Raw genomic sequence first — 57671 nt, 5'->3', positions numbered from 1 at the left:
GATGTATCTGCATATATTGGTCTGACAAGTTGTATACTATCTTGATGAAATTTATTTACAATAAAATTTCCAGATATCATATCAATCAGGACTGCATCGGCTTTCCCATATGCAACTGACGCGACTGCTGCATATCTGGAAGAATATAAATCAACCTTGAGACCTGGCAGATATCTCAATAACTCAGAAAAAGGTAAGTATGATTCAGAAACAGCAACCCTTCTTATCTCATCATCTCCAATACCAAACCTCTTGTATATAGCTGGTTCATCAATGATATAAGGCTTGGTTAAATCCAACCTCTCACCGGCTTCATAGCTATTTGATGAGCCAATAAAATCGGCCTCACCGATTCTGACAGCCTCTATTGCCATATCCCGTGATGGATATAGCTTTGCAACTATATCTACTTTCAATACACCAGACAATATTCCAATAATGTCAGCAGTGACGCCTTCATATACTTGTGCTCGCTGAGTAATATCCATAGGGGGATTATCTGGAATTGGCACAGCCAATATTAGCTTACCTTTTTTCGTGAGCCACTTAAACTCCCCTTCGGTTAGAGAAACATTTAACTTATGATAATCTGGCAATGACTCTCTTGAGAATACAGACATAGTATCCTCAGCGTAAATAGAATGGGAAAACAAAAAAATAAAAAAATAGCAAATGTGTAACAGCCATTCTCTACATGCCATTGCCACCCTCCTTAAATTACCATGTATCGTTTAGCCAGCTCAATAAGCTCAACCATGTTACTTACCTTTAGTTTCTGCATGATTCTGATTTTATAAGTGCTGATTGTTTTTTCACTTAGCAGCATATTATTTGCAATTTCTTTATTGCTTTGACCTTTACACAAACATAAAAACACACTCATTTCCCTGTCAGATAAACATGACAGTGCATCATCATTATTAATATCAACCATTTTTTTACCCTCAAGAATAATTCCATCAGGGAAATACCGTTGCCCATCTAAACACTGCTTGATCGCTGAATTTAATAGAGTTAAGTTTTCCATTTTTGACACAAATCCATCTGCACCAGCCTGAAAACAGCGAGACATAATATGAGCGCCATCTTGCGCAGATAAAACAATAATAAGAGAGTGGTTGTTACTTTTCTTGATTCTGTTAATAACATCGATGCCATCAAGCTTGGGAATACCAATGTCAAGAATAACAATGTCTGGCAAAGATGACCTCACGACCTGAAGTGCATCAATGCCATTATCAACTTCGCCACATATATGAAAACCCTCTGCCTGCAGCAATATTTTTACAGCCATTCTTATAGCTGGGTGGTCATCAACGATTAGCACTGTTTTCATATAATACACCTGAACAATAATTTATTATCTCTTACTTTATAAATACACATCATAATCAATATAGCTTAACCAAGCTGCCTACATAATTAAGTACGATCAACACCACCATTGACGACCATTCTCTGCACATCTAGAGAGCCAATCCGAGAGTTGACATATCTCTATCGGTAACAACAAACGTAAGCAACGCTCTAACCAAGATATAAGATAGCCAGAACATCACAGAAAATAAGCACCAAATGGTGCCATCCAACAAACAAAATCATCACAGATTAATGTGCACACATAATACAAAAATCTCCCCTCAAATCTGAACATTAACTTTCTCAATATTCAACTTAAGAATTTTCCTACAGAGACTCTTATGGTCATCTTGGTGTTCAAACTTTATGCTAGACACCGTTAACTGTTGAACGTCCTCAATGGCAGTTAATCCATGCAAATTAAGAGGGTATGGGATGGGATAGCATGTCATCGCAGGTAATGGATGACCTTATATCCCTACTACATTCGGTATATGTAATAGATTCGGGTATAAAAATGAAAAAAGCACTTATTGCAGTGATGCTCGCCGGTGTGGGGATCTCTTTTGCGCACGCAGCAACCGTAGCAGGTCCTGCCACTGCGACCTGGAAAGCCACGGCAAAAAAAGATTCCACATCTGCTCTCGTGGTCACGCCGCTCAACAGCCTGGCATTCCAGTATGCCGAAGGCACTAAAGGCTTTAATACCGTTGATGGTCTGTTTGACGTCACCATCAAGGGTGATGCCAGTGCCACCGACTTTACCCTGAAAGCCAAAAAGCTGAGCGGCACCCTTAACCATCTGAGTGGTGGCTCGACTGTCGATGTTGGCGTGATGTGGCAGGGTACGCCTGTCAGCACCAGTGCTTACACCACCTTGATCGACACTGCAGCCGGTATCACAGGTGGCAACCTCGCCCCGCTGGCAGCCGGTTTCAAGGATGACACCCAGCGTACCACCGCACAGGGCGCTTTCAGCTTCAATATCGAGAGCGCCACTGTGAACGGTTCCACTGCGGCTTTTGAGACCCTGCCAGACGGTCAATGGAGCGGTGAAGTGAACGTCGAGTTCATCGCCAACTGGTCCTGATACGACATTGCTGCACAAAAGGGGCCTTCAGGCCCCTTTTCTATCCGGAATGATGCACATGCTTACCAGAATGCTACTGCTGCCACTTTTTATCTATCCGCTTGCAAGCCACGCAATCAATGTGGGGAGTATCACCACTTTTATTGATGTCGGTGTACAGGACGTCGCCAAAGAGGTTGAAAACAACAGCGATCAGGCCCGCCTGGTTACTGTTTCAGTTTCCCGCATCTCCTCGCCAGAAGAGAGCGGTGTAGAGCTGCCGATGACGGACGGCGAACTGCTGCTCTCTCCGGCGCGCCTGATGCTGCCCGCCAAGGCCAAAAACAACGTGCGCTTTTTCTATAAGGGTCCCGCTGATGATCAGGAGCGCTACTACCGCATCACATGGCGAGATACGGCCTTGTCCATGGATGAACAGCGCAACGAACGGCGTCAGGCTGTCGCCACTACATCAGCCATGATTGGCACCATTCTGGTCGTTACCCCACGTCGCAGCCGCTTTGATTATGCGTTGGAAAAGGATCAGCTGATCAATCGGGGCAATGCCTCGTACCGGGTTGTGGCCTATGGCGTGTGCCGTGACAAACCCGATGAGCAGTGCAAGGAGACCTATTACGACCTGCCGGGCAAACACCGAACCTTCAAGCGCGTCAACATCCATCATGACAAGAGTCACATAGGCCTCTGGCTCGGGCCGGAATTCGTGGTCGTCAAGTAACGCTGACTCTCATTGCTCAGAATTCTGGAGCCCAGATGTCTACCCTGCTCACCCACGCCGTACTGCTGGCAGTGTCATTCACGCTCACGGCATCTGCGTATGCAGACACGACAACACCACTGCGCATTGCCAATGTGCTCATTCCTGCCAGCTTTGCCCAAGCGCTGCAGGACGGGCTTGCGGTGCCCGTTCGCCTTCAATACACGGATACCGGACATCAGATTGATACGCTGACCGATGAGGCCATCGGCAATGCCACCTTGCTGCTGCAGGATGGCAAGCTACATCTGCTGAACATTGACTTCAGTGCCGGCCAACAGCAAGCCTTGTTGAACGACAAGCTGACCGCCATGCTCGCCAGTGAACAGATGCGTACATTTTCTGAAGAGGGTGCACTGCAGATCGATGACAACGCCAGCATGCAGCTTGATCTAGTCGCCATGTTGCTGACCATTCGCGTATCCCGTGAAGCATTCGGCCAGGCGCAACCGCAAGATGACAGCGTTGCCTTGACGCCGACCGTCGATACTCTGACCGGGGTGCATCGCTACAACCTGGGTTACTCCTTCGCCCATAACCGCAACAGCGGTCACAGCGATTCCAACTTTCTGCAACTGGACAGCGTGGTCGGTGCCAGTGCGCACCACATGGCCCTGAATGCCTCGCTTTACAACCTTGGCCAACCAGCCCAAAGCGGAGAGATCTACCGCGCCATGTATGAGCGGGATTTCGATGATCGCCGCATCGCCGCCGGTATGGTATCGACCTGGGATTTGCAAACGCTGGGCATGGTAACCGGCCTGAGCAGTGCCCGTATTTATGGCGCCTCTTATGGCAACCAGGCCCAGTCTCGCAAACAGAATGCGAGTCAATCCACGACCCCGGTGCAAGTCTTTATGCCCGCCAACGGTGAAGCGCGCGTCTATCGTGATGGCCGCCTGATTGGACTGCAAAACCTCAATATCGGCAACCAGAATCTGGATACCTCATCCTTCCCGAGTGGCGTCTATAACGTCACCGTTGAGGTCTATGTAGATGGGCGCCTCACCGACACCAGTACCCAGCGCGTCACCAAACTGGGTGGCAGAACGGGTTTCACACGGGAGTGGGGATGGCAATGGTGGGGGGGCGTGATGGAAGACTCCCATGACGGCGGCGATTCCCCTCTGCTGGGCATCTCGCTCGCCCGAACTCTGGAGTCGCTTGAACTGGCCGGCACTGCCTATGGTTTCAATGATGCAGTCGTCGCAGAATCCAATACAAGCTGGCAGGCAACCGAGCGGCTCACCGCACAGCTACAAACCATGCTGGCTACCGACCGTTCCTGGCGGGCGGCATCCAGCCTCGCCCTGCAGGCCCATGACAACGCCTCGCTCTGGCTCAGCCAGGAGAAACTGACAACAGGCAGTGCTTTGAGCGTCGGCGAAACCGAGCTCTACTCTGCAGGCGTCACCCTCAACCTGGGTGGCTGGATCAGCGGTCTTGGCCAGCTGACATTCAATACCACCCATGACCGTCAGATTGGCAGTGATCGCAGTTACGTGGATTATTACCAGCACCTTTATGCCGGCCGATACGGCAACCTGTCGATGCGAGCCAGTCTGCAAAGTGACGACAGTGCCTTCAACAACGTCAAGAACAAGAGCATCACGCTGGATTACTCAATCCCGTTCGACAACCTGTTCAGCCTGGGCATGAGCAGCAACGAGCAGGGTCAGACCACGGCCAACCTCAACTATCAGAAACGGATGGATGGCATCATCAATCTGGCTTCGTTCAACGCCTCGCGCATGCTGCATGGCAGTGACACGGACAATATGGCGCTTGCCGGCACATTGGGTTTCGAACACAGAGTGATAGGCGGCACCATGACCCTGGGACGGGGTGAGAGCGGCGATGTCAGCGGTAACCTCATCGCCCGTGGCGCACTGATCACGGCAGATGGCTCGCTGCTCGCCTCTTATCAAAGCAACGCAGGTGCAGGCATCGTCGTGCAAACCGGGATCGGCCAAGACGGACAGATGCTGGCCAAGGTCAACGGTCAGGACTATCCCTTGCAAGGGGAGCAAACCTTCCTGGCCCTGCAACCCTACCAGGAGTATGAAATCGAGCTCCTCAACAGCAAAACGGGCAGAGACAGCTACGACATCAGTACTGGCAGACAGCGCTACACCCTGTTTCCCGGCAACGTGGCCACCCTGGATGCAAGCAGCTCAATCAAAGAGATGGTCACCGTCTTTGGTGTGATACGAGCCGAGGATGGCAGCCCGCTGGCCAATGCCCGCATCGACAACCATATCGGCACAGCCATGACAAATGCCGCCGGTGAATTTTCTTTGGATGTGGATAAAAATCATCCCACATTAACATTTAAACATGGCGATAAATTTTGCGAAGCAGATATGGATCTTTCAAACCACACAGGAGCAGCCTGGTTAGGTGATATTTTGTGCAAAGGGCTTGAAAGTTACGCAATGAAGTAATTAACCAGGTACTACATGATGTTATCAAATATAAAGTTGTCGCTATTATCTCTAGTGTTATTTAGCTCGTTATCCGTACATGCCGTGTCTGTCAGCAACTTACCTTGGGCAACAGGGAGATACATGACGATAGAAGACAGAGACAACATTTATGTTGGGGCACTTTCAACCCAAGCGAGAATCACTGGTTCCAATAAATTCACATCACATCCAGATCATGGTGGCCTTTCTTATCTTTCAGATGGGCAAGACAGAACAATCCCTAGCCTATCTTGGGGGTTCAGATACAACATAGCAATATGGGAAGATAATCCACCAGTGTCAAAGCCCTATTTGGGGATACATTGCTGGAAGTATCAAGTTGGCTGCGACACATCTGTTTTTGAAAGAATTTATACCAGAATAAATAACCAAGGCTTCACACTGCATACCACAGATAGAGACTCACGACTTATTAATCCTAGAATAAGTCCTGCTTATATGAGTTTTCTTAGTGCGCAGCCGGTTGGAAGCAAATTCGACACCACAGTAAACTATTGTTGGTCAATGAGCTTTGCAAGTGATGCTGACTGCGTCACTAATAGTTCGATAGCTGCGGATAGGAATCGCTGGGAGAAAAGGCCTTTAACCTTTATCAAAGATGGGCATCTTCGTACATATAATAGCCTAACCTCTGTGGATATAATGATTGCCAGTGATGGTGACTTTTTTATTCTACCTACCTCCACTGACTGTGAGCGATTGATAGTGTCAGGAAAAGAGGGGGTTGCATGCCGCTTTTTAGATCATGAGTTTACTTTATCTTCATCTGCTAATATTGGCATATTATCACTTACCGCTTATACCAGAGATAGCAGATTATCCAAGGTTTCCAATGATGACTTCCAGATCAGCACAGACAAAAACACTTGGCATCAAAAAACAACACCTATGTCATTTAATGAACTAAAAAAGTCAAATTCAATTTATATATTCATGTCAAAAAATGCAATGAAAGAGATAGCCAAGATCCCACCCCCTCGCCGTCTAGCAAATATGTTTAGCTTGACCGTACGTAATTCATACCATCCAGGAAGTGGGTTTTACGAGTTGACAAGCTCAACCGATATCAATTTTATCAACAGACAGATGGCTGTATCAATCAGGGAGGCCAGTGGAATAACCAATCCAGTTAAAAGTGGCACTGTGGGCCGTGACAAGCTGGAATTTGAATATATTATCAGCGAATCCGCTACAGCGCCGTCAGAATCCCTTGAGGTCTCGGTCAGACAAGATACAGGAACGCCGTACAAAGGGCACTGCACCTTCTACCCCCCCAATAATATCAACCAGAATATGGCGGTTGCGATTCCTGCCAGGATCTTGTTCACCGATCGTATAGGCTCATACAAGAATATCTCCGCCCAGATAAACTGTGATGGCACACCGCTTGACCTGAAAAAAAACAGAATACTTGAGAGCCGCTCTTCCATTCCCTGGACAGACGAGGGCGGTGTTAACGGCGCTATCCGATTCTATGATATCAGCCTGCTATTTGACCTCCGGCATTATCTGGTACGCCAGACCATTGGAGGGGAGGCATGGGAAGGAGAGGTGTATCAAAGTGGTACCATCAGTGTAAAAAGCGTGTGGAAGTAAACAGATGGTATGGATGCGATTCAAAGCGCTGACGCTTATAGCCTTTGCTTGGCCAACCTTTGCCATCGACATCGGGGCGGCCACCACCGTCATGGCGCCCTCGGATGACTTTTTGGCCAAAACGGTCACCAACAACAATACGACCACCAAGGTATACGAGGTACAGGTTAGGAAAATCACGAATCCCACGGCCAGCGGGCAAGCCCTGGAGATGCCGGCGGGGGAGCTGCTCTATTCCCCGAAGCGCTTTGTGCTATCTGCCGGACAACAGCAGAATGTCAAAGTCTTCTACAAGGGCGTGGCGGACCATCAAGAGCGATATTATTGGCTGACCTTCATCGAATCTCCCACCGCTCAGCTGGCAACACAAGAAGACAGTGAAGCAAAAGGGACTCAAGAGATGAAAGTGGCGCTGCAATCCATTCTGGTAGTGCGTCCTCGCCAGGTACGTTTTGAATATCAGCTGGATCCGGCAAGGAGCAGCATCACCAATACCGGCAACACCTTCTTCGAATTCATAGTCAAGCGAGGTTGTGAGCAGCCGGACAGCGAGGCCGACAGCAAATACCTGCTGCCCGGCGAAACCTACCAGAACCCGAGGATCGGCCAAGCAGGCAACCAGAAGCTCATCGTCTACCAATCCCGGTTCATCCCGGTTGGCAAGGACTGCTGGCCTAACTAGCCGCTCGCAAACGGGCGACCGGGATTGGGCAATGCCCTGGCCATCAGGATGACAACGTGGCCAGCCGGGCGGCGAAGCCCATGAAGAACAGGCCGATGAGACCGTTGCCGAGCCGGGCGAGGCGTACCTTGCGCGCAAAGAAGCGGGCCATCAAGGTGCCGCCGAAGATCAGCAGGGTCAGATAGACGAAGCTCATCGCCTCCAGCATGCTCGCCAGCACCAAGTAGGAGACCCAGGTGTGGGCGTAGTTGAAGTCGACAAACTGCACGAAGAAGGAGACGTAGAACAGGATCGCCTTGGGGTTGGTGAGGCTCAAGGTGAGCGCCTTGGAGAAGTAGCGCTCGCCGTGTTCGACCACGGACGCCTGCCCTTCCCGCCTGGCGATGAAGTTGGCATGCAGGATTTTCACCCCCAGATAGAGCAGATAGAGGGCCCCCAGGTAGCGCACCAGGGTAAACAGCAGCGGGGTGGTGCGAATGAGGGAGGCGATGCCCAGATAGGCGCAGAAGATCAGAATGGCGTCGCCGACAAAGACCCCGAGGGCCGCCTGATAGCCCGGGCCAACGCCTCGGCTCGCCCCGGTGCGCAGCACATAAATCGAGTTGGGTCCCGGCGCTATGATAATGAAGAAGAGCCCGACCAGATAAGTCCAGACATTGATGACACCCAGACTCTCAAACATGGCGCGCCTCTCTGGACTTGGAAAACAACCCGCTCAGGCAGGTCCAGACGTTGATGACTCCCAGGCTTTCGAACATGTTCCCTCCATGGCGGGTGGTGACCCGGATAACACAGCGACGGCTTTCTATACTAATCCGCCGCCCGCTGAGCACAAGTGCCGATCCGTGATCGCTCGCCCCATTCTCTCACGGCACTCTTCCCGCCCCACTTTGTGGTGTCCAGACGCGTCGGGATCAGGCATGTTAAGCCATACCCAGACTCACAGAACCCGCCCTCATGGAAAAGAGCCTCAGTACCGATCAGCCACTCGCCGCAGCTACCGCGCACGACGCCTTGAATCGCACCAGCTATCCGGTGATCGCCGCCATCAGCTTCTCGCACCTGTTGAACGACATGATGCAGTCGGTGTTGCTGGCCATCTATCCGCTGCTCAAGCTCGGCCTCAACCTGTCGTTCGCCCAGATCGGCCTCATCACCCTCACCTACCAGTTTACCGGCTCGCTGTTGCAGCCGCTGATCGGCCTCTACACCGACCGCCGGCCCATGCCCTATTCATTGCCGTTCGGCATGGGCTTTACGATGATCGGCTTGCTGTCGTTGTCGCAGGCGGCCAGCTTTGGCGCCGTGCTGCTGTCGGCCATGCTGATCGGCATCGGCTCGTCGGTGTTCCACCCGGAATCTTCCCGGGTCGCCCGCATGGCGGCCGGCAGTCAGCCTGGGCTGGCCCAGTCGCTGTTCCAGATCGGCGGCAACCTGGGGTCGGCCATAGGCCCGCTGCTCGCCGCGCTGATCATAGTGCCGCAGGGCCAGGGCAGCGCGGCCTGGTTCTCGCTGTTCGCCCTGGTCGGCGTCATCGTGCTCAGCCTGGTCGGACGCTGGTCCAGCCATCACGCCGCCAACTTCCATAAACGGATGAAGGCGCACCTCGGTCACGGTCTGAGCCGCCGCCAGATAGGCTGGTCGCTGACCATCCTCGGCCTGCTGATGTTCTCCAAATTCTTCTACATGGCCAGCCTGAGCAGCTATTACACCTTCTACCTGATGGACAAGTTCAGCCTGTCGCTGGACAGCGCCCAGCTCTATCTGTTCACCTTCCTGTTTGCGGTCGCGGCAGGTACCGTACTCGGCGGGCCAATTGGCGATCGCATCGGTCGCAAGCGGGTGATCTGGATCTCCATCCTCGGCGTCGCCCCCTTCACCCTGCTACTGCCCCATGTCGACCTGTTCTGGACCTCGGTGCTCTCGGTCATCATCGGCCTGATCCTGGCCTCGGCCTTCTCTGCCATCTTGGTCTACGCCCAGGAGCTGGTTCCCGGCAAGGTCGGCACCATCTCAGGCCTGTTCTTCGGCTTCGCTTTCGGCATGGGGGGCATAGGGGCTGCTCTGCTCGGCCAGCTCGCCGATGCCACCAGCATCGAAACCGTGTACCGGGTCTGCGCCTACCTGCCGCTCATCGGCTTGCTGACCGCGTTCTTGCCAACCCTTAGAAACGGATAACGGGCCACCCCGCGAGGGATGCCACCAATAAAAAAACGCGGCCGAAGCGGCCGCGTCTGAAATTGATGAGGGCAAGGGTAGGTCAGCAGTACTGGCCAGCCACCCAGCCGCCAGGGCTACAGCCCCACTGGAAGTTGCCCCCCAAAGGCCGCTATCGCGCTCATCGACGATATAGAAGCAGCCTCCATCAGCAGTACTGGCCGGCTACCCAACCGGAAGACCAGGCCCACTGGAAGTTGTAGCCACCGAGCCAGCCAGTCACGTCCACCACCTCGCCGATGAAGTAGAGACCGGCCACCTTGCGCGCCTCCATGGTCTTGGAGGAGAGCTCGTTGGTATCCACCCCCCCCAGGGTCACTTCGGCGGTGCGATAACCCTCGGTGCCGTTGGGCAGGATCTGCCAATCCCCCAGCAGGGTGGCTACCGCCTCCAGCTCCCGCTCGTTGTACTGGCGCATCGGCTTGCTGATCAGCTGGCCCAGCTCCACCAGCTTGTCGACGAAGCGCTTGGGCAGCTCGCGCCCCAGCACGGTTTTCAGCTCCTGCGCCGGATGGGCCTGGGCCCACGCCCTGAGGGTGGCGGCGATGTCGAGCTCCGGCAGCAGGTTGATGTGGATCTTCTCCCCCGCCAGCCAGAAGGAGGAGATCTGCAGGATGGCGGGGCCCGAGAGGCCGCGATGGGTGAACAGCATGGCCTCCTTGAAACAGGTACCATCCTCGGCGGTCACCGCTACCGGCAGGCTGACCCCGGCCAGATCGGCGAAGGCCTCTTTCTCGGCCTGATGCAGGGTAAAGGGCACCAACCCGGCGCGGGTCGGCAACACCTTGAGGCCGAACTGCTCCGCCAGCTTGAAGCCGTAGGGGGTGGCGCCGAGTTTCGGCATGGAGAGGCCGCCGGTGGCCACCACCAGCGAGTGGCAGCTGATCTCCCCCTGACTGGTGGTCAGCACGAAACCCTCGTCACTCTTGCTGACGGTGAGGATCTCGGTCTGGAACTGCAGGGCCACGCCGGCCCAGTCGCACTCGGTCAGCAGGATGTCGACGATCTCCTTGGCACTCTCGTCACAGAACAGCTGGCCCAGGGTCTTCTCGTGATAGCTCAGTCCATGCCGGTCCACCAGATCGATGAAATCCTGCTGGGTGTAGCGCGCCAGCGCCGATTTGCAGAAGTGGGGGTTGGCCGACAGGAAGGCATGAGGACCAGCCTGATGATTGGTGAAGTTGCAGCGACCGCCGCCACTGATGAGGATCTTGCGGCCCGGCTTCTTGGCGTTGTCGAGCACCAGCACGGAGCGGCCCCGATAACCGGCCTGGGCCGCACACATCAATCCGGCCGCCCCGGCGCCGATCACCACCACATCAAACTGCTTCATCATCACTCACTCATCCAAAGAAAAACGACCCCTTTATACGAAGACCGTCTTTGTATCCGGCAGCAACCAGCAACGCGGTTTCATGGCTGCAACAATAGAAAACGGCCCCTGTTGAGAGGGGCCGTCATTGTACTGGCTGAACACTAAGTGTCCACGACTATCAGGCGTTGCCATCCATGATGCTGGCAGGGGCGCCCTTGGCCAGCTCGGCCAACTCCTTGTCGATGAAGTAGAGGCCCTTGCCGTCTTCACCCACCAGCGACAGGCGGTCGACGATGCTCTTGAACAGTTTCTCCTCTTCGTGCTGCTCGGCCACGTACCACTGCAGGAAGTTGAAGGTGGAGTAGTCCTGGGTGGTGAACGCCACGTGGGCCAGACCGTTGATGCACTTGGTGATGTGGTACTCGTGCTCGAGGGTGGTGCGGAAGATGTCACCCAGCGACTTGAACTCGTGGGGAGGAGCATCGATGGCACCCAACAGCGGCATGGCACCGGTCTCGCTCACGTAGGTGAACAGGCGCTCCATGTGCTGACGCTCCTCGACGGCGTGCTGGCGCAGGAAGTTGGCCGCCCCCTCGAAGCCCTTGTCCTCGCACCAGGCGCTCATCTGCAGGTAGAGGTTGGAGGAATAGAATTCAAGATTAATCTGCTCGTTCAACTTCTCGATCATGGCTTTGGCCAACATGATGATTCTCCACTGTGATTTGGTCACGATTGTCGCCACAGTTTCGTTATGAAGCAACCAGATACCGCTGCCCAAGCTCTCAGTTGTGACAGCTTTTCGCCTCATCCTATCCCCCATACGGTTATAGAGAAGCAAAGAAACATGGTGTAGGTGGATTCAGCCATTATGATGGCGCCAGTGGTCGGGGAAAGGATTCAATGAGATTCATAATGGCACTGGCGCTGCTCTGGATGACCCAGCTGCAGGCCACTCCCTCCTTGCTGAAAGAGGCTGAACTGCAGGCGGCGCGCGATCCCGTCGGCTATCTGCAACGCCTCGACGCCAACCCGCAGCAGGACATGGAGCAGTTTTACGCCAGAGCCCTGGCACAGGCCGCGCTGGGGCGCTATCCGCAAGCCCTGCTCGACAATGCCCGTGCTCGCGGACTGGCCAGTGCCCAGCAGGAGACCCTGCGCCTGCTCGACTTCCGCTTGCAGCAGATCGCCCTCACCCTGGATACCGAAGCGCCGGATCAGGCGCTCACTCTGCTGGAGCAGCTCAAACCCGCCGTCGCTGGCCATCCGCAACAAACCTCGGAGTGGCACGCCCTCAACGGGCTCGCGCTCTATCGCACCCAGCAGCTCAGTGCGGCGATCGCCGAGCTCAAGACCGCCTTTCGCCTCAAGCAGACGATACCAAACTCCACCATCGCCAGCCTGCAGTGCGCCCGCCTGCTGATGACCCTCGGCAACCTCTACGCCGACCTCAATCTGGCGCGGGAGGCCGAAAGTTATTATCTGGAGGCGCTACAGCGCATGGTGCAGCTGGACGAGCCCAACAGCCAGATCATCATCCGGGCCAACATGGCGCGGCTCTATATCGATACCGAGCGCCCCGCCCAGGCCAGACGGCTGCTGGACAATCTGCTGGCCAACCCGGCGCTGGCGCCGGACTACCGTGCCATCATCCTCGGCTATCAGGCCATGGCGCTCAATGCCGAGCGCGACTGGGCCGGCGCCCTGCGCACCCTGGACGAGGCGCAGGCACTTTATCAACAACTGGGCTACCCGGAAGCCGGGGTGCGCCTGCTGGAGACCCGGGCCAGGGCGCTGCAGGGCAGCGGCGAAAAGCAGCTGGCGCTGCAACTGCTGACCACCCAGGGGCCTGCCGGTGCCGGCAGCAAGGCCTTGCAGGCCAGCCTGCTGGCGGATCAGGGACGCTACCCCGAGGCCTATCAGGCGCTCAATGAATATGTGAACGACTACAAGCAGCACTTCAACCAGACCCTGAGCCAGCATGCCGCCGCCTTCCAGGCCGAGATGGATCTGGCCCGCAGCGAGGCCAGCAACCGGGTGCTGCAACAGGAGAACGAAAACAAGCGCCAGCAGCTGCTGCATCAGCAGAGTGCCCGCCACTACCAGCTGACGCTGGTCGGCCTGCTGGCCAGTGCCCTGCTGCTGCTGGGCGTCACCACCCACCGGCTGCACCGCAGCTCGCGCCACCTCTACAAGCTGGCCACCTTCGATCAGCTGACCGAGCTGCCCAATCGCCGCGCCCTGCTGGAACGGCTGGCCACCCAGTGGCAGCAAGAGGGCCCGCTCACCCTGCTCATCATCGACATCGATCACTTCAAGCAGATCAACGACCGTCACGGTCATCAGGCGGGAGACAGGGCCATTCAGCGGCTGGCGCGGGAGCTGAGATCCTGGGCACCCGACCTGCAACTGGTCGGGCGCTGGGGCGGCGAAGAGTTTCTGGTAGCGGTGCCGCTGCCGGCGGCGGATTGCTGGTATCTGGCAGAGCAACTGCGCCTGCGCATCGGCCAGATCGACACACCCCGCATGACCATCAGCATCGGGGTAGCCGGTCGCTCGGCCGCCGACGACGAGCTGGGTCAGCTCATCCACCGAGCCGACATGGCCATGTATCAGGCCAAGCGCCAGGGCCGCAACCAGACCATCCTGGCCGCGGAGCCGCTCAACCTGGAGCAGCCGGAGGCCCTGGCCAGCAGCGTGGCCTGACTTCAGCCCCAGGCTTAGGGCAGCAGCTCGCTGAGCGAGGCCAGATCCACCGGCGCGCCGTAGTCGACGCCCGGCAGCTCGAAGCCGTTGAGCTGCATGAAGTCCTGGCGCAGCCCGGCAAAATCCCCCAGCGCGTGGAAGTTGTCCGGCGTCACCTTGGACCAGAGCGCCGAGACGGCAGCCTGAATGGCCGGGTCGAGTTCGTGGTCATCCATCCGGATCAGCCTGTTACCGTCGGCAACCACCCCTTGCGGGCCGTACATCTTGGTGGCGAACAGCCGCTGCATCTGCTCGATGCAGCCCTCGTGCACGCCGCGCTCCTTCATCACCCCCATCAGCAGGCCCAGATAGACCGGCAGTACCGGAATATAGGCGCTCGCCTTGGTCACCAGCGCCTTGCAGACCGATACCCAGGCGTGGCCGCCAATCTGCGCCAGCTGCAGGTTGATGGTCTCGGCGGTGGCGTGCAGATGCTCCTTGGCATAACCGATGGTGCCGTCCCGATAGAGGGGGTAGGTGGATTCGGGGCCGATATAGGAGTAGGCCACCGTCTGGGCGCCGGGTGCGAGGCAATCTGCCTGCTGCAGCGCCTGCAACCAGAGCTGCCAGTCCTCGCCGCCCATCACGCTGACGGTGTCGCGGATCTCCTCCGGCGTGGCGGGCGCCAGCGACTGCTGCACCAGCGTATCGCGCTCCAGATCCAGCCCCCAGCCGCTGAATGGCTGGCCGGTGGTCTTGAGCACGGAGCGCACTTGTGTGCCGTCAGGCAACACCCGGATGCCGCTCGCCAGCGAGTAGATCACCAGATCCACCTGCCCCAGCTGCTGGCGGATGGTGTCGATGGCCTGCTGACGCATCCCGGTGGAGAAGGCATCCCCGATCAGATTGATGGCGATGCGGCCGGCCTGCTCCGCCTCCTTGCGAAACCAGATGTTGTTGTACCAGCCGGCGCTGCCCGGTCCCTTGTCGGAGGGGCCCCGCTCGAACGATACGCCGACGGTGTCGGCCCCGGCTCCGAAGGTCAGGGCGATGCGCGACGCCAGCCCGAAGCCGGACGAGGCGCCCAGCACCAGCACCCGTTTCGGCCCGTTGAACGGGCCTGCCGCCCGGATCCGCTCGATCTGCTGCAACACGGCGGCACGGCAGCCGATGGGATGGCAGTTGCGGGCGACGCAGCCCTGGATCTGTGGGTGAATGATCATCAAGGAGTCTCCAAGGAATCAATACGATACGCGAAATGACAGTGCAGACCGACCCGTATCCAACCGGGATCCGGTGTTCAATGGCCGGCGACGGTCTGCCAATGGAACTGGCTACAGCATAACCAAGCGAGACGGGATTACCTTGATGTCGGGCGGAATATCGGCGAGAAGGCTGCAGAAAAACAAAAGGGAGCGCGAGGCTCCCCAAAGCGGTATTCAGATGCTTTTTGTTGTTTTGTGTTCATTGCGAAGCACGGGCACATCCTATGCCTGTCGCCGGCCGCGGGCAAGCCGGCGGGTGTGACCTGCTTCAAACTCCTGTTCGATTTATAGCCAGTTTATTGCCTGCCGTCGGCGACAAGCTCCATAAGAAACTCGTTTAAATCCCAAAACTGTGCCGGGGACACCATTTTAGTTTCAGCAGACATTGGTATAGTGGACTCAGGATCAGTGAGGAGAACTCCCATGAATGGAACCTATTACAAACACATACTGGCCGCGATCGACCTGTCGGAAGACAACCGCAAGGTGATCGAGAAGGCGGTCGACCGGGCCCGCTCCAACGGCGCCAAGCTGTCGGTGATCCATGTCGATGTGGACCTCAAGGATCTCTACACCGAGATGATCGATATCGACATCGACAACGTGCAGGATCAGGTGATCGCCGAAGCGAAAGAGAAGCTGGAAGCCTTCCTGGCCTCGGTGGACTACCCCATCGAGAAGAAGCTGGTGATCTGCGGTGATTTGAGCGAGCGGGTCAACCAGGCGGTCAGGGATTACCAGATCGATCTTCTGGTGTGCGGCCATCGCCAGAGCTTCTGGAGCCTGCTCACTTCGAGCGCGCGCCAGCTGATGAATACCGTGCCCTGCGATCTGCTGGTCGTCCCCTTGCAGAAGTGATCAAACAGGCGTAGTTTCATTTGCCATGAATATGACCTCATTCAATCACAACTACTGGTGGTGCTGCTCTTAAACAGGCGGCACTGCTTTTCTATGTAAAATTTTCCAAAGAAAACACCGTGACCGCCGAGAGGCGGTCATTGTTTTCATCCCTTTGTCGCCTCCCGGCTCACCCAACTGGAGAGAGTGACATGCACAACCCCGTTATCCTGACCGGCGACCGTCCCACCGGCAAACTGCACATTGGCCACTATGTCGGCTCGCTGCGCCAGCGCGTCGACGCCCAGCACCATTACCGCCAGTTCGTGATGATCGCCGACCTGCAGGCGCTGACCGACAACGGCCACAACCCGGCCAAGGTGACCGACCACGTGCTGGAGGTGATGGCCGACTACCTGGCCGCTGGCCTCGACCCGGCCAAGACCACCTTCTGTCTGCAGAGCGCCCTGCCCGCCCTCGCCGAGCTGACGACCTATTACCTCAACCTGGTCAGCGTCGCCCGGCTGGAGCGCAACCCCACCGTCAAGGCGGAGATCCAGCAGAAAGGGTTCGAGCGCAGCCTGCCTGCTGGCTTCCTGATCTACCCGGTCAGCCAGGCCGCCGACATCACCGCCTTTCGCGCCACCCATGTGCCGGTGGGCGAGGATCAGCTGCCGATGCTGGAGCAGACCAACGAGATAGTGCGCCGCTTCAACACCCTGGTTGGCAAAGAGGTGCTGACCGAGTGCCAGCCCATTCTGAGCGACACCGGCCGCCTGCCCGGCATCGACGGCAAGGCCAAGATGTCCAAGTCCCTCGGCAACACCATAGAGCTCGGCATGTCGAGCGAAGAGATCAAGCAGGCGGTGTTCGCCATGTATACCGACCCCAACCACCTCAAGGTAAGCGATCCGGGTCAGGTGGAGGGTAATACTGTGTTCGCCTATCTAGATGCCTTCCACCCCGACAAGGCACTGGTGGCCGAGATGAAGGCCCACTACCAGCGCGGCGGACTGGGGGACATGCGTTGCAAGCAGGTGCTGAACGACTGCCTGCAGACCCTGCTCGCCCCGATGCGGGAACGGCGCGAAGCGGCCATCGCCGACAAGCGCCAGCTGCTGCGCCTGTTGCAGCAGGGCACCGAGCAGGCGCGCGCCCTGACCGACGAGGTGCTGGCCGAGGTGAAGGGGGCGATGGGGCTCGACTACTTCGCCGGATTGAACTGATCCGCCCCGCGCTGTGCCGGGCTGCCGAGCGCATCCGCGCCGTAGCGCTCGAACGCCAGCCGGTGCAGCAGCCCCTTGAACCAGCCGATCGCCTCGTCATGGGCGGTGAGCGGGTGGCCCGCCATCAGATAGACGATGGGGATATCGGGGTCCAGCTGGTGCAGCCGCAGCGGGTAGTAGCGGCAGAAGTGGCGCCCGATCATCTCGGGCACCACCACCAGATACCGGCCGGTGGCCATCAGCGGCGGCACCGCCATAAAGCTCGGTAATCGAACACCCAGCTCCCGCTCCACCCCGAAGCGGGCCAGCCAGAGGTCCACCATGGCCTGACTGTGGCCCCAGCTGGAGGTATGGATGTGGGGCCGGCTGACCAGATCGTCCGGCCCCAGCACGTCAGGCAGCTCGCTGCCAAGGGGCGACAGACAGACCAGCGGGTTGTTGAACCAGGGTTCGCGCCACAGCCGGGGCGAGAGGTGGTTGGCATCGGCGAAGCCGATCACCAGATCCAGCTCCCCCTTCTCCAGCTCCCGCTCGTAGTCGCTGTCCGCCAGCTCGCACACCTCCAACCGGCAGTGCGGGGCATGCCGGTGCAGCCGCTCCACCAGCGCCGGCACCAGGCCGTGCTCCACCGAGCCCGGAGTGGCGATGCGAAAGATCCGCCGCGCACTGGCGGGGTCGAACCCCTTGGCCTGCCGCAACCCCTGCTCCAGCATGGCCAGCGCCTGGCGCACCGGGCCGGCCAGCGCCTTGGCGCGCTCGGTCGGCATCATCTCGCGCCGGCTCATCACGAACAGGGGGTCATCCAGCGCCGTTCGCAGCCGCCCCAGCGCATGGCTGACGGTGGACTGGGAGAGGTGCAGCCGCTCGGCGGCACGAGTGACGTTACGCTCCTGCATCAGCATGTCGAACACGGTGAGCAGGTTGAGGTCGAGGCGGGAAAGGGGCAGTTCCATCGATATTGGCCATGGTTGAATGACGACAATTCATTTTTGGCATAGTAGCAGATTGCATAGAATGCGCAGGCGAATTACATCGGAGATTAAAATGCGTAGCTATCTGTTGTTGCTGGCGATTGGCCTGTTGTGGGGCTCCCAGTTCATTTTCATGCATCAAGCCGTGACCGAATTGCCCCCCATCATGGTGGCAGCCGGTCGCGCCTTGTGTGGCAGCCTGACCCTGGGTCTGCTCTGCCTGTTCATGCGTCTCAAGAGCGAGCACACCCCGTGGCGTACCTATATGCTGATCGCCCTGCTCGATGCCACCCTGCCCTTCATCATGGTGGCCTGGGGTCAACAGTATGTGGATAGCGCCATCGCTGCCGTGGTAATGGGTTGTATCCCGTTTGTCACCATCCTGATGGCACCCTTGTTGGTTTCCGGTGAAAAAATCACCAAGGGCGGTCTCGTCTCCGTGGTCATCGGCTTCGTCGGCGTACTGGTGCTGTTCTGGCCGAAACTGGCCAGCGGCATGAATGCCGGCCTGCTCGGCGCCATGGCAATCCTGTTCGGGGCCAGCTGCTTCGCCATCGGCCTGCTGATGATCAAGCGCTTCGCCAAGGACCACCCGGTGGTCGTGGCACGCAACATCCTGATCTCTTCGGCCATCCAGCTGCTGCTGGCCGCACCGTTCGTCACCGATCTGAGCGCGCTCACCATGCCAAGCCAGCATGCCATCGGCGCCGTCGCGGTGCTCGGGGTGTTCTGTACCGGTCTGGTCTACTTCCTCTACATGGCGCTGATCCAGAAGGCGGGTCCGACCTTCGCCTCCTTCAGCAACTACCTGGTGCCGCTGTTCGGCGTCATGCTGGGTGCCCTGTTCCTCGGCGAGCAGATCCAGTCCACTACCGGCGTGGCACTGGCCCTGATCCTGGGCTCAGTCGCCCTCAACCAGTGGGCCCAGCAGCGCCGCGTCCAGCGGGAGGCTGCCCTATGTCAGGCATCCTGACCACGCTCTGCGGCGGTCTGGTGGTGATCGCCGGCTGGCAGTATCGCCAGCGGCTGATGGGTCTGCTCGGGCTGCTGATGGTGCTGCTGCCCTGGTTCTTCGACAGCAAGCTGCAAGCCATGCTGAGCTATGCGCTGAGTGCCTGACATCCGTCTCTGAATGTGTGACGAGAGTGTATCTCTCCTGTTTTTGGGACCGTTTTTCAAAAAAACCTCCGATTTGTCCCTTCTACCGGCGCTCTGCGCCGGTTTTTTTATGCCTGCCTTGCCCCGTCCTGCCGCCCGTCACACCCGATAGCGATAACCGAGCCGCTCATTCTTGCGCGGGCCGGTGATCTGCCAGCCGAGCAGAAAGCCGTCCCCGGTCGGCGTCAGCTCGGCGCTGTAGTGATCCTGACCGCACAGGTGGGGCTCGGCGGTGAGCCAGCGACCATCCCCCTGCGGCAGCAGCTCGAACAGTACCACCGGCTGCTCGTAGCGCAGATGGGAGAGCCGGATCCCCCGCTCGCTGCGCTGCCACCAGAAGCGGTTGTGCATGGTCAGCACCCGGCCATGGGGCGTGGTGTAGCGGCCCTGCTCGGCAAACAGCCAGCCCCCCTGATGATCGGTCACCGTCACTTCCCCCTCACCACTGCCGCACCAGTCGGTGGCGGAGCCCTCCCCGTTGCTCGCGGTAAAGGCAAATGCTCCGATCTGTGGCAACTGGCGCCATAAACGCTGGATCAAGGCTTCCATCTCGGCCATCATAGCCCCCTTCAAAATTGACAACTGACGACAAATCAACCACATGAACTACTTGATAGGGGTTACCCTGCTCTGGTCATTCTCCTTCAGCCTGATCGGGGTCTACCTCGCCGGTCAGGTGGATGCCTACTTCTCGGTACTGACTCGCATCGTGCTCGCCAGCCTGGTGTTTCTGCCCTTTCTCAGACGGCGCTGGTTGCGCCCCGACCTGGTGGCCAAGCTGATGGCCCTCGGCGCCACCCAGCTCGGCATCATGTATCTGTTCTATTACCACTCCTTCCTGCTGCTGACGGTGCCGGAAGTGCTGGTATTCACCATCTTCACCCCCATCTACGTCACCCTGATCCATGACCTGCTGGAGCGGCGCTTCAAGCCCACCTATCTGTGGGGAGCCCTGCTGGCGGTGCTGGGGGCGGCCGTCATCCGCTTCGATGGGCTGACCGAAAGCTACGTGCTGGGCTTCCTGGTGGTGCAGGGTGCCAACATTTGCTTCGCCATCGGTCAGGTCGGCTACAAGGTATTGCTGGCGCGGGAGAAGGAACAACCCCCACAGCTCGCCGTGTTCGGTTGCTTCTATCTGGGCGCCCTGCTCGTTGCCCTGCCCGCCTGGTGGCTGCTGGGTACGCCACAATACCCCACCAGTACCCTGCAGTGGGGCATTCTGTTGTGGCTGGGGATTGGCGCTTCCGGGCTTGGTTACTTCCTGTGGAACAAGGGGGCGACCCAGGTCAGCAGCGGTGTGCTGGCCATCATGAACAACGCCCTGATCCCGGCGGGTCTGCTGGTCAATCTGCTGCTGTGGGGCAAGGATACCGACCTGCTCAGGCTCACCCTGGGCGGCCTGCTGATGCTGGCCTCCCTCTGGGTATGCCAGCGTCATGGTGTAAGTGAGCGCTGACTAAAAATCAGCCAACGACGGTGTTGTGCTCCCGTCTGGCCTGACCGTGGCAGGTAGCCAACCGGGCCAGCAGGTGATCGATCTGCTCGCCGACCTGGCTCTGCACCAGGCCGATGCTGACGGTCACCGGTCGCTGCGGCAGCAGGCTGGCATCGGCGATCTCCAGCCGCAACCGTTCGGCAATCTCGAGGCCGCTCAGCCGATCGGTTTGGGAGAGCATCAGGATAAAGCCATCTTCGTCCCAGCGGGCGAAGGGGTCTTCCCGCCGCAGCTCGTGACGCACGATGCGGGCCAGCTTGGCCAGCATGGCATCGCAGGCCACCTCGCCGAACAGCTGCTGGATCTTGGCCCTGTGGTCGACGCTGAATTGCAGCAGACTGAAGCTGCCGCTCTCGCTGGCCAGCCGCTCATCGAGCAACAGCTCGAAGTGACTGCGGCTCTCCAGCCCGGTGAGGGGATCGGTGCCGTTCCGCTCTTCTACCAGCAGTGCCTGTGAGTCGAGCAGACGCACCACCCCCAGCACCTGGCCGTGAACATCGCGCCGGGCCCGCTCTTCCAGCCGGACATAGTGGCCATCGTGATGCAGGATGCGGTATTCGAGCCGGATCTGGGCCACCCGCCCGCTCTGGCAGGCGATCAGCGCCTCCTGCAGGCTCCCCACGTCGTCGGGGTGCACCCGCTCCAGCCAGCCAAGATCGTCCAGACCGGCTTCGTTCAATCCCAGCAGCCGCAGACAGGAGAGATCCCGCTGCACGCCCTGCTGCGGGCTCCAGCTCCAGAGCCCTGCCTCCAGCAAGGCGATGGCATCCGCCATCAGCGCCAGATCAAACCGGGTAATTGCCTCCCTGAGGGGAGCCTTGAGCATGTCCATCGAGCGCCTCGACACCGAATCTGAAGACCTTCTCAATAAGTAACATTGGCTCTCGCGCCGAGCAACAGGGTCAGCTCGCTTTTCCTTGATAGCCGTTCATCAGGGCCTGCCAGTTCTCCGGTACGAAGTGAAAACTGGTATGCAACTGGGACTCCTTGTTGAAGGAGCGCAGCAACCGTTCCAGGTTGGCCTGCTGCCAGTTGCCGGGAGAGCGGATGGCCCCCTTGTCGAAGTCGATCACCCACACCTTGCCCTCCTTGTCGAGCAGCAGGTTGTGGCTGTTGAGATCGGCGTGATAGACCCCGGCGTCGTGCAACCGGCGCACCGTCTGGCCCACCTTGTGCCACACCTCGCCGGCGATCGGCCCCTGCTTGAGCAGGGCGACCAGATCCTTGGCGCCACGGATGCGCTCGATCAGGATGTCAGCTCGATAGAAGGGACCCTGCTTGGCCATCCGGGCGGCAAACGGGCGCGGCACCGGCAATCCCTGGGCGCTCAACTTGGCCAGCAGCGTGTATTCAGCCATGGCCCGGCTCGATTCAACCCCTTCGAACCAGAAGCGATCCCGCACCACCTTGCCCACCATGCCACCGCGATAGTAGTGACGCAGCACCAGGTGGCGGGATTCATCCTTGACGAACCAGGTCACTCCGCGGCCGATGGAAGACCCCACCACCTGGCGATGTGTCTGCCACCAGGCCGGATCAAACAGCTCGGGAGAAGGGTCGCGAAACGCCCCTTCGGCGTACCAGCAGATCTGGTTGTGTTCGGTCTGAATTTGCATTTTTGGCGATTCCGGTCGGTCAGTTATGGCTACACAAGGCAAGGGCAGGCAACGGCAACACGGGCCTTGTCAGGGGCACCGGCTGCCAGTCGTGCGCAATTTTACAATCCACGGGGGAGTTTGCATAATGCCATCCATCCATTTTGCCACCATTGCGCCACATCATGCCGCTGTTCCAAACGCCGCCCTCCTCCATCTGCATCCTGCGGCTCTCCGCCATCGGCGACTGCTGCCACGCGCTGGCGCTGGTGCGCGTCATCCAGCGGGCCTGGCCGACGACCCGCATCACCTGGATCACCGGCAAGATTGAAGCGACGCTTTTTGCCGATCTGCCCGGGGTCGAAGTGATCGCCTTCGACAAGAGCAAGGGCTGGCGCGGCTATCGCGAGCTCTGGCAGACCCTCAGGGGACGCCAATTCGATGCCCTGCTGCACCTGCAGGCGGCCATGCGGGCCAGCATCGCCACCCTCGGCATCCGGGCCAAGGTCAAACTCGGGTTTGATCGGGAGCGGGCCAGCGACGGCCAGTGGCTGTTCACCAATCACAAGGTGCCATCCCCCGCCTCGCCCCACGTACTGGACGGCTTTCTCGCCTTCGCCAAAGAGCTCGGCATCCAGGATCTGACCCCGGACTGGCAACTGCCCATCAGCGCCGAGCACCAGGCCTGGGCGAAAGAGAAGATTGACGGCAAGCCGACCCTGCTCATCTGCGCCGCCGCCAGCAAGGCATTCAAGAACTGGACTGCCGCCGGTTATGCCGCGCTGGCGGATCACGCCGCAGACAAGGGTTTTCAGGTCTATCTGTGCGGCGGGCCGGCCAAACTGGAGCGGGATCTGGCCGCCGACATTCAACGGCTGAGCCACAGCAAGCCGGTGGATCTGGTGGGGCATACCAACCTCAAGCAGTTGCTGGCGCTGATCAAGGAGGCCAACCTGGTGCTGGCCCCCGATACCGGCCCCACCCACATGGCGACCCTGGTGGGTACGCCGGTGCTCGGCCTCTATGCCCACCACAACCCGGACCGTACCGGCCCCTATCTGTGCCGCGACTACGCGGTCAGCGTCTACCAGGAGCTGGTCGAGCAGGAGACCGGCAAGCCGCTGGCCGAGCTAGGCTGGCGCACCCGCCTCAAGGATCCGGACGCCATGAGCAAGATCACCCGCGAGCGGGTCATCGCCGCCTTCGACCGGCTCTGCGCCGATCGCCAGTTGCCTGCCGGGCAGCAACTCGGAATTTCCGAGCAGTGAAGCAGGGATAATCTGCTGGCCCACCCGCACAGTGGCAGGCAGAATGGCGGCTGATGTGGGTGACGCTCCCGCAGCAAGCTACGAATACTTTGATCGGCTGGAATATGATTCCGGCCGTTTTTTTATCCGCCACCTTCTGTTAAAATTCGCCGCCTTTACATCCCTCTTAATTCAAGAATTTTCCGCGTTTCGGATTTGGCTGTCTCCCTTTCGGGCACAAGACGGCGGCCTCTGCTACAACCAAAACACGGTCTCGCTTAAAGGTACAGACATGGCGCAACAAGGCACTCTCTATATCATCTCCTCCCCGAGCGGAGCGGGTAAATCCAGCCTGCTCAACGCCTTGCTGACCCAGCACAACAGCGCAGGCAAGATGCAGCTGTCGGTTTCCCACACCACCCGCGCCACCCGTCCCGGTGAAGAGCACGGGGTGCACTACCACTTCGTCAAGGTGGAAGAGTTCAAGGCGCTGATCGAGCGCGGCGATTTTCTGGAGTGGGCCGAGGTGTTCGGCAACTACTACGGCACCTCCCGCGCGGCCATCGAAGCCTGCCTGGCGCAGGGGATCGACGTGTTCCTCGATATCGACTGGCAGGGCGCCCGCCAGATCCGCGAACAGATGCCGACCAAGTCCATCTTCATCCTGCCGCCCAGCCGCGAAGAGCTGGAGCGCCGCCTGATCGGTCGCGGCCAGGACAGTGCCGAGGTGATCAAGGGCCGGATGGAGAAAGCCATTGCCGAAATGGTGCACTATGACGAGTATGACTATGTCATCATCAACGAAGACTTTGAGCAGGCACTGTTCCAGCTGAGAGCCGTCATCGAGTGCCAACGGCTGGAATTGCGCCAGCAGCAGCAAGCCCAACAAAACTTGCTGCAACAGCTACTGGCAGAATAGGCCAAAAACAAGTAAACTTTTGCGTCATTTTTAAACACCGCTTTTTTAAACCGAGAAAGCCCAAACACTGGAGTCCTGCATGGCACGCGTTACTGTAGAAGATGCTGTAAAACAGGTAGGTAACCGTTTTGACCTGGTGCTGGTCGCCGCCCGCCGCGCCCGCCAAATCGCGGTTCAAGGCAAAGATCCCCTGGTTGACGAAGAGAACGACAAGCCGACCGTGATCGCCCTGCGCGAGATCGAACTGGGTCTGGTGAACAACCAGGTGATGGACACCCAGGACCGTTACGAGCAGCAAGAGCAGGAAGCCGCCGAGCTGGCTGCCGTTGCTGCCATCGCCGAAGGCCGCGGTTAAGTCAGTTATTTCTTATAGTCGGCGCCCGCCCGGGTGCCGACTGTTCTCCCCCATTTACAACCGCTCGAAAACCTCGCAAACTCAGGACTATACCCTCTATATCCACGGATTGCCGTTTCACCGCTGCGGGGACTGTCTTGTATTTATTTGAAAATCTTAAAGAAATAGCCAGTTCCTACCTGCCACCCGAGCAGGTGGAGAAGCTCAGGCAAGCCTATGTGGTGGCCCGTGATGCTCACCAGGGACAGATGCGTTCCAGCGGCGAGCCCTATATCACCCACCCGGTTGCCGTTGCCCGCATTCTTGGCGACATGCGCCTCGATCATGAAACCCTGATGGCCGCCGTGCTGCACGACGTCATCGAAGATACCCCTGTCACCAAGGCCGATCTGGCCGAACTGTTTGGCGATGCCGTCGCCGAGCTGGTAGCGGGCGTCTCCAAGCTCGACAAGCTGAAGTTTCGCGATCGCAAAGAGGCCCAGGCCGAGAACTTCCGCAAGATGGTGATGGCCATGACCCAGGATATCCGGGTCATCCTGATCAAGCTGGCCGACCGCACCCACAACATGCGCACCCTGGGCTCCCTGCGACCGGACAAGCGCCGCCGCATCGCCCGGGAAACCCTCGAAATCTTCGCCCCCATCGCCAACCGCCTCGGTATTCACACCATGAAGAACGAGCTGGAAGAGCTGGGCTTCGAGGCGCTCTACCCCATGCGCTCGCGCGTGTTGCGCGAATCGGTGCGCCGCGCCCGCGGCAATCGCCGCGAAATCATCGACTCCATCCAGAGCGAGATTGAAGGCCGACTGCGGGAGGCAGGCATCGAATCCCAGGTCAGCGGCCGCGAGAAGAACCTGTTCTCCATCTACAACAAGATGGAGAAAAAAGAGCTGCAATTTCATGAGGTAATGGATATCTACGCCTTTCGTGTGAGGGTGAAGGACATAGATACCTGTTACCGGGTGCTGGGCCAGATGCACAGTCTCTACAAGCCCCGCCCCGGCCGCTTCAAGGATTACATCGCCATCCCCAAGACCAACGGCTACCAGTCGCTGCACACCTCCCTGGTGGGGCCGCACGGGGTACCGGTGGAGGTGCAGATCCGTACCGAATTCATGGATCAGATGGCCGACAAGGGTGTCGCCGCCCACTGGGCCTACAAGCAGGATGGCGACAGCTCGGGTACTACCGCCCAGATCCGCGCCCAGCGCTGGATGCAGAGCCTGCTCGAACTGCAGCAGAGCGCCGGCAGCTCCTTTGAATTCATCGAGGGGGTCAAGACCGACCTCTTCCCCGACGAGATCTACGTGTTCACCCCCGAAGGCCGCATCATGGAGCTGCCCGCCGGGGCCACCCCGGTGGACTTCGCCTACACGGTGCACACCGACATCGGCCACGCCTGCGTCGGTTCGCGGGTCGATCGCCACCCCTATCCGCTGAGCAGCCCGCTGCACTCCGGCCAGACGGTGGAGATCATCACGGCGCCGGGGGCTCGCCCCAACGCGGCCTGGCTCAACTTCGTGGTGACCACCAAGGCCCGCTCCAAGATCCGCCAGTTCCTCAAGAACCTGCGCACCGAAGAGTCGGTGGTGCTCGGTCGCCGCCTGCTCAACCATGCGCTCGGCGCCAAGAACATCGAAGACATCCCGGAACCGCGCATCAAGCAGGTGCTGGCCGACACCAAGCACGAGAACCTACAGGGCCTGCTGGCCGACGTGGGCCTTGGCAACGCCATGAGCGTGATGGTGGCGCGCCGCATGCTGGGAGATGAACTGCCGCCGGAAGAGCAGCCCAAGTCCAGCAGCAAGAAGATGCCGATCAAGGGGGCCGACGGCATGCTGGTCACCTTCGCCAACTGCTGCCGCCCGATCCCGGGGGACGCCATCATCGCCCACATCAGCCCAGGCAAGGGCCTGGTGATCCACCAGGAAGCCTGCCGCAACATCAAGGGCTACAGCAAGGAGCCGGACAAGTACCTGCCGGTGCAGTGGGAAGTGGACAAGGAGCAGGAACAGGAGTTCCGCACCGGTATCAGCATCGAGATCGTCAACCACCAGGGCGCCCTGGCGGAACTGGCCAACGTGATTGCCGCCACCGGCGCCAACATTCACGCCATCAGCACCGAAGAAAAAGATGGCCGGGTCTATCTGGTCACCCTGCTCATCACCACCAAGAGCCGGATCCACCTTGCCAACATCATGCGCAAGATCCGGGTGATGCCGAACGTGCTCAAGGTGAGCCGACAGAAAAACTGACCACAGGCGGCGCAAGCCGCCTGCTGCTTTTCAAGAGACAAGCTTGACCCACCGTCGCAGGCACACCCGTTCAACCTGGCGAGTGGACAAACCCGGCTTCGGCAGAGCTGGCATGACCGCGAAACGCGTCAAACGAATTTACGACAGGCTGGCCCGGTGCCAGCCCGATTTGATCCTGTGCATGCAAGCGATGCGTGCACACACCTCACGACATAGAAACCGATATGACTCCTGAACGCTTCAAGCGCATCACCGACATGCTGGCCCAGCGCCAGCTCGATCTGACCGTCTGCATGGAAGAGGTCCACAAGCCGCACAACCTGGCCGCCATCGTACGCACCGCCGATGCCATCGGCATCCATCGGGTGCACGCGGTCTGGCCCAAAACCTGGATCCACAAGCGCAAGGGTACCGCTCGCGGCAGCCAGAACTGGGTGGATGTGAAGCTGCACCCGGACATCGGCAGCGCGGTAGCCGAGCTGAAAGCCTCCGGCATGCAGATCCTGGCGACCCACCTCTCCGACAGCTCGGTAGATTTTCGCGCCATCGACTATACCAAGCCCACCGCCATCCTGGTGGGCCAGGAGAAGCACGGCATCGGCGAAGAGGCGCTGGCCCTGGCCAATCATCATATCGTCATCCCCATGGTGGGTATGGTGCAGTCCCTCAACGTCTCGGTGGCCGCCGCCGCCATCCTCTATGAGGCCCAGCGCCAGCGCGAACTGGCCGGCTGCTACCAGCGCGGCTGCCCGCTCGACCTGGAGGAGCAGAACAGCATACTGTTCGAGGGGGGCTACCCCATCTATGCCCAGCTCTGCAAAGAGAAAGAGATGCCCTATCCCCAGCTCGGCCCGGCCGGCGAAATCCTGGCGGACGAGCAGTGGTGGCAGCAGATGCAGCTGACGCGCAAAGGATGGGCCGCGCAACAGGAAGAAGATGAATGACAGGATCAGTGATGGAAAATCCGTTCGGTAGCTGGCTGGAATCCCAGGTCATACGGGATCATCTGACCAACCCCAATATCGAGGCCGGGGAGTACAGCTATTACTCCGGCTACTACCACGGCAAGCCGTTCGAGGATCATTGCGTACGCTACCTGCTCGGCGATGGTTCGACGCGGGAGTCCTGGGACAGTGGCCAGTGGGGTAAGGAAGTTGACCGCCTGATCATCGGCAAGTTCTGCTCCATCGCCTCCGGCGCCACCTTCATGCTGGCGGGCAACCAGGGTCACCGGCTGGACTGGGTTTCCACCTTCCCCTTCGATGCTGCCCGCTTCAGTGACGGCGTGCAGGACGGTTTTCTGCGCAAGGGAGACACCCGGATCGGCAACGACGTCTGGATCGGCTCGGAAGCGATGATCATGCCTGGCATCACCATCGGTGATGGTGCCGTCATCGCCACTCGTGCCGTGGTGACCAAGGATGTGGCCCCTTACACCATAGTCGGCGGCAACCCGGCCCAGCCTATCCGACGTCGCTTCGGCGAGGAGCAGATTGCCATGCTGCAGGAGATGCAGTGGTGGGACTGGCCGCTGCAGCACCTGCAGGCGGCTATGCCGCTACTCTGTTCGGGCGATATTCAGGCCCTTTACCGACACTGGCAGCAGGAGTGCACATCATGAACCTGTTATCGCCCGCCCTGCTGGCCCTGACCCTGTTTTCTGCCGGAGCCCTCGCCGTGAACAATCCCTATCAGCTGACGCCGGAAGCCGACGTCGCCACCCTTCATCAACAGACCCTGCCCGACTTCTGGCGCCAGCACGCCGTCGAGAGCGCCTTCAAGGGCAAGGACGGGATCACCATCCGCTATGCTGCCCTGCGCCAGGCCAAGGTCGATCGCGCCATCCTCATCGTCAACGGCCGGGTCGAAAGCTACCTCAAGTATCAGGAGCTGGCCTGGGATCTGTGGCGTCAGGGCTACAGCCTCTACCTTATCGACCATCGTGGTCAGGGGATGTCCGGCCGCATGCTGAGCGACCATGACAAGGGATATGTCGACCAGTTCGACGATTATGTCGTCGATATGAAAGAGTTTCACGACCAGATAATCATGGAGGACAAGCCCGCCAAGCTGTTCCTGCTGGCTCACTCCATGGGGGGGGCCATCTCGGCCCGCTATCTCGAGCGATGGCCCGATGATATCGAGGCGGCCGTGCTCTCCTCCCCCATGATGGGCATCAACCTCAGCGGCCTGCCCAAGTGGCTGGCCAAAGGGCTGGCGGCTACCATCGGCACGGTCGGCGGCTGGCTGGGCGAGCCTCCCTACGGCCCGGGTCAGGGCCCGTACGAGAGCCACGACTTTGCCGACAACGGTCTGAGCCATAGCGAAGCCCGCTATCAGGCCTTCCGCGAACTCTATGAGCAGCGCCCGCAGATCAAGCTGGGAGGCGCTACCGCCCACTGGATCTATCAGGGACTGACAGGGGCGGACGCCGCCGTGGCCGAGGCTGGCGCCATCAAGACGCCGCTGCTGGTACTGCAGGCCGGTGACGACGGCGTGGTGGACAACGCCGCGCAGGATGCCTTCTGTGCGCTCGCTCGCTGCGAGGGAGGCAAGCCGCTGCGCATAGAAGGGGCCTGGCACGAGCTGTTCATGGAGGCCGATCCCCAGCGCCAGGCCGCGCTCAACGCGACTCTGGCCTTCTTCGCACGCTACTAGCGGCTGGTTATTTTTTGTATCCCTAAATAAATGGGGTAGCGGGAGCGGTTGCTGTACACTGCTCCCGCTTTCATTCGTAACCCCGAGGTGATGATGTATAAGGTCGTTGTATCCGATCTCGATGGCACCCTGCTCAACGGGCAGCACCAGATCTCCCCCCGCACCCGCGATACCCTGCACCGTCTGGTGGATCAGGGGATCAAGTTCGTGGTGGCCACCGGCCGTCACCATGTGGATGTGCGCAGCATCCGCGACACGCTCGGACTCGACATCTATCTCATCACCTCCAATGGCGCCGTGGTGCACGACAAGCAGGATCAGCTGATCTTCAACCAGGCCCTGCCGGACAGCGTGGCGGCCGAGCTGATCGCGCTGGAGCGCGACCCCTCCATCCACATCAACCTCTACTACGGCGACGAGTGGCTGGTAGAAGAAGAGATGCCCTGGCTACTGCAGTTCCATCATGAATCCGGCTTCAGCTATCGCCTGACCGATCTCGCCAGCCATCCGCTGGACAAGGTCAACAAGGTGTTTTACATCGGCGAGCACGAGAAGCTGCTGCAGATCGAGGCAGAGCTGAACCAGCGTTATGGTGATCGGCTCAACGTCACCTTCTCCCTGCCGGACTGCCTCGAGGTGATGCACGCCGGGGTGCACAAGGGCAATGCCGTGCGCGCCGTGCTGGAGCAGCACGGGCTTGATATGTCCCAGGCGGTGGCCTTTGGCGACGGCATGAACGACTTCGAGATGCTGAGCATGGTCGGCCGCGGCGTGGTGATGGGCAATGCCCACGACCGGCTCAAGCTGGCGCTGGCCGACCACGAGCAGACCCTGAGCTCCGACGAGGATGGCGTTGCCGTCTATCTGGAGCAGTTGTTCGCCCTGCAGGGCGTCAACGTCGCCTGAGACAAGGCGCCATGAGCAGCTCTGCTGCTCATGGCGCACTACCCCCTTCAGCGGCTGAAGCGATGGCCGCAGACCCCGCAGCAATACTGGCGGGACAGGCGTCGATCCAGGGTGCGCCCCAGCCACCAGCCCAACCCTCCCCCTATCAATCCACCCAGCACGGCACCACCCAACGCTCCCGCCAGGGCACCGACAACAGTGCCGACACCGCCCAGCGCCGAGCTCGTTGCGGCCCCCATCCTGGCGAGCGTGGCAGCGCAGGCATAGCCGCCCGCAGCCCCCAGGCCCAACGCGCAGGCTCGCTTCACCCGTTCATCCTCGATCCGTGCTACCCCTTCACTCATGCAATGCGGGCATCTCATGGTGTGCTCCTATGCGGATAACCGTCTGAACGACTCGACCGGCAGCCGGGCTCAGGTGGCCGGCTTGAACCGCTCCTTGTCGAGCTGGTGCTTCTTCATGCGCAGATAGAGCTTCTTGCGCGGAATGCCGAGGTACTGGGCGGCATCGGTCACCCGGCCGGAAAAGAGGAACAGGGTATCCTCGATCACCCGCCGCTCGAACTCCTCCACCAGATCGTCCAGCGGCTCCTTGCCACTGGCCAGGGGGATGACCTGCTCCGCGCCGGCCAGCTTGACGATGCCCACCGCATAGAGCTCGGCCACGTTGCGCAGTTCACGCAGGTTGCCGGGCCACTGATGCCGCTTGAGCGTCTCCAGATAGGCGCGGTCCACCGCCGGCACCGGCCGGCCGATGCGCTTGCAGCCCTGTCGCAGAAAAGCCCGGAACAGGGGGATGATGTCACAGCTGCGCTCCACCAGCCGGGGCAGCTTGAGCCGCACCTGGGAGAGGAAATAGTAGAGCTCCGGCATCAGTTGCTGGCTCTCCACCAACGCCTCCGGCGACTCGTCAAACAACCCTATGGTACGCAGCGACTTGCTCCCCTTGCGCTCCTGATCCAGCAGGTGGTTGCCGAGCCAGCGCTGACAGTCGGCACTCAGGCGGGCCGGGGATTGCAGCACCAGGGTACCCTGCCCCGCCTGTGCCAGGCTGGCCTGCACTTCCGCCAGGCTGGGGGCCGAGACGCAGTCGTGCAGCTGGAAGACTTGCTCCCGACGGGCGCTGATCCTGTGCAGCAGCCGGGCCAGGGTGTGACGCCCCGAGCCGGCAGGCCCTTCCAGCAGCAGGTCCTTGTCGGTCTGTGCCAGCTGGTTGAGCTGGCTGCGAAGCGTCACTATCTGTGGACTGGTGCCGATCAGCTCGTCATCCACCGTCGCCTGGATCTCGCTGCGGCGCGCCAGCACGGCGCTGCGCTGTCGGCAGGCCCGCTCCAGCAGGCCCAACAGATCTTGCGGATTGAGCGGTTTCTCCAGAAAGTCGAACGCCCCCTGCTTGACCGCCCGCACCGCCAACGGAATGTCCCCGTGACCGGTGATCATGATGACCGGGATCTCGGCATCCAGCGCCTGCACGCTGGCCAGCAGGTCCATGCCGTTCATGGCCGGCATGTAGATGTCAGAGACCAGCACCCCTGGCCACTGATCGGCCAGCAGCGCCAGCGCCTCGTGGGGCGAAGTCGTCGCCCTGGGGTGGTAGCCGGAGAGGCGTAGCAGGTGGCAATAGGATTCCAGCACGTCCTCGTCATCGTCCACCAGCAGCACGTTGGCAGGACGGTTAGCGGGCAACAACATCGATGGCGTTCTCCTCGTTCTGATGGGCGACCGACCCTGCAGGGTCGGCCAACGCAAATTCCATGATCACCATGGCGCCGCCGGTCAGCGCCGATCCCAGCATGATTTCGCCGCCACAGCGGGCCAGCAAGGAGCGACAGATGGTCAGCCCCAGCCCCAGTCCAACCTCCTTGGAGGTGGTGAAGGGGGTGAACAACCTGGGCAGGATGGCCTCGCTGAAGCCGGCACCGCTGTCGACCACCGCCAACCGCAACCGGACCTCGTTTTGTTCCAGCAACTGCAGCCTGATCTCGCGCCGCGCCAGCCCGGCCACCGCATCCAGCCCGTTCACCAGCAAGTTCACCAGTACCTGTTCCAGCAACACGGGGTCGGTCTCGAGCCAGAGCCCGTCCGGCAGTTCGTTGCAGAGGATGCAGCCATCGCGCTTCGCACGCGTCTCCAGCAGCAGCATGGCCTGCTCAGCCAGCCCCCCCAGTTCGAGCCGGACCCTTACCTCCTCGGCCGGCGACTTGCGGGCAAAGTGGCGCAGGGCATTGATGATCCGGCTCATGCGCCGCCCCAGCTTGTCGAGCTTGCCCAGATCCTGGTCCAGTGCCTGCAACTGACCGGCGGCGAGCGCCGTCCGGCTGGTGTAGAGGTAGGTCATCATCGCCGACAGCGGCTGGTTCAGCTCGTGGGCCAGGCTGGTCATCGCCTGCCCCACCACCGCCATCTTGGCCGCCTGGATCAGCTCATCCTGGGTCTGCAGCAGGGTGCGCTCCGCCTGCTGGCGCTGCACCACCTCCTCCGCCAGCAGCCGGTTGTTCTCGGTCAGCTCACGGGTACGCTCCGCCACCCGCAGGCTGAGCTCCCTGGCCGTCAGTTCCTGGCGGGTGACATCCGTGATGGTGATGATGAACCTGTACCCGCGCCCCTGCTCGAAGCGACGCAGGTTGAGGTGCAAAAAGCGGGGCGCCTCACCCAGCCCACAAGCCAGGGTGCACTCGCAGTGGCCGAACCGGTGCAGCGGCTGGCCGGCCCTGAACTGATCGGCCAGCACCGCCCCCGCCTCTGGTGGAAAGGCCTGCCACAACGGCTGACCCGGTTCGACACCGGTCTGCTGGAACAGGGTGAGCGCGCTCGGGTTGACCGACTCGATGGTGCCATCCGGATGGCAGGTGATGAGGCAGGCCTGGGTGTTGTTGATGAGGTTGAGGGCATTGGCCCGCTCCATCTGCTGCAACTGCAGGCTGAAGTGGCGCAGGCTGTCGCCCAGCCGGCCGATCTCGTCCCGGCCGCAGGTACTGACCGGCACGTCCAGCCGGCCTGACGCCACCCTGTCCAGCTCCTGTCCCAGCAAGTCGAGCCGTTTGATCAGCCGGCGGCCGATCAACACCACCAGCACGAAGATGCTGAGCAACAGGGTGAGCGCCAGCACCACCAGGATCACCAGCTTGCCGGTCGCCACCAGCTGGCTGCTGTCTTCCCCCAGTGCACTGAGGGAACGGTTGGCGTCACTCACCATCAGGCTGACCCGTTGGTGATAACGCGAAACTGCGTCGTCCAGTCGCGGCCGCAGGGCCGTCAGCTGCTGGTGGGTCAGCACATCCGCCAGCAGCAGCCGGTGCAGCGGGCCGTCCGGCTTCACCAGGGTGATGATGTCCTGCAGGATCTGGCGATAACTCACGGTCGAGGGGTACTCCGCCAGCCGCGAGGTCAGCGCGTCTATCTCGTCAATCTTGTAGCCGATGAACAGGAAGGCGCTCTCCAGATCCTGCTGATAGCGCTGGGCGATCACCTCGCCGACCAGCGACTGCAGCTCGTTCTCCTTGAAGGTGAGATCCTGCAGGGCGGAGAACTCCTTGATGACGTTGCCAAATTCGCTCATGTCATCCGGGCTGGCCACCATGCTGGTCAGGTGCCACTCCACCTCCTGCAGCAGAGGGGCGGCATCGTCCACCAGATCCTGGTGCAGCCAGTTGCTGCGCTTCTGCAACTGCTGCAGGGTTTCGGCGTGCTCGATCTGCTGCTTGAGGTAACGCCCATGATCCGCCACCAGCGCGCTCAACTCCTCGAACGCCTGGCGCTGCGAGGGGGTCTGATCCCCCGGGGTACCCAGCAGGTAGGCGCGCTGGATATCCCGCAAGGTGGTGGACACAGCGTTGGAGAGGCGCTGGTACTGCACCGGGTCCCGGGTATCGCGCAGTTGGGCCAGCAACAACAACAGACGGGAGCTGGCTCGCTCCAGCTGGTAGGCGCTGTCGATGGCGGGCAGGCTCTCTTCCACAATGAGGTGGATCTGCCGGCCCAGCCGATCCCACATCACATATGCGGCCATGCCCATGGCACCGGTCAGGGCCGTGATGGTCACGAAGGCGAGGATGAGCCGCCGTCCCAGGCTGCGCGGCATGGCCAGCATGCGCCCCAGCCGGCTCATGGTCTGGCTGCCTGTTCGACCAGGCGCTGCGCCTCATGCAAGCGAGCCTCGGTCGCCTGGCGCCACTGATGCATCACCCGCTCCGCCTGTGGATTGCCCTGCTCCCGGTCATAGAGGCCGTCAAACAGCGCCAGCAACGCCGGATCCTGCGCCTCCTGCTCGCTCAGCGGCGGTGTGCTCGCCTTGGCAACGGCCTGCTCCAGCAGCGCGACCCGCCAGGGCTCGCCATGGGTATTCAGACCGTTGATCCCCTGCCAGGTCATCTTCAGCCTGGGTAGCTGCTGGGTGATGGTCTGCTCGAACAGGGCCTTGAGCAGACCGGCCCGCCGATAGAGCAGCGCCTTGTCGGTGACGTAGCGGGTCTGCCGGGCCAGCCGGGGTTGGCTCAAGGTGGCCTTGGCCATACCGGGGGTAGCAATGATCGCTTGGCCGCGATCGGAGAGCAGGAACTGGATGAACAGAGCCGCGCTGGCCGGCTGGGTGCTGTGGCGCGCCACCCCCAGATAGGTCGGCAGGATCACCGAGTCGGGCATGATGTTGAAGCCGACGTGATCGAAGCGGGCCTGACTGTTGAGGGCGTAGCTGTCGATCACCAGGCCAGCCCCCGCCAGACCCCGGCTGATGCCGTCGCTCACCCCGAAGCTGCGCGCCGTGATGGCCGACAGGTTGCCGCCCAGCCGCATCAGCAGGGCCCAACCCTGCTGCCAGCCATATTGCTGCAGCACGCTCTCCACCATCATATGGGTCGTGCCTGATTGGGAGGGCGAGCTCATCATCACGTGCCCCATGAAGAGCGGGGACGCCAGCTGCTGCCAGGTGGTGGGCAGCGGCAGCTGATATTTGGCCAGATAATGGCGGTTATACATGATCCCGCTGCTGGAATAACCGACCACGGCCACTTTATTGCCCAGCCCGAGAGTATGAGGAGCAAGCCATTTTGGCGGCATAGTTTCATTTGGCAAAGCCGCCAGCAAACCAGCTTTGTCCAGCGTGTTAAAGAAAGTCGGCGATGACGACATGATAATATCGACTTTCGGTGCACCGGCTTCCGTTAATAAGCGCAGGGAAGGAATGGTACGCCGATAAATAACCTCGACCCGGATCCCGGGATATTGTTCGGAAAAGCCCTCGATCACCGCCTTCACCGGCACCTCCGAAAACGAGGTAAGCACCGTCAGCGAGGCAGCCTGAAGGGTGCTGAATGGCAACAAAATACAGCCCATGAGCAGGGCCAGCCGGCGGAAAAAAAGGTGCATGACTATCGGTCGACTCGCGCTTTAATTCAGGATTATGTGCAGTACATCTAATATTTGGTACATGCCGTTATTTTTATTTCCACGAGGATGAGCCAGTTCTGACTCATTATGCCTCGGCATGCCGCTATTGTTATTCATCGAATATCAATAGGACAGTTCAAATATGTCATTTTTGACTCATGGTTTTCCCATGATTGAGTCAGAGTTGACCCATATCCGGCTTTTTGCCGGCTGAATTTCTCCCTTCATATGATGGCAACCGTTATCAGAGCGCCCTCTGAAACCAAGCTGCCAAATATAAACGGAGAACCCCATGTTCAACTTTTTCAAGACGCGAGCCGACCTGCCGGTCATGGATGCCTCGCCCGATAAAATCCGCTCCATTTACCGCAAGTACCAGTGGCAGGTCTTCCTGGGTCTGGTACTCGGTTACGCCATGTTCTATGTCGTGCGCATGAGCCTCAACGTGGTCAAGAAGCCCATGCTGGACTCCGGCGTGGTGACCCTGGAAGAGCTGGGGGTCATCGGCTCCGCCTTCCTGTTCACCTACGCCGTCGGCAAGTTCTCCAACGGCTTCCTCTCCGACTACGCCAACATCGGCCGCTTCATGTCGGTCTCGCTGGGGCTCTCGTCCATCTGCACCATCCTGATGGGCATGAACACCGCCACCTTCTTTCTGGTGCTGATGTGGGGCCTGAACGGCTGGTTCCAGTCCGTCGGATCCGCCCCCTCCTGCGTCTCCATCTTCCAGTGGTTCTCGCCCAAGCAGCGGGGCTCGGTCTACTCCATCTGGGGCGGCTCGCGCAACATAGGGGAAGGCATCTCCTGGATCCTGACCGCCACCATCGTCAGCTACTTCGGCTGGAAGGCCGGTTTCATCGGCGCCGGCATCGCCTCGCTGATCGCCGCCCTGTGCATGTATCTGGTGCTGAAAGATCGCCCGCAAACCTACGCCCTGCCAGAGCCGGCCGTCGCCTTTGGTGAAGCACCCGAGATTGCCAAGAAGGTGGACCCGGCCGAAATCCGCCGCGCCCAGCTGTTCGTGCTCAAGCAGCCCGCCGTCTGGCTCATCGCCGCCGCCTGCGCCTGCATGTACATGTCCCGCTACGCCATGAGCTCCTGGGCTGTGCTCTACCTGCAGGAGCAAAAAGGCTACAGCCTGATCGATGCCGGTTTCGCCATGTCGGCCTATCCCATCGCCGGCTTCCTCGGCGCCATTCTGGCCGGGATCATCTCCGACAAGCTGTTCAACGCCAACCGCCACATCCCGACCCTGCTCTACGGCTTGGCCAACGTGGCCGGCATGTGCCTGATGTTCTGGGGCCCGCAGAGCCGCATGATGGATGCCGTCGCCCTCGCCCTGATCGGTTATGCCATCGGCGGGCTGGTGGTCTTCCTGGCCGGTCTGACCGCCTGCGACCTGATGCCCAAGACCGCAGTGGGCGCCGTGAAGGGCTTCATCGGCCTCTGCTCCTACATCGCCGCCTCCATCCAGGAGCTGGTCTCCGCCGCCCTGATCAAGACCAGCGAGATCGACGGCGTCACCCACTACGACTTCAGCAGCGCCCAGTACTTCTGGCTCGGTGCCTCCGTGCTCTCCATGCTGCTCGCCATGACGGTATGGAATGCCAAGAAAGTCGTCAACCACTGATCCCCGTTCAGCACAAGGGTGGCCCGTCGGCCACCCTTGTGCATTTTCCTCGCAACAGGAGCATCCCATGCGCAAGACCAAAATCATCGCCACCCTGGGCCCCGCCAGCTCATCCACCACCATGGTGGAGCAGTTGATCCAGGCGGGAGCCAATGTATTCAGGCTTAACTTCTCCCACGGCAGTCCGGAGCAACACCTGGCCCTGGCGGCCAAAATCCGGACCTGCGCCGCCCGCCTCGACCGCGAGATAGGTATCCTCGCCGACCTGCAGGGCCCCAAGATCCGCATCGCCAGCTTTGCCGACGGCAGCATCCGGCTGCAACCGGGCGACCCCTTCATCATTGATGCCGGCCTGGGCAGCCACCTGGGCGATCAATCTCGGGTCGGTACCGACTATCCGGCGCTGGCTGGCGAACTGCAGACGGGCAACGTCGTACTGCTGGATGACGGCCGCATCCAGCTCTGCGTGGAACAGGTGATCGACGAGCGTATCGAGACCCGGGTACTGGTTGGCGGTACCCTGTCCAGCCGCAAGGGCATCAACGTGCTGGGCGGCGGTCTGAGCGCTCCGGCCCTGACCGACAAGGACAAGGCCGACATCCTGACGGCCCGCCTGCTCGAGGCCGACTATATCGCCGTCTCGTTTCCGCGCAGCGCCGCCGATCTCGAAGAGGCCAGAACCCTCATTCGTGCCAGCGGCAGCAGGGCGGCCATCGTGGCCAAGGTGGAACGGGCGGAGGTGGTGGCGTCAGTGGCCGCCATGGATGAGCTGATTCACGCCGCCGACCTCATCATGGTGGCACGTGGGGATCTGGGGGTCGAGATTGGCGATGCCAAGCTGCCCGGCGTGCAGAAAAGGCTGATCCGGCGCTGCCGGGCACTCGGTCGCCCGGTCATCACCGCTACCCAGATGATGGAATCCATGATTGCCAGCCCCATGCCCACCCGGGCCGAGGTCATGGATGTGGCCAACGCCGTCATGGATGGCAGCGATGCGGTGATGCTGTCGGCCGAGTCGGCAACCGGCCACTATCCGGTGGAAGCGGTCGCCGCCATGGCCCGCATCGCGCTGGCCGCCGAGCAGGAGATGGAACCGGCAGGGCATGGCCTCGCGGCCAGCCACGGGGAGCTGGCCAGGTTGGCCTGACACCCTACCAGATGAGGCTTTTCAGGTGCAGCTTGTCGAGCATGCTGCCCTTGTCCTGCCATTCGAAGCTCTGGTTGGCCCCACCGAAACAGTCGGCCAGCCGCAGCGGAGTGCCCGGCTTATGACGACGGCCGGCCACGTCCAGACAACGGTCAGCCTTGCTGTTGAACAGCCGATCTTCCTGCCACTGCCATTGCCGGCTCTCATCCTGGCACTCGGCCATGGTCAGTTCGCTCACCCCTTTGGCCACCAGGCAACGCTGGTCAAGCTGCAAGGCACCGGCATCCCAGCTAAATTGCTGGCGAACAGTCTGGTCACAAGGCTGGGTGATCAGCTGATTGTGGTCATTGAGGGCCACGCAGAATCCGGCATCGGTTACCAGCGCAGAGGTGGCGGTACTCTGCATGGGGGCAGCCCCCATCAGGATCTCATCGGGTTTGGGTTTGTATGAGCAGCCGCTGAGGGCCACGACAACCAGCGCCAGTGTGCTGACGCGAAAAGAATTTGGGTGCATATGACATGTTGGCCTGAATTGTGTTCAATAACGCCCACTTGCCGTGGGTCTGCGTCCCAGCATACCCGAAGCGACAGCGAGAAAGTGCCAACAGAAATGTAAACAGACGTGACAGAAACCTGCGGCAACAGGCTGGCAGACGACAGAAAGCAAAAAACCCCGCCTGAGCGGGGTTTTTCAGAATGTGGTCGGTGATAAAGGATTCGAACCTTTGACCCTCTGGTCCCAAACCAGATGCGCTACCGGGCTGCGCTAATCACCGAGGCTTTAAAAAAGCTTTCTTTTCAAAACACAAAGACGACCATAAACGGTCATCCTCGTCATACAGCAAGTATGGTGCGAAGAGAGGGACTCGAACCCTCACACCCGGGGGGCACTAACACCTGAAGCTAGCGCGTCTACCAATTCCGCCACCTTCGCATACCTGACAAGCTGTAAAATGGGGTGGCTGATGGGGCTCGAACCCACGACAACCGGAATCACAATCCGGGACTCTACCAACTGAGCTACAGCCACCACAGCTGTTTTCGTTCTTCAACTCGCCCGCTTAACCGGCGCACTTTTGATGGTGCGCCCGACAGGATTCGAACCTGTGACCTCTGCCTCCGGAGGGCAGCGCTCTATCCAGCTGAGCTACGGGCGCTACGCTGTCGAACGGGGCGCAATATTAATGATGGGGACCCACCTTGTCTACTATTTTTTTATCCCACAGAATCAACCGCTTGTTTTTCCATCGTTTCTGGCTTTTTTTAAGCGTTTTTGTTTCATTCAGGCTGGATCCAGCCCAGCTCCGCTACTTTTGACTCCCCCCACATAGCAATCCGATGATGGGCAAAACTTGACTTGCCTCAAAGCCCCCCTAGAATGAATGAACGTTCATTCAGCCGTTGTGATCATCCCGTCATGAACAAGAAAGAACGCATTTTCGATGCGGCTCATGAAGTACTCGGCGAACAGGGTTTCCACGGTCTCTCCATTGCCGTGGTGGCCAAGAAAGCCAGGGTGGCGGCAGGCACCATCTATCGCTATTTCAGCGACAAGGATGACCTGATCCGCCAACTCTATCGGCACACCATCCTCCAGTGTCATCCCCTGGTCATGGAAGGCGTGCAGACAGAGGAGGTATCGTTCGAACAATTTCGGCGTTTGTGGCTCAACATCCACGCCATCTTTGTCGACGAACCGAACGCGCTCAAATGCAAATTGCAGTATGAAACGTCCCCGCTGGGAGCAGAGCTGGAGCAGGACCCGGTCATCAAGGCTGCCTGGGCCCCGCTGGATCGCTTCTTCGAACGGGGTCTGGAACAGGGTCTGTTTATCGACCTGCCCGTCCGGGTACTGCAGGTGCTGAGCCTGGATTGCGTGGCAAATATGGCGCTGCAAAGCCAGGTGCACCAATTCGAACTGACGCAAGACCAGCTGGAAGCCGTGATCCGGGCCTGCTGGCGAGCTATTTTGACCCCTTAAACATTGCACTCATATCTCAGGAGCGAGAGTTCATGAAAAAGTGGATGAGCATCATGTTGCTCATCGCGCTGGCCCTGTTCGGCAGCGTGATTGGCTTCAACCTGTTCAAGCAAAAGATGATAGCCAACTACATGGCCAACATGCCGGAGCCCGAGTTTCCGGTCACCACCCACAAGGTGGAGACCCGTGACTGGGTGCCGACCATCGAGGCCATCGGTTTCATCGAACCCAACCAGGGGGTAACCCTGTCAACCGAGCAATCCGGCACCATCGACAGCATCTCCTTCGAGTCGGGTGATACCGTCAAGCCGGATCAGCTGCTGCTGAGCCTGGATGCCAGCGTCGAGAAAGCCAACCTGCGCGCCTCCATGGCCAAGCTGCCGGCGGCCAAGGCCAAGTTCGATCGCTATCAGAACCTGTTCACCAAGGGATCCATCTCCCGCGACCAGCTGGACGACACCGAGGCGACCTACCGCTCCCTCGAGGCCGATATCGAGAGTCTGAAATCGACCATCGCCCGCCGCGAAGTGCGTGCACCGTTTGCCGGCGTAGTCGGCCTGCGCAACGTCTTCCTCGGTCAGTACCTGCAACCGGGTACCGACATCGTCCGACTGGAAGACACCAGCGTGATGCGCCTGCGCTTCACCGTGCCGCAGACCGATATCTCCCGCATTCGCCTGAATCAGGACATCCTGATCAACGTGGATTCCTACCCGCATCGCCAGTTCAAGGGCCACATCAGCGCCATCGAACCGGCCGTCAACTACCAGAGCGGCCTGATCCAGGTGCAGGCGGACATCCCCAACAACGATGGCCAGCTGCGCTCCGGCATGTTTGCCCGCGCCAGCATTCTGCTGCCGGCCCAGAAGGACCAGATCGTGCTGCCGCAGACCGCCATCACCTTTACCCTGTATGGCGAGAACGTCTACCTGGTCAAGGAGAAGGATGGCGTGAAGCGCGTCGAGCAGGTGGTGGTCAAGGTCAGCGAGCGCAAGGGCAACGATGCGCACGTGGTCTCCGGCATCAAGGCGGGTGACGAAGTGGTCATGTCCGGCCAGGTACGCCTGAGCAACGGCGCCAAAGTGAAAATCGTGCAGGACCAGGGCCTGAAGGTTCCGGACCAGGTTCCCATGCTGTAAAACGCGGAGAGACAGATGCGCTTTACCGATATATTCATCAAGCGGCCCATCCTGGCCATCTCGATCAGCTTTCTGATCGCGTTGCTGGGTGTCCAGGCCGTGTTCAAGATGCAGGTGCGGGAATACCCCGAGATGACCAACACGGTCGTCACGGTCAGCACCAGCTACTATGGCGCGAGTGCCGACCTGATCCAGGGCTTCATCACCCAGCCATTGGAACAGGCCATCGCCCAGGCGGACAACATCGACTTCATGACGTCGTCCACCCAGCTCGGCAGCTCGACCATCACTGCCTACATGAAGCTCAACACCAACCCGAATGCGGCCCTGTCCGACATTCTGGCCAAGGTCAACTCGGTACGTTCCCAGTTGCCGAAGGAGTCGGAAGATCCCTCGGTGACCATGTCGACAGGCTCGACCACGGCGGTGCTCTATATCGGCTTTACCAGCCCAGAGCTCAACGCCAGCCAGATCACCGACTACCTGGAGCGGGTCATCAAGCCCCAGCTCTTCACCGTCGGCGGCGTCTCCAAGGTCGACATGTACGGTGGTACCAAGTACGCCCTGCGGGTGTGGCTGGATCCGGCCAAGATGGCGGCGTTCAACCTGACCGCCGCGGACGTGATGAGCGTGCTCAACAGCAACAACTATCAGTCCGCCACCGGTCAGGCCACCGGCTACTTCACCCTCTACAACGGCAATGCAGAGACCCAGGTCAACACCACCGAGGAGCTCGAGCGCCTGGTAGTGGCCACCCGTGACAGCAAGGTGATCCGTCTGGCAGACATCGCCAAGGTCAGCCTGGAGAAGAGCCACGATACCTATCGCGCCACCGCCAACGGCCGCGAGGCCGTGGTACTGGCCATCAACGCGGCGCCGACCGCCAACCCGATCAACATCGCCCACGACGTGCTGGAGATGCTGCCGAGCCTGAAGAGCAACATGCCGAGCACCATGGAGGCCAACGTCCTCTATGACTCGACCGTTGCCATCAACGAGTCGATCAGCGAGGTTATCAAAACCATCGCCGAGGCGGCCGCCATCGTGCTGGTGGTGATCACCCTGTTCCTTGGTTCGTTCCGGGCGGTCATCATCCCGATTATCACCATTCCCCTCAGCCTGATCGGGGTGGTGATGGTGATGCAGATGTTCGGCTTCTCCATCAACCTGATGACCCTGCTGGCCATGGTGCTGGCCATTGGTCTGGTGGTGGATGACGCCATCGTGGTGCTGGAGAACGTGGATCGCCACGTCAAGGAGGGGGAAGAGCCGTTCCGGGCCGCCATTATAGGTACCCGTGAAATCGCCGTGCCGGTCATCGCCATGACGGTCACCCTGGCTGCCGTGTATGCACCGATCGCCCTGATGGGGGGCATCACCGGCTCCCTGTTCAAGGAGTTTGCCCTCACCCTGGCCGGCGCCGTGTTCGTGTCGGGCATCATAGCGCTGACCCTGTCGCCCATGATGTGCGCCAAGATGCTCAAGGCCAACGAAGAGCCGGGCAAGTTCGAGAGCAAGGTGCATCATCTGCTCGACCGCATGACGGTCCGCTACGATGCCATGCTGCACGCCGTGATGCAGAAGCGCATCGTGGTGGTGCTGTTCGCCATTATCGTCTTCGCCAGCTTGCCGATGCTGTTCAAGTTCATTCCAAGCGAACTGGCACCGAACGAAGACAAGGGCGTCATGGCCGTGCTGGGTACAGCTCCCTCCAACGTCAACCTGGACTACATCCAGGGCACCATGGAGCAGGTGAACAAGGTGCTGGACGAACAGCCGGAAGTGGCCTTCTCCCAGGTCTTCTCCGGGGTGTTCAACGCCAACCAGGCATTCGGTATCGCCTCCATGGTGCCGTGGAGCCAGCGTGAAGCGAGCCAGAAAGATGTGCTGGAACGGATTGGCAAGCTGGTCGAGAACGTGCCCGGCATGTCCATCACCACCTTCCAGTTCCCGGAATTGCCGGGTGCCTCGAGCGGCCTGCCGATCCAGTTCGTCATCACCACGCCGAACAACTTCGAGAGCCTCTATCAGGTGGCAAGCGAGATCCTGACCGCAGCCCAGGGGAGCGGACGCTTCGTCTACTCCGAGCTGGACCTGCAGTACGACTCCGCCACCATGAAGATCAAGATCGACAAGGACAAGGCGGGTGCCTACGGCATCACCATGCAGGACATCGGCATTACCCTGGGCACCATGATGTCGGACGGTTACGTCAACCGGATCGACCTGGATGGCCGCTCCTACGAGGTGATCCCGCAGGTCGAGCGCAAATACCGCCTCAACCCCGAGTCGATCAAGGGCTACTACGTGCGGGCGGCCGACGGCCAGTCCATCCCGCTCGGCAGCCTGATCAGCATCGAGGTGGTCGGCGAACCGCGCGCCCTGCCCCACTTCAACCAGCTCAACTCGGCTACCATAGGTGCCGTGCTGATGCCGGGCACCACCATGGGCAACGCCATCGCCTGGCTGGATGCCACCGCCAGCGAGAAGCTGCCGCAGGGTTACCGTTACGACTACATGGGTGAAGCCCGCCAGTTCGTGACCGAAGGCAGCGCCCTGTACGCCACCTTCGCCCTGGCGCTGGCCATCATCTTCCTGGTGCTGGCGATCCAGTTTGAGTCGGCCCGCGACCCGCTGGTGATCATGGTCTCCGTGCCGCTGGCCATCAGTGGCGCGCTGATCGCGCTGGCCTGGGGTGCCGCCACCATGAACATCTACTCCCAGGTGGGTCTGATCACCCTGGTCGGCCTGATTACCAAGCACGGTATCCTGATCTGCGAGGTGGCCAAGGAGGAGCAGCTGCTGCACGGTCGCAACCGGATGGAAGCCGTGATGGCCGCCGCCAAGGTACGTCTGCGTCCCATCCTGATGACAACGGCCGCCATGATCGCCGGCCTCATCCCGCTGCTCTATGCAACGGGGGCCGGGGCTGCCCAGCGCTTCAGCATCGGTATCGTGATCGTGGCCGGTCTGGCCATCGGCACCCTGTTCACCTTGTTCGTGCTGCCGGTGATCTACACCTACCTGGCCTCCGAACACAAACCGCTGCCGGTGTTTGACGAATCCATTCCGCCCAAGGCGAAAGGGAGCCATTAAAGACCGTTCTTAATCAACAAGGCCCCGTTTCGGGGCCTTGTTTTTATCACGCTAACGAAACACGACATAAGTGCATGAAGCAGTTAAACTAAATGGCAATATATCCAGACCGCAAGGACGCCATGTCAGGACTCTTCTCCAAGACCGCTAGGGCCGTCGGCCGTAACGGACTCTCATACCGCCTGCTCTCCTACATTCTGGTGTGCAGTACCGTATTGGCGATGATCATTACGGTGTTGCAGCTTGCCTGGGATTACCGCAAGGACGTGGCCGTGATCGAGGACAGCATCGGCCAGATCGAGGCCTCCTTCCTGCAGCCCATCGCCGCCAGCCTGTGGAACCTGGACGAAGAGCAGGTCAAGGTACAGATCGAAGGCATCATGAACCTGCCCAACATGCAGTTCGTGATGGTGAAGGAGATGCTCGGCAACTCGGAAGTGCCGCTGCTGACCCAGGGGGTGGAGCGGGAAAGCTACGACATCTCCCGCGAGTTCAACCTCACCTATCAGGGCGAGGTGGTGGGCAAGCTGTTCGTCGCCGCCTCCCTCGAGCAGATCTACCAGCGCCTGATCGAGAAATCGGTGCTGATCATGGTCAGCCAGACCATCAAGACCCTGGTGGTCTCGTTCTGCATCCTGATCATCATCTACTACCTGGTGGTGCGACACCTCAACCGCATCGCCAACTATGCCCAGAAGTTCAATCTGGACCGGCTGGCCATCGAGCTGACCCTGGAGGGGCGCCCCCTGCCACGCAAGAAACCCGACGAGCTCGACACCCTGGTCGCCACCCTCAACCAGATGCGTACCCGGCTGAACGACGAATTTGCGGCGCGCCATCAGGCCGCCGAGCAGCTGCAACAGGAGCGTGACTTCTCCGCCACCCTGATCAACTCGGCCAACATGGTCATCTGCTGCATGGAACCGGACCTCAACATCGCCAGCATCAATCCGGCAGCCATCCTGCTGACCGGCTACCACCAGCAGGAGATACTGCAGCACAACTGGCTGGATCTGTTCGTCAGCAAGGCCCAGCGCGATGAGCTGGCGGCTACCCTGGCCGATCACGGCTCCATCGAGGACAAAGAGGTCATCATGCATGACCAGCAGGGCCACGAGCTGGTGTTGCAGTGGACCTTCGCCCCCTTCTACGAAGGGCCCAACCTCAAGTATCTGATTGGCTTCGGCTACGACATCACCCGCCTCAAGAAGGTGGAGCGGGAGATCATCCAGCTCAACGAACAGCTGGAAGGCAAGGTGGTGGAGCGTACCCGCAGCCTGAGCGATGCCAACGACCAGCTGGGCAAGGCCTACGACGATTTGAAACAGGCTCAACAGACCCTGGTGGAGTCGGAGAAGATGGCCTCCCTCGGTTCGCTGGTAGCCGGCGTGGCCCACGAGATCAACACCCCCATCGGCATCAGCGTGACCGCCTCCTCCTACCTGCAGGAGCGGGTGGCCGACTTCAAGCAGCACATCGAATCAAAACAGTTGTCACGCTCCTATCTCACCGAATTTACCGTCAACCTCGACGAATCCATGCAGCTGCTGCAGGGCAACCTGCGCCGCGCTTCGGAGCTTATCGCCAGCTTCAAGCAGGTGGCGGTGGATCAGTCGTCCGAGGCACGCTACAACTTCAGCCTCGCCGACAACCTGCACCAGGTGGTGGTCTCCCTCGGCCACAAGCTGAAGAAGGCCCAGTGCGAGGTGGATATCCAGTGCGATCCCAAGCTGTCGATCTTCTCCTTCCCCGGCAGCTTCACCCAGATATATTCGAACCTGATCCTCAACTCCATCAACCACGGCTTCGACAACTGGGACAAACCCAAGAAGATCACCATCAAGGTGGAACAGCAGGGTGAAGAGCTGCTGATCGACTACAGCGACAACGGCCGCGGCATCCCGCCCGAGATCTTGCCGCGCATCTTCGACCCTTTCGTCACCTCCAAGCGAGGCCAGGGCGGCAGCGGGCTTGGCACCCACATCATCTACAACCTGGTGGTGCAACTGCTGCGCGGTCGCATCAACTGCGTCAGCGAGCCGGACAACGGCGCCCAGTTCCATATTCGCCTGCCGATCCAACATAACTGAGCGCTGGCTCTTGTGAGCCAGCCGCTTTATCCCCATCATGCTGTGATTGCATTCTTAATGAGCGGAGAACCTCGCAATGGCACAGCATTTTGACTATATCGCCATCGGCGGCGGCAGCGGCGGCATCGCCTCGGCCAACCGGGCTGCCATGTACGGTAAGAAAGTTGCCCTGATTGAAGCCAAAGAGTTGGGTGGAACCTGCGTCAACGTCGGCTGCGTACCGAAGAAGGCCATGTGGTATGCCGGCCAGATCGCCGATGCCCTGAAATATGGCGCCGACTACGGCTTCGACACCACCCTCAACCACTTCAACTGGGCCAAGCTGGTCGAGTCCCGCCAGGCCTACATCGGTCGCATTCATCAGTCCTACCAGAACGTGCTGGGCAAGAACCAGATCACCGTCATCAAGGGCTTTGCCCGCTTCGTCAGCAGCAACACCATCGAAGTGAATGGCGAGCAGTACAGCGCCGATCACATCCTGATCGCCACCGGCGGCCGCCCTGAAGTGCCGGCCATCCCGGGTGCCGAGCTGGGCATCGACTCCGACGGCTTCTTCGAGCTGCAGAGCCAGCCCAAGCGGGTTGCCGTGGTTGGTGCCGGCTACATCGCGGTAGAGATCGCCGGCGTGATGCAGGCGCTCGGCTCAGAAACCCATCTGGTGGTGCGCAAACATGCGCCGCTGCGCAACTTCGACCCCATGATCCACGAGACCTTGGTCGAAATCATGGCGCAGGAAGGGCCCAAGCTGCACACCCACGCCATTCCGAAGGCGGTGGTCAAGAACGCCGATGAGAGCCTGACCCTGCAGCTGGAAGATGGTCGCCACCTCACCGTCGACTGCCTGATCTGGGCCATCGGCCGCGTCCCGGCCACCGACAACCTCAATCTGGCCGCCGCCGGTATCGAGTTGGACGAGAAGGGCTTTATCCCGACCGACAAGTTCCAGAACACTGCCGTCGCCAATGTCTATGCCGTCGGTGACAACACCGGCCGCATCCAGCTCACCCCGGTGGCCGTCGCGGCGGGCCGCCGCCTCTCCGAGCGGCTGTTCAACAACAAGCCGAACGAGCACCTCAACTACGATCTGGTGCCGACCGTGGTGTTCAGCCACCCGCCCATCGGCACCATAGGACTGACCGAGCCGGAAGCCGTTGCCGAATACGGTGAAGATCAGGTCAAGGTCTACCGCAGCCAGTTCACCGCCATGTACTCAGCGCTGACCCAGCATCGCCAGCCTACCCGGATGAAACTGGTCTGTGTCGGGCCGGAAGAGAAGGTGGTCGGCCTGCACGGCATCGGCTTCGCCATGGACGAGATCCTGCAGGGCTTCGGCGTCGCCATGAAGATGGGTGCCACCAAGGCGGACTTCGACAACTGCGTTGCCATCCATCCCACCAGCGCGGAAGAGTTTGTGACCATGCGATAAGCATGTTTGAAACTGGCCTGTCACTATCAGACCAGTCTCAGTCACTTGCTACCAAACCCGGCCCAGGCCGGGTTTTTTGATCGCGTCCCACCCCTCCCACTCTGCCAGCCCTTCATTTTTACGCCGATTTTACGCCAGCCAAATCGGGCTTTATGGCGCCTTTACGCCCGTTTTACATACCCTTTCAGCGTCAATGAGACCTATGGGATCGACACGGATATGCATCGATCCCTGACGCTAATTACCTCAACGGAGTCGTTATGAATTGGCTATATCTGCTGCTGGTCCTCGCCCTCGCGGGTTATCTGCTGCGCGCCCTCGCGCGCACCCATGAGTGAGGAACCGGATATGTGGCAAGAGATCATCTATCCCGTCGCGTTCGTGCTGCTGGTGCTGCTGCCGGCGCCTCTGCTTGGCAACTACCTGTATCGGGTGTTTGAAGGCAAGAGTCGCTGGCTGGCCCCGCTTGAGCGCGCCACCCTGGCCTGCTGCGGCACGGACGGGCGCGAGCAGGACTGGAAGTCCTACGCCCTCAGCCTGCTGGCCTTCAACGGCGCCGGCTTCGGCCTGCTGTTCCTGATCCTGCTGGCACAGGGGCTGCTGCCCCTCAACCCGCAACAGCTGCCCGGGCTGAACTGGCAACTCGCCTTCAACACCGCGGTCAGCTTCATGACCAACACCAACTGGCAGGCCTACTCCGGCGAAGCCAGCCTCTCCTACTTCAGCCAGATGGTGGGGCTGACCACCCAGAACTTCGTCTCCGCCGCCACCGGCGCGGCCGTCGCCATCGCCCTGTTTCGCGGCATCGCCCGCCAGCAGACCACCCACCTCGGCAACTTCTGGCAGGATCTGGTGCGTTTCTGTCTCTACGTGCTGCTGCCGATGGCGCTGATCCTGGCGTTGCTGCTGGTCTGGCAGGGGGTGCCCCAGAGCCTGTCTGCCTACCTGCCGTTCCACGCGCTGGAAGGCCAGGAGCAGCTGCTGCCGCTCGGCCCGGCTGCCTCCCAGATCGCCATCAAGCAGCTCGGCTCCAACGGCGGCGGCTTCTTCGGCATCAACTCGGCCCATCCGTTCGAGAACCCGACCGCCCTCTCCAACTGGCTGGAAATGGTCACCCTGCTGACGCTGGCCGCCGCCATGGTCTGCACCCTGGGTCGTTACGTGAAGGATCTGGCCCACAGCCGCGCCATCCTCATCGCCATGACCATCATGCTGGTGCTGGGGCTCTGCCTCGCCATCGGCCAGGAGCTGAAACCGGATCCCGCCCTCGCCCACCTCACCAGCGAAGCCGGCAACTGGGAAGGCAAGGAGAGCCGCTTCGGCCCCGTGCTGTCCAGCATCTGGGAAGTGGCCACCACTGCCGCCTCCAACGGCTCGGTCAACGCCATGCACGACAGCTTCGCCCCGCTCGCCGGCATGGTCGCCATGATCAACATGCTGCTGGGTGAAGTGGTGTTCGGCGGCGTCGGTGCCGGTATCTACGGCATGATGCTGTTCGTGCTGCTGACCGTGTTCCTGTGCGGCCTGATGGTGGGGCGCACTCCGACCTATCTGGGCAAACGGCTCGGCATCACCGAGATGAAATGGGTGGTCGCCAGCATGCTGGTGATGCCGGTCGGGGTATTGGTGATCGGCGGCATTACCCTGCTGATGCCGAACTCCGCCACCGTCATCGGTCACGACGGCCCCCACGGCCTGTCACGACTGATCTATGCCTACGCTTCGGCCGCCGGCAACAACGGCTCCGCCTTCGCCGGCTTTGCCGCCGCCGACAGCTGGCAGTGCATCGCCATCGGGCTGGCCATGCTGCTCGGCCGCTTCGGCTACATCATTCCGGTACTGGCCATCGCCGGCCAGCTGGCCCGCGCCCCGCGCCAGGAGACGAGCGAAGGGGACTTCCCGATCAGCGGCCCGCTCTTCATCACCCTGCTGATCGTCACCGTGCTGCTGATGGGGGGTCTCTCCTTCCTGCCGGTGCTGGCGCTGGGCCCGGTGGCGGAACACCTGAGCCTGCTGGGAGGTGCCTTCTGATGCTGCACACCCGATTGATCTGCGTGACCAACTATTCGATGCAGGGAGCTTTCCAATGAGCAAGTCCGCTTCAATGAGCACCGACACCATTCAGGTGAAGGGCAAGAAACAGAAATCACAGATCCTGCAGGCCATGGTGGAAGCCCTCTATCGCTTCAACCCCAGGGCGCTGTTTGGCAGCCCCATCCTGTTCACCCTCTGGCTGGCGGCCGTGATGGCGACCCTGGAGTCGCTGCTGGGGCAACCGCTATCCGGCGTCGCTCCTTCGCTGGCCTGGCAGCTGACCGCCTGGCTCTGGCTCACCCTCTGGTTTGCCAACTTCGCCGAGACCCTGGCCGAGGGGCGCGGCAAGGCGCGGGCCGACAGCCTGAAGGCCGGCATGAGCCAGTTAAAGGCACGTCGAGTCACCAGCCCGCAGGATGACAAGGGCGAGTGGGTACCGGCCACCAGCCTGCTCAAGGGCGATCTGGTGCTGGTGCGCAGCGGCGAGATGATCCCGGCCGACGGCGAAGTGGTCGCCGGCATCGCCTCGGTCAACGAGGCGGCCATCACCGGCGAATCCGCCCCCGTCATCCGCGAGTCGGGCACCGACCGCAGCGGCGTGACCGGCAACACCACCGTCGTCTCCGACCAGATCTGGGTGCACATCAGCAACAACCCGGGCGAAAGCACGCTGGATCGGATGATTGCGCTGGTGGAAGGGGCCAAGCGGCAGAAGACCCCCAACGAGATGGCGCTGGACGCCCTGCTGGTGGGGCTGACCCTGATCTTCCTGCTGGTGGTGGCCACTCTGCCCTGGTTCCTCGACTACAACGGCACCCAGGTGCCCCGGCTCTATCTGCTGGCGCTGTTCATCACCCTGATCCCGACCACCATCGGCGGTCTGCTCTCCGCCATCGGCATCGCCGGCATGGACCGGCTGGTGAAACTCAACGTGATCGCCAAGTCGGGCCGCGCGGTGGAAGCCGCCGGCGACGTGCGCACCCTGCTGCTGGACAAGACCGGCACCATCACTTTCGGCAACCGGATGGCGGACGAGCTGATCCCGGCCCCCGGCGTGGACCCCTCCCTGCTGGCCCAGGCCGCCATGCTGGCCTCGCTCGGTGACAATACCCCGGAGGGCAAATCCATCCTGACCCTGGCGGGCAAGAGCCACACCAAGCCGAGCCAGCTGGAGAGCGACATCCTCATCCCCTTCAGCGCCGAGACCCGGCTGAGCGGGCTGGATCGCAACGGCCATCACTATCGCAAGGGGGCGGTGGATGCTGTGCTGCGCTACCTCTCGCTCGATCGCAAGGCGGTGCCCGAGCTCATCCTCAAATCGGTGGACAACATCGCCCGCCAGGGCGGTACCCCGCTGCTGGTCTGCACCCACGAGAAGCTGCTGGGGGTAGTGTTCCTCAAGGACATCATCAAGCCGGGCATCAAGGCACGCTTCCAGATCCTGCGCCACATGGGGATCCGCACCGTGATGATCACCGGTGACAACCCGCTGACCGCCGCCGCCATCGCCGCCGAGGCTGGGGTGGACGACTTCATCGCCGAGGCGACGCCGGAGAAGAAGCTGGCCTACATCCGTCAGGAGCAGGCCGATGGCCGTCTGGTCGCCATGTGCGGGGACGGCGCCAACGACGCACCGGCGCTGGCCCAGGCCGACGTGGGCCTGGCCATGAACGAGGGGACCCAGGCCGCCAAGGAGGCGGGCAACCTGGTGGATCTCGACTCCAACCCCACCAAGCTGCTGGACGTGGTGCTGGTGGGCAAGCAGCTGCTGGTGACCCGCGGCGCCCTGACCACCTTCTCCATCGCCAACGACGTGGCCAAATACTTCGCCATCCTGCCGGCCTTGTTCATCGCCGCCTATCCGCAGCTGGGGGTGTTGAACCTGATGCAGCTGGGCAGCCCCGAGAGCGCCATCCTGTCGGCCATCATTTTCAACGCCCTGATCATAGTGGCGCTGGTGCCGCTGGCCCTGCGCGGGGTCAGCCTGCAGGGCTCGGCCGCCAGCCTGCTGCGCCGCAACCTGCTGATCTACGGCGTCGGCGGCCTGATAGTGCCTTTCATAGGTATCAAGTTGATCGACCTGGTTATCACCGGGCTGGGGCTGGTGTGATGAAAATGCCGCGCGATGGTATCCACGGCCAGATCGTGCACCCATACATCGGCATCAAGCTGATCGACCTGGTCATCACCGGCCTGGGGCTGGTGTGATGAAAACGCCGCGCGATGGTATCCACGGCCAGATCGTGCACCCATACATCGGTATCAAGCTGATCGACCTGGTCATCACCGGCCTGGGGCTGGTGTAACGGCATTACCGGATGCGGGACAGACCCGCATCCACCCAACGCATTTGGAGCAAGAAAATCATGATAGCAATCAGAACTCTGCTGACCCTGACCCTGCTGCTGGGGGTAGCGTATCCGCTGGCCGTCACCGGGCTGGCCCAGCTGCTCTTCCCCTGGCAGGCCAACGGCAGCCTGCTCACCAACGCCAAGCAGCAGGTGGTCGGCAGCGCCCTGCTGGCACAGAAGTTCGAGCGGGCCGACTACTTCCACTCCCGCCCCTCCGCCAGCGACTTCGCCACCATAGGCGGAGGCGCCAGCAACCTGGGGATGAGCTCGCCGCTGCGGGCCGAGTTTGCCGCCGCGGCGGCCAGGGCGCAGCCGGAAGCCAGGGACCCCGCCCTGCTGACCCGCTCCGCCTCCGGCCTCGATCCCCATCTGCCGCTCGCTGCAGCGCTGGCTCAGGTAGCGCGGGTCGCCGGGCAACGGGGGCTGGATCCCGTTCAGCTGACGGAGCAGGTCAAGTCGGCGGCACAAGCTGGTATCCTTGGCCCGCAGGTGGTCAACATTCTCCAGTTGAACCTGCAACTCGATCATCAAAAGGGCGCCTGAGGGCGCTCCTTGCCGTTCGGGACAGGCTCCCTTTCGACAACGGGGACAAGCATGAGCAATGAGGTCACGGCCGCGGTTCGGCCGGTGCAACGGGAGCACGGGGATGCGTGATGAGGTGAGGGCGGACGCCCTGCTGGCGAGCCTGGAACAGGAACACAGGGGCAAGCTGAAGGTGTTTCTCGGTGCCGCCCCCGGCGTCGGCAAGACCTACGCCATGCTGCAGGCGGTGCGGGAGCAGGCCAAGGAGGGAGTCGACATCCTGATCGGGGTGGTGGAGACCCACGGCCGCCAGGAGACCCTGGCCCTGCTCGACAAGCTCGCCATCCAGCCGCGCAAGCTGCACCTGCACCGCCAGCAGCGGCTGGAGGAGATGGATCTGGACGGCCTGCTGGCCCGCAAACCCGCCATCGCCGTAGTGGACGAGCTGGCCCACAGCAACGCCCCCGGCAGCCGCCACGAGAAGCGCTGGCAGGATGTGGAGGAGTTGCTGGGCGCCGGCATCGATGTCTACACCACCCTCAACGTGCAGCACCTGGAGAGCCTCAACGATCTGGTGTGGCAGCTGACCGGGGTCAGGGTCAAGGAGACCCTGCCGGATCAGGTGCTGCTGGAGGCCGACAGCCTGGTGCTGATCGACCTCCCCCCCAAGGAGCTGCTCGGCCGCCTCAAGGAGGGCAAGGTCTATGTGCCCCACCAGGCCAAGGCCGCCCTGCAGTCCTTCTTCTCTCTCAACAACCTGACCGCCCTGCGCGAGCTGGCGATGCAGACCGCCGCCAGCCATGTGGAGGGGGATCTGCAGCTGCAGTGGCAGGCCGCCGGCAAGACCACTCTGCCGCTGCGGGGCAAGCTGATGGTCTGCCTCGGCGATCAGCACGGCGCGGCCCTGGTGCGCTACGGTCACCGCTTCGCCCAGCGCCGCCAGCTACCCTGGCTGGTGGTGCACATCGACAGCAAGGGGCAGCGCTCGGTCGAGCTGGAGCAGGCACTGGCGCTCGCTTCCCAGCTGGGGGCCAAGGTGCTGACCCTCTCCAGTCCGGCGGTGGCCGACACCCTGCTGGAGACCGCCGAGCAGCAGCAGGTATCGCAACTGCTGCTGGGCAAACCCCACAAGGCCCCCTGGCGTCGCTCGCTGGTGCAACACCTGCTCAAGCAGGCGCAAGGACTCGAGATCACGCTGGTGGATACCGAGAAGCGCAAGCCCAGCCTGGGCTTGCAGCCGCTCCACCCCAAGGACATTCGCCAGAGCCTGCTGGCGGTGGCCATCATGGGGACCACCTCGGCCGCCGTCTGGGGCCTCTCCCACTGGCTGCCGCCCGCCTCCCTGCCCATGCTGTTCGTGCTGGGGGTGCTGGCCACCGCGCTCACCACCAGCCTGATGCCCGCCATCCTGGCCGCGGTGCTGGGCTTCGTCGGCCACAATCTGCTGTTCACCGCCCCCTACTTCTCTTTGAGCGTGGCCAGCCACAGCGATCTGCTCACCCTGTTCGTGCTGCTGATCGTCGGCATCACGGCCGGGCGGCTCGCCTCCCGTCAGCGCCAACAGCTGATCGGCCTGCGCGAGACCCAGCAACTGGGCAATGCCCTGCTGTCGCTGAGCCAGGGGCTGGCCACCGCCAGCAGCCCGGAAGAGGTGCTCAGGCAGGGATCCCAGGCCATCTCGCTGGCGCTGGGCCAGCCGGTGTTCGCCCTCGATCAGCACTACCAGCACAGGGCCGGCTCGACCCAGCACAAGCCGGGGCAGACCGACAAGGCAGCCATCGACTGGTGTCTGGCCCAGAAGCAGAGCGCCGGCGCCCACACCGCCACCCTCAACGCGGCCGAGGCCCAGTACCATCACCTCAGCGATGAACTGGTGCTGGGGATAGTGCTGGCCAATCCGCTCGCCTCTTCGGCCGAGCATCAGCTGCAGGCCCTGCTCACCGATATCCGCGCCGCGCTGGCCCGGATCGATCTCAACGAACGGTTGGCCGACAGCCAGCTGCAGGCGGAAACCGACCGGATGCGCGCCGCCCTGCTCTCCTCGGTCTCCCACGATCTGAAGACACCGCTGGCCACCATCATGGGGGCCGGCAGCACCCTGCTGGAATATGGTGACCGGATCAGCAGCGAAGATCGCAGCGAGCTGCTGCACTCGGTGCAGGACGAGGCGCGCCGCCTGCACAGCTATGTGCAGAACCTGCTGGACATGACCCGCATCGGCTCGCCGGATTTCCAGCTCAAACGGGACTGGGTCGACCTGGCGGATCTGGTGGAGAACGCCCGCCGTCGACTCGACTCCTCCTGGCGCCAGCACAAGCTGCTGGTGCACTTCGATCAGCAGATCCCCCGCCTCTATGTGCACGGCGCCCTGATCGAGCAGGTGCTGGTCAACATTCTCGACAACGCCTCCCGCTATTCGCCGGCCGGCACCCCCATCGAGTTCAAGGTGATGCTGGCGGACCCCGATCTCATCCTCGACATCATCGACATCGGGGTCGGTATTGCCGAGTCGGATCGGGACAAGATCTTCAATCTGTTCTACACCCAGCCGGTCGGCGACTGCGGCAGCCGCGGCACCGGGCTTGGCCTCGCCATTTCCCGCGCTATGATAGAGGCCCATGGCGGCCGCATCTGGGCATTTTCCGGCCCCAACGGCAACGGTACCTGCATGCGCATCTCCCTGCCGCTGGCTCTCAATGCAGCCGCGGCCTGAACTTTTTTACTCTATCCAGCTGGAGGCTGAATGGCTCACATACTGGTCATCGACGACGAGGCGGCCATCCGCCGTTTTTTGCGGATCAGCCTGATCGCCGAGGGGCATCAGGTGAGCGAGGCGGTCGGCGTCAGCGAGGGGTTGGCGCAGTATCGCCACCTCAATCCCGATCTGGTGATCCTGGATCTGGGCCTGCCGGATGGGGACGGCATTCAGGTGTTGCAGGCCATTCGCGAACACCATCAGCACCCGGTACTCGTGCTGTCGGCGCGGGACTCTGAACAGGAGAAGGTGCGCTTGCTGGATGCGGGGGCCAACGACTACATGAGCAAGCCGTTCGGCATCGGCGAGATGATGGCCCGCATCCGGGTGCTGCTGCGCCAGCGGGCCGGGGTCAGCAGCGGCGAGCAGCGCCACTTCCCCCAGTGCGGGCTGACCCTGGACAGCAGCAGCCACAGGGTCACCCTGGGGGAGGAAGAGGTGCCCCTTTCCCGCAAGGAGTTCGCCCTGCTGCAGGCGCTGGTGTGCCATCCCGGCAAGCTGGTGCTGCAGACCCAGCTGCTCAACGACATCTGGGGGCCGAGCCACAAGGAAGACACCCACTACCTGCGCATCGTCATCGCCAGCCTGCGCAAGAAGCTGGGAGATAATCCCCAGCAACCCACGCTGATCGAAACTGAATCCGGCATCGGTTACCGCTTTATCGGCAGCTGATGTTTCACGTGGAACGACGCCAACAGCAACAGAGAGCCAGCAGGCCGCAACTGCCAAGCAGCAGACCGAGATCCTGCAAGCTGGCGGCAACCGCCAACCCCAGGCTGAGCAACAGGTAGTAACCGAGCCCGAACAGGGCACCGGCACTGCCTGCCACCTCCCGATAGGCCAGCAGCGCCTGGCTCAGCACATTGGGGATCGCCAGCCCGAACGCCACCACCACCCCCATCATGGGCAGCAGGAACCAGAGCGAAGTCTGACTGGCCCACACCAGCCAGCCGGACCCCAGCGCCAGCGCGGCGGCGAGCCGTATTAACGAGGCAGGCGTCCAGCCACGGCCCAACAGATGCTTGTTGAGCAGGCTGCCCACCAG

48 protein-coding genes and 4 tRNA genes (2 of these 52 cut by a window edge) are annotated in these 57671 nt (G+C 60.8%); 32 read left to right on the top strand and 20 right to left on the bottom strand.

The window, feature by feature from the left end; all coding sequences use genetic code 11:
• Positions 1 to 701: the 5' end (the start) of a response regulator gene (locus tag AACQ43_RS19785; RefSeq protein WP_168968439.1), read on the bottom strand. Its footprint begins 2872 nt before the window's first position; 701 of the gene's 3573 nt are visible here — the first part of the coding sequence; it begins with the start codon at positions 699 to 701; the stop codon falls past the left edge of the window.
• 11 nt (positions 702 to 712) lie between these two features.
• The gene (locus AACQ43_RS19780; RefSeq protein ID WP_168968437.1) at positions 713 to 1336 is read right to left on the bottom strand and encodes a response regulator transcription factor; all 624 of its coding nucleotides are present in this window, start codon (positions 1334 to 1336) and stop codon (positions 713 to 715) included.
• 540 nt (positions 1337 to 1876) lie between these two features.
• Here AACQ43_RS19780 and ecpA point away from each other — a divergent pair.
• The 5 genes from ecpA to AACQ43_RS19755 all read left to right on the top strand — a co-directional run bounded on the left by ecpA (position 1877) and on the right by AACQ43_RS19755 (position 7970).
• Positions 1877 to 2449 carry a common pilus major fimbrillin subunit EcpA gene (ecpA, locus tag AACQ43_RS19775; RefSeq protein ID WP_168968435.1) on the top strand — a complete coding sequence of 191 codons (573 nt, stop codon included), beginning with the start codon at positions 1877 to 1879 and terminating at the stop codon, positions 2447 to 2449.
• Positions 2450 to 2507: 58 nt separating this feature from the next.
• Complete coding sequence (locus AACQ43_RS19770; RefSeq protein ID WP_168968433.1) at positions 2508 to 3167, top strand: EcpB family pilus assembly chaperone; 660 nt, start codon at positions 2508 to 2510, stop codon at positions 3165 to 3167.
• Positions 3168 to 3202: 35 nt separating this feature from the next.
• Positions 3203 to 5650, top strand: coding sequence for a fimbrial biogenesis outer membrane usher protein (locus tag AACQ43_RS19765; protein ID WP_168968431.1), 2448 nt, complete (start codon positions 3203 to 3205; stop codon positions 5648 to 5650).
• Positions 5651 to 5773: 123 nt separating this feature from the next.
• Entirely contained in the window at positions 5774 to 7288 is a 1515-nt protein-coding gene (locus tag AACQ43_RS19760; RefSeq protein ID WP_168968429.1) for a hypothetical protein, read from the top strand.
• 13 nt (positions 7289 to 7301) lie between these two features.
• Positions 7302 to 7970, top strand: coding sequence for a fimbria/pilus periplasmic chaperone (locus AACQ43_RS19755; protein WP_228520049.1), 669 nt, complete (start codon positions 7302 to 7304; stop codon positions 7968 to 7970).
• A gap of 43 nt (positions 7971 to 8013) precedes the next feature.
• Here AACQ43_RS19755 and leuE read toward each other — a convergent pair whose 3' ends face one another.
• Positions 8014 to 8652 (bottom strand): leucine efflux protein LeuE, encoded by a 639-nt coding sequence (leuE, locus tag AACQ43_RS19750; RefSeq protein ID WP_011704095.1) that lies wholly within the window; start codon positions 8650 to 8652, stop codon positions 8014 to 8016.
• 275 nt (positions 8653 to 8927) lie between these two features.
• On the opposite strand from leuE, the gene AACQ43_RS19745 reads away from it, so the two are divergent.
• Positions 8928 to 10148, top strand: a complete 1221-nt coding sequence (locus tag AACQ43_RS19745; protein WP_168968425.1) for an MFS transporter — start codon at positions 8928 to 8930, stop codon at positions 10146 to 10148.
• Positions 10149 to 10335: 187 nt separating this feature from the next.
• Here AACQ43_RS19745 and AACQ43_RS19740 read toward each other — a convergent pair whose 3' ends face one another.
• Together AACQ43_RS19740 and ftnA are read right to left on the bottom strand one after the other, a co-directional pair.
• Positions 10336 to 11520 carry an NAD(P)/FAD-dependent oxidoreductase gene (locus AACQ43_RS19740; protein WP_211162619.1) on the bottom strand — a complete coding sequence of 395 codons (1185 nt, stop codon included), beginning with the start codon at positions 11518 to 11520 and terminating at the stop codon, positions 10336 to 10338.
• Positions 11521 to 11680: 160 nt separating this feature from the next.
• Positions 11681 to 12205, bottom strand: a complete 525-nt coding sequence (gene ftnA, locus AACQ43_RS19735; RefSeq protein ID WP_016348910.1) for a non-heme ferritin — start codon at positions 12203 to 12205, stop codon at positions 11681 to 11683.
• Positions 12206 to 12414: 209 nt separating this feature from the next.
• Between ftnA and AACQ43_RS19730 the strand changes: the two genes are divergently transcribed.
• On the top strand, positions 12415 to 14205 hold the full coding sequence (locus tag AACQ43_RS19730; protein WP_168968457.1) for a GGDEF domain-containing protein: 1791 nt from the start codon (positions 12415 to 12417) through the stop codon (positions 14203 to 14205).
• A gap of 14 nt (positions 14206 to 14219) precedes the next feature.
• On the opposite strand, the gene fabV is transcribed toward AACQ43_RS19730, so the two are convergent.
• Positions 14220 to 15407 carry an enoyl-ACP reductase FabV gene (gene fabV, locus AACQ43_RS19725; RefSeq protein WP_168968423.1) on the bottom strand — a complete coding sequence of 396 codons (1188 nt, stop codon included), beginning with the start codon at positions 15405 to 15407 and terminating at the stop codon, positions 14220 to 14222.
• Positions 15408 to 15872: 465 nt separating this feature from the next.
• On the opposite strand from fabV, the gene AACQ43_RS19720 reads away from it, so the two are divergent.
• Both AACQ43_RS19720 and trpS read left to right on the top strand, forming a co-directional pair.
• Positions 15873 to 16307, top strand: coding sequence for a universal stress protein (locus AACQ43_RS19720; RefSeq protein ID WP_010635648.1), 435 nt, complete (start codon positions 15873 to 15875; stop codon positions 16305 to 16307).
• A gap of 191 nt (positions 16308 to 16498) precedes the next feature.
• The gene (trpS, locus tag AACQ43_RS19715) at positions 16499 to 17512 is read left to right on the top strand and encodes a tryptophan--tRNA ligase (RefSeq protein WP_168968421.1); all 1014 of its coding nucleotides are present in this window, start codon (positions 16499 to 16501) and stop codon (positions 17510 to 17512) included.
• On the opposite strand, the gene AACQ43_RS19710 is transcribed toward trpS, so the two are convergent.
• Positions 17491 to 18465, bottom strand: a complete 975-nt coding sequence (locus AACQ43_RS19710) for a LysR family transcriptional regulator (RefSeq protein ID WP_011704088.1) — start codon at positions 18463 to 18465, stop codon at positions 17491 to 17493. The genes trpS and AACQ43_RS19710 overlap by 22 nt on opposite strands.
• Positions 18466 to 18556: 91 nt before the next feature.
• Here AACQ43_RS19710 and AACQ43_RS19705 point away from each other — a divergent pair, with 91 nt between their 5' ends.
• Both AACQ43_RS19705 and AACQ43_RS19700 read left to right on the top strand, forming a co-directional pair.
• Positions 18557 to 19456, top strand: coding sequence for a DMT family transporter (locus AACQ43_RS19705; RefSeq protein WP_016348905.1), 900 nt, complete (start codon positions 18557 to 18559; stop codon positions 19454 to 19456).
• Positions 19441 to 19602 carry a hypothetical protein gene (locus tag AACQ43_RS19700; protein ID WP_016348904.1) on the top strand — a complete coding sequence of 54 codons (162 nt, stop codon included), beginning with the start codon at positions 19441 to 19443 and terminating at the stop codon, positions 19600 to 19602. Before AACQ43_RS19705 ends, AACQ43_RS19700 begins: the two co-directional genes overlap by 16 nt.
• A 138-nt stretch (positions 19603 to 19740) precedes the next feature.
• Here the strand turns inward: AACQ43_RS19700 and AACQ43_RS19695 are convergent, their stop codons facing one another.
• Positions 19741 to 20199, bottom strand: a complete 459-nt coding sequence (locus AACQ43_RS19695; RefSeq protein ID WP_168968419.1) for a DUF6314 family protein — start codon at positions 20197 to 20199, stop codon at positions 19741 to 19743.
• A 43-nt stretch (positions 20200 to 20242) separates the two neighbouring features.
• Between AACQ43_RS19695 and AACQ43_RS19690 the strand changes: the two genes are divergently transcribed.
• Complete coding sequence (locus tag AACQ43_RS19690) at positions 20243 to 21097, top strand: carboxylate/amino acid/amine transporter (RefSeq protein WP_168968417.1); 855 nt, start codon at positions 20243 to 20245, stop codon at positions 21095 to 21097.
• A 7-nt stretch (positions 21098 to 21104) separates the two neighbouring features.
• On the opposite strand, the gene AACQ43_RS19685 is transcribed toward AACQ43_RS19690, so the two are convergent.
• Positions 21105 to 21968, bottom strand: a complete 864-nt coding sequence (locus AACQ43_RS19685; RefSeq protein WP_168968415.1) for a GGDEF domain-containing protein — start codon at positions 21966 to 21968, stop codon at positions 21105 to 21107.
• A gap of 70 nt (positions 21969 to 22038) precedes the next feature.
• The gene (locus AACQ43_RS19680) at positions 22039 to 22752 is read right to left on the bottom strand and encodes a 3-deoxy-D-manno-octulosonic acid kinase (protein WP_011704082.1); all 714 of its coding nucleotides are present in this window, start codon (positions 22750 to 22752) and stop codon (positions 22039 to 22041) included.
• Positions 22753 to 22916: 164 nt separating this feature from the next.
• Here AACQ43_RS19680 and AACQ43_RS19675 point away from each other — a divergent pair, with 164 nt between their 5' ends.
• The 8 genes from AACQ43_RS19675 (at position 22917) to AACQ43_RS19640 (ending at position 31071) form a co-directional block, all read left to right on the top strand.
• Positions 22917 to 23999: a glycosyltransferase family 9 protein gene (locus AACQ43_RS19675; protein ID WP_043146175.1), complete on the top strand. Its 1083-nt coding sequence runs from the start codon at positions 22917 to 22919 to the stop codon at positions 23997 to 23999.
• Positions 24000 to 24270: 271 nt separating this feature from the next.
• Positions 24271 to 24897 carry a guanylate kinase gene (gene gmk, locus AACQ43_RS19670; RefSeq protein ID WP_016348898.1) on the top strand — a complete coding sequence of 209 codons (627 nt, stop codon included), beginning with the start codon at positions 24271 to 24273 and terminating at the stop codon, positions 24895 to 24897.
• A gap of 79 nt (positions 24898 to 24976) precedes the next feature.
• Positions 24977 to 25252: a DNA-directed RNA polymerase subunit omega gene (gene rpoZ / locus AACQ43_RS19665; RefSeq protein WP_005307060.1), complete on the top strand. Its 276-nt coding sequence runs from the start codon at positions 24977 to 24979 to the stop codon at positions 25250 to 25252.
• Positions 25253 to 25389: 137 nt separating this feature from the next.
• On the top strand, positions 25390 to 27507 hold the full coding sequence (spoT, locus tag AACQ43_RS19660) for a bifunctional GTP diphosphokinase/guanosine-3',5'-bis pyrophosphate 3'-pyrophosphohydrolase (RefSeq protein ID WP_011704079.1): 2118 nt from the start codon (positions 25390 to 25392) through the stop codon (positions 27505 to 27507).
• 224 nt (positions 27508 to 27731) lie between these two features.
• Positions 27732 to 28451: a tRNA (guanosine(18)-2'-O)-methyltransferase TrmH gene (trmH, locus tag AACQ43_RS19655; RefSeq protein ID WP_168968413.1), complete on the top strand. Its 720-nt coding sequence runs from the start codon at positions 27732 to 27734 to the stop codon at positions 28449 to 28451.
• Positions 28452 to 28462: 11 nt separating this feature from the next.
• The gene (locus tag AACQ43_RS19650) at positions 28463 to 29128 is read left to right on the top strand and encodes a CatB-related O-acetyltransferase (RefSeq protein WP_041216153.1); all 666 of its coding nucleotides are present in this window, start codon (positions 28463 to 28465) and stop codon (positions 29126 to 29128) included.
• A complete protein-coding gene (locus AACQ43_RS19645) occupies positions 29125 to 30165 on the top strand; it encodes an alpha/beta fold hydrolase (RefSeq protein WP_168968411.1) in 1041 nt (346 codons plus the stop codon). The genes AACQ43_RS19650 and AACQ43_RS19645 overlap by 4 nt, the downstream gene beginning before the upstream one ends.
• Positions 30166 to 30258: 93 nt before the next feature.
• Entirely contained in the window at positions 30259 to 31071 is an 813-nt protein-coding gene (locus AACQ43_RS19640; protein WP_168968409.1) for a Cof-type HAD-IIB family hydrolase, read from the top strand.
• 47 nt (positions 31072 to 31118) lie between these two features.
• Here the strand turns inward: AACQ43_RS19640 and AACQ43_RS19635 are convergent, their stop codons facing one another.
• Genes AACQ43_RS19635 through AACQ43_RS19620 form a run of 4 tightly spaced genes read right to left on the bottom strand, consistent with a single transcriptional unit; the run spans position 31119 to position 36401 of the window.
• A complete protein-coding gene (locus AACQ43_RS19635; RefSeq protein ID WP_076362525.1) occupies positions 31119 to 31433 on the bottom strand; it encodes a hypothetical protein in 315 nt (104 codons plus the stop codon).
• Positions 31434 to 31484: 51 nt separating this feature from the next.
• The gene (locus AACQ43_RS19630; protein ID WP_076362526.1) at positions 31485 to 32762 is read right to left on the bottom strand and encodes a sigma-54-dependent transcriptional regulator; all 1278 of its coding nucleotides are present in this window, start codon (positions 32760 to 32762) and stop codon (positions 31485 to 31487) included.
• On the bottom strand, positions 32746 to 35178 hold the full coding sequence (locus tag AACQ43_RS19625; protein ID WP_168968407.1) for an ATP-binding protein: 2433 nt from the start codon (positions 35176 to 35178) through the stop codon (positions 32746 to 32748). Before AACQ43_RS19625 ends, AACQ43_RS19630 begins: the two co-directional genes overlap by 17 nt.
• A complete protein-coding gene (locus AACQ43_RS19620; protein ID WP_223951529.1) occupies positions 35175 to 36401 on the bottom strand; it encodes an ABC transporter substrate-binding protein in 1227 nt (408 codons plus the stop codon). Before AACQ43_RS19620 ends, AACQ43_RS19625 begins: the two co-directional genes overlap by 4 nt.
• Before the next feature lie 346 nt (positions 36402 to 36747).
• Between AACQ43_RS19620 and AACQ43_RS19615 the strand changes: the two genes are divergently transcribed.
• Together AACQ43_RS19615 and pyk are read left to right on the top strand one after the other, a co-directional pair.
• Entirely contained in the window at positions 36748 to 38085 is a 1338-nt protein-coding gene (locus AACQ43_RS19615) for an MFS transporter (protein WP_076362528.1), read from the top strand.
• A gap of 67 nt (positions 38086 to 38152) precedes the next feature.
• Positions 38153 to 39232: a pyruvate kinase gene (pyk, locus tag AACQ43_RS19610; protein WP_168968403.1), complete on the top strand. Its 1080-nt coding sequence runs from the start codon at positions 38153 to 38155 to the stop codon at positions 39230 to 39232.
• A 4-nt stretch (positions 39233 to 39236) separates the two neighbouring features.
• On the opposite strand, the gene AACQ43_RS19605 is transcribed toward pyk, so the two are convergent.
• The 5 genes from AACQ43_RS19605 to AACQ43_RS19585 form a co-directional block, all read right to left on the bottom strand.
• Positions 39237 to 39746 (bottom strand): RICIN domain-containing protein, encoded by a 510-nt coding sequence (locus tag AACQ43_RS19605; RefSeq protein ID WP_168968401.1) that lies wholly within the window; start codon positions 39744 to 39746, stop codon positions 39237 to 39239.
• A gap of 185 nt (positions 39747 to 39931) precedes the next feature.
• Positions 39932 to 40008: transfer RNA gene (locus AACQ43_RS19600), tRNA-Pro, on the bottom strand.
• Between the two features lie 72 nt (positions 40009 to 40080).
• Positions 40081 to 40166: transfer RNA gene (locus tag AACQ43_RS19595), tRNA-Leu, on the bottom strand.
• Positions 40167 to 40186: 20 nt separating this feature from the next.
• A tRNA-His gene (locus tag AACQ43_RS19590) sits at positions 40187 to 40262 on the bottom strand.
• A 50-nt stretch (positions 40263 to 40312) separates the two neighbouring features.
• A tRNA-Arg gene (locus AACQ43_RS19585) sits at positions 40313 to 40389 on the bottom strand.
• 260 nt (positions 40390 to 40649) lie between these two features.
• Between AACQ43_RS19585 and AACQ43_RS19580 the strand changes: the two genes are divergently transcribed.
• The 10 genes from AACQ43_RS19580 to AACQ43_RS19535 all read left to right on the top strand — a co-directional run bounded on the left by AACQ43_RS19580 (position 40650) and on the right by AACQ43_RS19535 (position 57298).
• Entirely contained in the window at positions 40650 to 41213 is a 564-nt protein-coding gene (locus tag AACQ43_RS19580; RefSeq protein ID WP_016348886.1) for a TetR/AcrR family transcriptional regulator, read from the top strand.
• 32 nt (positions 41214 to 41245) lie between these two features.
• The gene (locus AACQ43_RS19575) at positions 41246 to 42352 is read left to right on the top strand and encodes an efflux RND transporter periplasmic adaptor subunit (RefSeq protein WP_011704066.1); all 1107 of its coding nucleotides are present in this window, start codon (positions 41246 to 41248) and stop codon (positions 42350 to 42352) included.
• Between the two features lie 15 nt (positions 42353 to 42367).
• Positions 42368 to 45448 carry a multidrug efflux RND transporter permease subunit gene (locus AACQ43_RS19570; protein ID WP_168968399.1) on the top strand — a complete coding sequence of 1027 codons (3081 nt, stop codon included), beginning with the start codon at positions 42368 to 42370 and terminating at the stop codon, positions 45446 to 45448.
• A 122-nt stretch (positions 45449 to 45570) separates the two neighbouring features.
• Positions 45571 to 47538: an ATP-binding protein gene (locus AACQ43_RS19565; protein ID WP_175610364.1), complete on the top strand. Its 1968-nt coding sequence runs from the start codon at positions 45571 to 45573 to the stop codon at positions 47536 to 47538.
• A gap of 76 nt (positions 47539 to 47614) precedes the next feature.
• Positions 47615 to 48964, top strand: coding sequence for a glutathione-disulfide reductase (gene gorA, locus AACQ43_RS19560; RefSeq protein ID WP_049045641.1), 1350 nt, complete (start codon positions 47615 to 47617; stop codon positions 48962 to 48964).
• A 348-nt stretch (positions 48965 to 49312) separates the two neighbouring features.
• Positions 49313 to 50995: a potassium-transporting ATPase subunit KdpA gene (kdpA, locus tag AACQ43_RS19555; RefSeq protein WP_168968397.1), complete on the top strand. Its 1683-nt coding sequence runs from the start codon at positions 49313 to 49315 to the stop codon at positions 50993 to 50995.
• Positions 50996 to 51050: 55 nt separating this feature from the next.
• A complete protein-coding gene (gene kdpB / locus AACQ43_RS19550) occupies positions 51051 to 53108 on the top strand; it encodes a potassium-transporting ATPase subunit KdpB (RefSeq protein WP_043164304.1) in 2058 nt (685 codons plus the stop codon).
• 256 nt (positions 53109 to 53364) lie between these two features.
• Positions 53365 to 53892 carry a potassium-transporting ATPase subunit C gene (locus AACQ43_RS19545; protein ID WP_101150427.1) on the top strand — a complete coding sequence of 176 codons (528 nt, stop codon included), beginning with the start codon at positions 53365 to 53367 and terminating at the stop codon, positions 53890 to 53892.
• 103 nt (positions 53893 to 53995) lie between these two features.
• On the top strand, positions 53996 to 56584 hold the full coding sequence (locus AACQ43_RS19540; RefSeq protein ID WP_017410498.1) for a sensor histidine kinase: 2589 nt from the start codon (positions 53996 to 53998) through the stop codon (positions 56582 to 56584).
• Between the two features lie 30 nt (positions 56585 to 56614).
• Positions 56615 to 57298, top strand: coding sequence for a response regulator (locus tag AACQ43_RS19535; RefSeq protein WP_168968395.1), 684 nt, complete (start codon positions 56615 to 56617; stop codon positions 57296 to 57298).
• 4 nt (positions 57299 to 57302) lie between these two features.
• Here the strand turns inward: AACQ43_RS19535 and AACQ43_RS19530 are convergent, their stop codons facing one another.
• Positions 57303 to 57671 carry the 3' portion of a multidrug effflux MFS transporter gene (locus AACQ43_RS19530; protein ID WP_168968393.1) on the bottom strand. Its footprint extends 759 nt past the window's final position, so the window shows 369 of its 1128 coding nt (coding positions 760–1128); its start codon lies beyond the right edge, outside the window; it ends in the stop codon at positions 57303 to 57305.

It is taken from the genome of Aeromonas sp. DNRA1 (genome assembly GCF_963888745.1).
Classification (GTDB): domain Bacteria; phylum Pseudomonadota; class Gammaproteobacteria; order Enterobacterales; family Aeromonadaceae; genus Aeromonas; species Aeromonas hydrophila.
This window is presented reverse-complemented; position numbering and strand designations above follow the sequence as displayed.

Excerpts from the sequence above, each read along its gene's own strand:
- AACQ43_RS19780 (WP_168968437.1), bottom strand. The coding sequence starts at position 1,336 with ATGAAAACAGTGCTAATCGTTGATGACCACCCAGCTATAAGAATGGCT.
- ecpA (WP_168968435.1), top strand. The coding sequence starts at position 1,877 with ATGAAAAAAGCACTTATTGCAGTGATGCTCGCCGGTGTGGGGATCTCT.
- AACQ43_RS19770 (WP_168968433.1), top strand. The coding sequence starts at position 2,508 with ATGCTTACCAGAATGCTACTGCTGCCACTTTTTATCTATCCGCTTGCA.
- AACQ43_RS19765 (WP_168968431.1), top strand. The coding sequence starts at position 3,203 with ATGTCTACCCTGCTCACCCACGCCGTACTGCTGGCAGTGTCATTCACG.
- AACQ43_RS19760 (WP_168968429.1), top strand. The coding sequence starts at position 5,774 with ATGACGATAGAAGACAGAGACAACATTTATGTTGGGGCACTTTCAACC.
- AACQ43_RS19755 (WP_228520049.1), top strand. The coding sequence starts at position 7,302 with ATGCGATTCAAAGCGCTGACGCTTATAGCCTTTGCTTGGCCAACCTTT.
- leuE (WP_011704095.1), bottom strand. The coding sequence starts at position 8,652 with ATGTTTGAGAGTCTGGGTGTCATCAATGTCTGGACTTATCTGGTCGGG.
- AACQ43_RS19745 (WP_168968425.1), top strand. The coding sequence starts at position 8,928 with ATGGAAAAGAGCCTCAGTACCGATCAGCCACTCGCCGCAGCTACCGCG.
- AACQ43_RS19740 (WP_211162619.1), bottom strand. The coding sequence starts at position 11,520 with ATGAAGCAGTTTGATGTGGTGGTGATCGGCGCCGGGGCGGCCGGATTG.
- ftnA (WP_016348910.1), bottom strand. The coding sequence starts at position 12,205 with ATGTTGGCCAAAGCCATGATCGAGAAGTTGAACGAGCAGATTAATCTT.
- AACQ43_RS19730 (WP_168968457.1), top strand. The coding sequence starts at position 12,415 with ATGGCACTGGCGCTGCTCTGGATGACCCAGCTGCAGGCCACTCCCTCC.
- fabV (WP_168968423.1), bottom strand. The coding sequence starts at position 15,407 with ATGATCATTCACCCACAGATCCAGGGCTGCGTCGCCCGCAACTGCCAT.
- AACQ43_RS19720 (WP_010635648.1), top strand. The coding sequence starts at position 15,873 with ATGAATGGAACCTATTACAAACACATACTGGCCGCGATCGACCTGTCG.
- trpS (WP_168968421.1), top strand. The coding sequence starts at position 16,499 with ATGCACAACCCCGTTATCCTGACCGGCGACCGTCCCACCGGCAAACTG.
- AACQ43_RS19710 (WP_011704088.1), bottom strand. The coding sequence starts at position 18,465 with ATGGAACTGCCCCTTTCCCGCCTCGACCTCAACCTGCTCACCGTGTTC.
- AACQ43_RS19705 (WP_016348905.1), top strand. The coding sequence starts at position 18,557 with ATGCGTAGCTATCTGTTGTTGCTGGCGATTGGCCTGTTGTGGGGCTCC.
- AACQ43_RS19700 (WP_016348904.1), top strand. The coding sequence starts at position 19,441 with ATGTCAGGCATCCTGACCACGCTCTGCGGCGGTCTGGTGGTGATCGCC.
- AACQ43_RS19695 (WP_168968419.1), bottom strand. The coding sequence starts at position 20,199 with ATGGCCGAGATGGAAGCCTTGATCCAGCGTTTATGGCGCCAGTTGCCA.
- AACQ43_RS19690 (WP_168968417.1), top strand. The coding sequence starts at position 20,243 with ATGAACTACTTGATAGGGGTTACCCTGCTCTGGTCATTCTCCTTCAGC.
- AACQ43_RS19685 (WP_168968415.1), bottom strand. The coding sequence starts at position 21,968 with ATGGACATGCTCAAGGCTCCCCTCAGGGAGGCAATTACCCGGTTTGAT.
- AACQ43_RS19680 (WP_011704082.1), bottom strand. The coding sequence starts at position 22,752 with ATGCAAATTCAGACCGAACACAACCAGATCTGCTGGTACGCCGAAGGG.
- AACQ43_RS19675 (WP_043146175.1), top strand. The coding sequence starts at position 22,917 with ATGCCGCTGTTCCAAACGCCGCCCTCCTCCATCTGCATCCTGCGGCTC.
- gmk (WP_016348898.1), top strand. The coding sequence starts at position 24,271 with ATGGCGCAACAAGGCACTCTCTATATCATCTCCTCCCCGAGCGGAGCG.
- rpoZ (WP_005307060.1), top strand. The coding sequence starts at position 24,977 with ATGGCACGCGTTACTGTAGAAGATGCTGTAAAACAGGTAGGTAACCGT.
- trmH (WP_168968413.1), top strand. The coding sequence starts at position 27,732 with ATGACTCCTGAACGCTTCAAGCGCATCACCGACATGCTGGCCCAGCGC.
- AACQ43_RS19650 (WP_041216153.1), top strand. The coding sequence starts at position 28,463 with ATGGAAAATCCGTTCGGTAGCTGGCTGGAATCCCAGGTCATACGGGAT.
- AACQ43_RS19645 (WP_168968411.1), top strand. The coding sequence starts at position 29,125 with ATGAACCTGTTATCGCCCGCCCTGCTGGCCCTGACCCTGTTTTCTGCC.
- AACQ43_RS19640 (WP_168968409.1), top strand. The coding sequence starts at position 30,259 with ATGTATAAGGTCGTTGTATCCGATCTCGATGGCACCCTGCTCAACGGG.
- AACQ43_RS19635 (WP_076362525.1), bottom strand. The coding sequence starts at position 31,433 with ATGAGATGCCCGCATTGCATGAGTGAAGGGGTAGCACGGATCGAGGAT.
- AACQ43_RS19630 (WP_076362526.1), bottom strand. The coding sequence starts at position 32,762 with ATGTTGTTGCCCGCTAACCGTCCTGCCAACGTGCTGCTGGTGGACGAT.
- AACQ43_RS19625 (WP_168968407.1), bottom strand. The coding sequence starts at position 35,178 with ATGAGCCGGCTGGGGCGCATGCTGGCCATGCCGCGCAGCCTGGGACGG.
- AACQ43_RS19620 (WP_223951529.1), bottom strand. The coding sequence starts at position 36,401 with ATGGGCTGTATTTTGTTGCCATTCAGCACCCTTCAGGCTGCCTCGCTG.
- AACQ43_RS19615 (WP_076362528.1), top strand. The coding sequence starts at position 36,748 with ATGTTCAACTTTTTCAAGACGCGAGCCGACCTGCCGGTCATGGATGCC.
- pyk (WP_168968403.1), top strand. The coding sequence starts at position 38,153 with ATGCGCAAGACCAAAATCATCGCCACCCTGGGCCCCGCCAGCTCATCC.
- AACQ43_RS19605 (WP_168968401.1), bottom strand. The coding sequence starts at position 39,746 with ATGCACCCAAATTCTTTTCGCGTCAGCACACTGGCGCTGGTTGTCGTG.
- AACQ43_RS19580 (WP_016348886.1), top strand. The coding sequence starts at position 40,650 with ATGAACAAGAAAGAACGCATTTTCGATGCGGCTCATGAAGTACTCGGC.
- AACQ43_RS19575 (WP_011704066.1), top strand. The coding sequence starts at position 41,246 with ATGAAAAAGTGGATGAGCATCATGTTGCTCATCGCGCTGGCCCTGTTC.
- AACQ43_RS19570 (WP_168968399.1), top strand. The coding sequence starts at position 42,368 with ATGCGCTTTACCGATATATTCATCAAGCGGCCCATCCTGGCCATCTCG.
- AACQ43_RS19565 (WP_175610364.1), top strand. The coding sequence starts at position 45,571 with ATGTCAGGACTCTTCTCCAAGACCGCTAGGGCCGTCGGCCGTAACGGA.
- gorA (WP_049045641.1), top strand. The coding sequence starts at position 47,615 with ATGGCACAGCATTTTGACTATATCGCCATCGGCGGCGGCAGCGGCGGC.
- kdpA (WP_168968397.1), top strand. The coding sequence starts at position 49,313 with ATGTGGCAAGAGATCATCTATCCCGTCGCGTTCGTGCTGCTGGTGCTG.
- kdpB (WP_043164304.1), top strand. The coding sequence starts at position 51,051 with ATGAGCAAGTCCGCTTCAATGAGCACCGACACCATTCAGGTGAAGGGC.
- AACQ43_RS19545 (WP_101150427.1), top strand. The coding sequence starts at position 53,365 with ATGATAGCAATCAGAACTCTGCTGACCCTGACCCTGCTGCTGGGGGTA.
- AACQ43_RS19540 (WP_017410498.1), top strand. The coding sequence starts at position 53,996 with ATGCGTGATGAGGTGAGGGCGGACGCCCTGCTGGCGAGCCTGGAACAG.
- AACQ43_RS19535 (WP_168968395.1), top strand. The coding sequence starts at position 56,615 with ATGGCTCACATACTGGTCATCGACGACGAGGCGGCCATCCGCCGTTTT.